This is a genomic window from Yoonia sp. 67-2, assembly GCF_035117555.1.
Taxonomy (GTDB): domain Bacteria; phylum Pseudomonadota; class Alphaproteobacteria; order Rhodobacterales; family Rhodobacteraceae; genus Yoonia.
The window spans coordinates 1-47457 of sequence record NZ_JAYKPK010000014.1 but is presented as its reverse complement, the minus strand read 5'-3'; the positions used below and the strand labels follow the sequence as shown (position 1 = coordinate 47457).

The following is a 47457-nucleotide window of genomic DNA, read 5'->3' as shown; positions in this document are numbered from 1 at the left end:
TTCCAACATTCCGTCCCGTCCAGCGCCCCGCCAGTGCATCTCTGCGCCGCCGGTGAGGGGGGTTCTACGGTTAGTACCGTGCACCCGCAACCCCCTTTTTGAAGTTTTTGTAACTTCGCCTGCATTTTTTTCGGAACCAATCCGCCAGATGTGCAGTTTGCCGAAAAACCCTGCAATAAGAACACCATATATAGTGGCTGACCACGACCCCAGACACATGACGCCCCGCGAACACCGCTGGCAGAGCGCAGTATGACACACAGATTCGTCGGAATCAGTCCCGGCATGAGTCGAATCCGAACCGGCGGCGCGCTTCGTCGGCCTTGTGTCGTATTTCAGCGGTCGCCAGCCCCGTGTCGCGATAATCTGCCTGCTAGCACCGGCCCGCTATCCGGCTTTCTCCATCCGCACGCTGCACCGTGCAAAGCGAGGTACCATGTTGACCCCCACCGAGACGCTGGACCGTCTGAACGCCCGCCGTCCAAACTATGCGCTCGAACGCGACCTCTATTGTGACGCCGGTGTCTATCACACCGATCTTGACCAGATCTTTTATCGCGAATGGCTGTTTGCCCTGCCCGCCCCACAATTGCCGAAACCCGGGGCTTTCGCCACATTGCAGATCGGCGCCTATCCGGTGGTGATCGTGCGCAGCAATGACGGGATGATCCGCGCTTTTCACAATGTCTGTCGGCATCGCGGCCAGCGGCTTTGCGCGACGACCACCGGATCGACCCCCAATCTGGTCTGTCCTTATCACCAATGGACCTATGGTCTGGATGGCAAGCTGCTCTATGCCCGCGATATGGGTGACGGGTTTGATCCGGCGCAACATGGCCTGAAAAAGGTCCATTGCATCGATCTGGGCGGGATGGTCTTTGTCTGTCTTGCCCAAGTGCCGCCACCGATCGCCGATCTGGCCAAGCAATTGACCACCTTCCTTGCGCCGTCGCGGCTGAAAGATGCCAAAGTCGCCCATAGTTCCACCATCGTGGAAAACGGCAACTGGAAACTGGTGATCGAGAATAACCGCGAATGTTATCATTGCTCCGGCGCGCATCCCGCACTCTGCCGGACGTTTTCGGACAATCCCAAGATCGGCGCGATGTCTGGCCCCGATCAGGCCAGCCCTGAAATCCTGGCCCATTGGGCGCGCTGTGAAGCGGCGGGCCTGCCATCGCGGTTCACCCATGCGCCCGACATGCAATGGCGGCTGGCGCGGGTGCCGCTGCTCAACAATGCCGAAAGCTATACGATGTCCACCAGGGCGGCGGTCGCCAGACGCATGGGCGCGATGCCATTCAACGATGTCGGCACCTTGCTGTTCTTCCACTATCCCAACACCTGGAATCATTTTCTGGGCGATCATGCGATCACGTTCCGCGTGCTGCCGATCTCTCCGACCGAAACCGAGGTGACGACGACCTGGCTGGTCCACAAGGACGCGGTTGAAGGCGAAGATTACGATCTGAAAACCCTGACAGAGGTCTGGCTGAACACCAATGACGAAGACCGTCAGGTCGTCGAGGAAAACCAGAAAGGTATTCTGTCCCCCGCCTATGAACCCGGCCCCTATTCCACCATCCACGAAGAAGGGGTGATTCAATTTGTCGATTGGTATGCCGGCCTGCTGACCAACAGGCTGACCCCGCAGCCTGCAGTGGCGGCCGAATAGATGCCTGTCGCAACACGGATCAGCAGCACCGCCGCCTGGCGTGATGATGAGTTACTCGAATGCGTCATGGTCATCCCGGAAACGGCGGATGTCGCCTCTTTCACGTTCCGCGCGCCCTCGGGGGCCTGGTTCGATTATCAGCCGGGGCAATTCCTGACGCTCGACCTGCCGGTGCCGGGGCAATCGGTGCAGCGCACCTATACGATATCGTCCAGCCCGTCGCGGCCCCTGTCGATCTCGGTCACGGTCAAGGCGCAAAAGGACAGCATCGGCACCCGCTGGATGCTCGATCATCTGCGCCCCGGTATGAAGATCAAGGCCTACGGTCCCGCCGGCATCTTCAGCTTTCACCGCGCACCTGCCGATAAATACCTCTTTATCTCCGCAGGCTCTGGCATCACCCCAATGATGTCGATGACCACCTGGGCCTGGGACAGCGGCGACATGCCCGATATCGTCTTCGTCCATGCCGCCCGCCGCCCGTCCGAGATTATCTTTCGCGAAAGGCTCGATCAATTCGCCAACCGGGTGCCGGGGCTGCAATTGCGCTATACCGTCGAGGAACCCGATCCATTCCGCGTCTGGCACGGCTATCACGGGCGGCTCAATCAGATCATGCTGGGCCTGATGGCCCCCGATTATCTGGAACGAGAGGTGTTCTGCTGCGGCCCGGAACCTTTCATGCAGGCGGTGCGCGATATGCTGAACGCGCTTGGCTATGACATGGACCGCTATCATCAGGAAAGCTTTCAGGCCCCGGTCGCAAAAGCCGCCGATGCGCCCGAGATCAACGACATCACCCCCGATGCCGATACTGGCGCACAGATTACCTTTGCCGCATCAGGCGTGGTGGCGAAATGCACCGAAACCGACACCGTGCTGGCCGTCGCCCGCGCCAACGGGCTGAACATCCCCTCAGGCTGCACCTTCGGCCTCTGCGGCACCTGCAAGATCAGGAAAACCGCGGGCGAGGTGCATATGGTCCATAACGGCGGGATATCAGACGAAGATATCGCCGAGGGCTATATCCTCGCCTGTTGCTCCAACCCGCTGGGGCGCGTCACCGTCGATATATAATGCAGGGCCGCTTTCGCGTTTCCAGAATGACTTGCCAAAGGCAGGATCTCCCGACGCTGCCCCGCAACTTCCGGACCTTGTGTTGCGCCGCGCGCGGGCCGTTCACATTTCGTTAACCCGCATCGGCTATTAATGTACAAACCGGCCATGACAGGCATCAACAATCTTCCCCGCGGGGAAGGTATCCGCGCTCTGCTGAAAATGCGCCCGCGCGGGTTTTTCAGCCCGCATCGGCTCTTCATGTCCAAACTGGCCATGCCAGGCATCACCGATCTTCCCCGCGGGGAAGATATCGGCAAGCCCCCGCACGACGCCCCATCTTCTTATTTCCCAAAATACTCATCTTACCCGGGTGCAACTGCGGGCAAGCGCTCACAACAGCAAACGCCCCGGGCTTGCCCCGGGGCCTCGCCCTATTCCGCCGCCAAAGCCGGTTTGGGCTGCGGCACATAGTTCAACACCGGACCCAGCCAGCGTTCGACCTCGGCCACCGGCATATCCTTGCGCGCGGCATAATCCAGCACCTGATCCTGTTCGACCTTGGCGACACCAAAGTAATAGGCCTCCGGATGCCCGATATAGAGACCCGAGACCGAAGAGCCCGGCCACATCGCCATGCTTTCGGTCAAAGTGACGCCAGTCGCGGCCTCCGCATCCAGCAGATGGAACAATGTCACCTTCTCGGTATGGTCCGGCTGGGCGGGATATCCCGGTGCCGGGCGGATGCCGCGATAGGGCTCGCCGATCAGTTCAACCGGATCAAGCGTTTCATCGGGCGCATAACCCCAAAGCTCCCGCCGCACCAATTCATGCATCCGCTCGGCAAAGGCTTCGGCAAAGCGATCCGCCAGCGCCTTCACCAGAATCGCATTGAAGTCATCGCCCGCTTTTTCAAAGCGTTCGGCGATGGCAATTTCCTCGACCCCGGCGGTCACGACAAACCCACCGACATAATCCGGCGTGCCCTCAGGTGCCACGAAATCAGACAAAGCCACATTGGGGCGACCGTCACGCTTGCTGACCTGCTGGCGCAAGGTGTGCAAGGTGGCCAGATCACCCACGCGCGAGTCATCGGTGAACAGGCGGATATCATCCCCCGCCGCATTGGCTGGCCAGAACCCGACCACCGCACGCGGGCAGAACCATTTTTCAGCGATGATCTGCGCCAACATCTCCTGCGCATCGGCAAACAGCGCGCGCGCCGCCTCGCCCTGTTTTTCATCCTGCAGGATCTTGGGGTATATCCCCTTCAATTCCCAGGTCCGGAAAAACGGCGTCCAGTCGATATAACGGGCCAGTTCCGCCAGATCCCAATCTTCATAAACCTTTGTGCCCAGAAATGACGGCGCAGGCACCTGATAATCCTGCCAGTCGATTTTCAGCGCATTGGCGCGCGCCACAGGCAGTGGCATGCGTTTCTTCGCCAGTTCTGACCGCGCATGATTATCCGCGACCTTTTCATATTCCGCGCGGATGCCATCGACATAGCCTGTCTTCTGCTCTGGCGAGAGCAAAGCAGACACGACACCCACCGCCCGGCTGGCATCGGTCACGTAAACCGCCTGCCCGCGCCCGTAATTGGGGTGGATTTTTACCGCCGTATGCACGCGGGATGTCGTCGCGCCGCCGATCAGCAGCGGAATATCCAGCCCAGCGCGTTCCATTTCTGCGGCGACATGGACCATTTCATCCAAGGACGGCGTGATCAGCCCGGACAGACCGATGATATCGACATTCTCTGCCTTCGCGACCTCCAGAATCTTCGCCACTGGCACCATCACGCCCAGATCGATAATATCGTAATTGTTGCAGGCCAGCACGACGCCCACGATATTCTTACCGATATCATGCACATCGCCTTTGACCGTGGCCATCAGCACCTTGCCCGCAGATTCGCGGCCCGTGCCACCCTTCAGGCGTTTCTCTTCTTCCATATAGGGCAACAGCACCGCGACCGCCTGTTTCATCACGCGGGCGGATTTCACGACCTGCGGCAGGAACATCTTGCCGGCGCCGAACAGATCGCCCACCACATTCATCCCCGCCATCAGCGGCCCTTCGATCACATGCAGCGGGCGGTCGGCCTGCAAACGCGCCTCTTCTGTATCGGCATCGATGAATTCGGTGATCCCATTGACCAAAGCATGTTCCAGCCGTTTTTCCACCGACCAGTCGCGCCATTTCAGATCGCGTTCCTTGGCCTCGCGCGCGCCGGTGGATTTGAACCGCTCGGCGATCACCAGCATATTCTCGGTCGCATCCGGTGTGCGGTTCAGCACCACATCTTCACACGCGTCGCGCAGATCAGGATCAATACTGTCATAAACCGCGAGCTGCCCCGCATTGACGATCCCCATATCCATGCCGACCTGAATCGCATGGTACAGGAACACCGCATGCATCGCCTCGCGCACAGGTTCATTGCCACGGAAACTGAACGACAGGTTCGACACACCGCCAGAGATATGGACATGCGGCAGATCGGCCTTGATCCGGCGGGTGGCATTGATGAAATCGACGCCATAATTGTCGTGTTCTTCGATCCCCGTCGCAATGGCGAACACATTGGGGTCGAAAATGATATCTTCCGGCGGGAACCCGACCTCTTCGGTCAGCAGCTTGTAGGCGCGTGTGCAGATCTCGACCTTGCGATCCTCGGTATCGGCCTGTCCGTCCTCGTCAAAGGCCATGACGACCACCGCCGCACCGTAAGCACGGCACAGCCGCGCCTGATGCAGAAACGCCTCTTCGCCTTCTTTCATGCTGATCGAATTGACGATGGATTTGCCCTGCACGCATTGCAGACCCGCCTCGATCACTTCCCATTTGGAACTGTCGATCATCACCGGCACGCGGGCGATATCAGGTTCCGCCGCAATCAGGTTCAGATATTCGATCATCGCCTGTTTGCTGTCGATCAAGCCTTCATCCATGTTCACGTCGATGATCTGCGCACCGTTTTCCACCTGATCACGCGCCACATCGACCGCCGCCGCATAATCGCGGTTGGTGATCAGTTTGCGGAACTTGGCAGAGCCGGTGACATTCGTCCGCTCGCCCACGTTCACGAAAGCGATGTCGCTGGTCAGCGTAAACGGCTCCAACCCCGACAGCCGCATCAGCGGCACATGGTCCGGCACGACGCGCGGTTTATACCCCGCCACCGCATCCGCAATCGCGCGGATATGCTCCGGCGTTGACCCGCAGCAGCCGCCGACGATATTCACCAGCCCAGATTTCGCGAATTCCGCGATCTGTTCGGCCATGAAAGCAGGGCTTTCATCATATTCACCGAATTCATTCGGCAGGCCCGCATTGGGATAGGCGCAGATCAGCGTATCGGCGGTGGCCGACAATTCCGCCAGATGCGCGCGCATCTCGGCAGCACCCAGCGCGCAATTCAACCCGATGGTCAGCGGGTCCGCATGGCGCACCGCATGCCAGAACGCGGTCGGCGTCTGGCCAGACAAGGTCCGCCCCGACCTATCCGTGATCGTGCCGGAAATCATCACCGGCAGGCGCAGGCCATTGGCGGCAAAAATCTCCTCACAGGCGAAAATCGCGGCCTTGGCGTTGAGCGTGTCAAAAATCGTCTCGATCAGGATCAGATCAGCGCCGCCATCGATCAGCCCGCGCAATTGTTCGGCATAGGCGGCGCGCAATTGCTCGAACGTGACAGCGCGGTAGCCGGGGTTGTTCACATCGGGCGACATCGACGCCGTCCGGTTGGTCGGCCCCAGCGCGCCTGCGACGAAACGTTCGCGCCCATCCTCTGCCGTGGCACGGTCCAGCGCCTGCCGCACCAGCCGCGCGCCGTGAAAGTTCAGGTCATAGACCAGATGTTCCAGCCCATAATCCGCCTGGGCAATCGTGGTCGATGAAAACGTATTCGTCTCAACAATATCCGCGCCCGCCTTGGCATAGGCATAGTGGATATCCTCGATCGCCTGCGGCTGGGTCAAAATCAGCAGATCATTGTTGCCTTGCTGCGGCAAAGGATCGTCGCTGAAAATCCGGGGATGGCAGCCGCAGCCTGCACCATGCGCGGTGAAATCACCCTCGTTAAACCCGAGCACCTGAATCTGCGTCCCCATCGCGCCATCCATGATCAGGATGCGGTCGGCAGCAGCGGCGGCAATACGGTCAAAGGCGGGGGATTTTGGCAAGATACTGGTCATGGTCATCCGATCAAACGACAAAAGGCACCAAATTGTGCCTGTAACCTACCTAATACCTCTATCCTCACAAATCAAATTCATCACAGGCAAGATGATCATGAATGTAATTCATGTGCATTGACCGCCACCACCCGATTGACACTGCACCGCAGCAACAGTATGCAAAATCATATTATTTTTCATACACCAAGGATCTTCCCATGCTTCGCCTTCTCTCATCGAGCTTCCTCAGCGCGATACTCGCCACCAGCGCCGCAGCCGAAGGCACGCTCACCGTCTTCGCCAATGGAGAAGAGCTCGCGACCGAAGGGTTCAAAGCTCCAGCGCTGACACGCGACGGCTGGGACCTCCAATTCGACCATATTTACGTGACGCTGGCGGGCGTCACCGCCATGCAAACCAACACGCCCTATGATGCCGCAGCTGGCGGCACCCCTGACGCCAAAACCACCGTCACTTTTGACGATGCCGAACAACTGACTATCGACCTGACCGACACAGATGCCGATGGCCGCGTCCGGATCGGCAGCATTGATGCGCCCGAAGGGCATTATAACGCCGTCACATGGTCGATTGTCCCGGCAGAAACCGGCGATTGGGCCGGTCAATCCATGGTCCTGATCGGCACCGCCACCCGCGACGGCGAAACGGTCGATTTCACCCTGACCAGCGCGGATGGCCATGATTACACCTGCGGCGAATATGTCGGTGATGATCGCAAAGGCTTTGTGGCGACAGGGTCCGAGGCTGATCTTGAACTGACCTTCCATCTGGATCATGTGTTCGGCCGCGCAGACAGAGAGGCGACAGATTCAATGAACCGACTGGCACTGGGATTTGACGCTTTCGCCTCTGGCGGCACGCAAGAGATTGCCCTGTCCGGTCTGCATGTCGGTCATGTCGGTGAGGGTCATTGTGCTGTCAGCCTGCGCTAAACATCTGATCGCAGGGCTGGTCATGCTTGTGCTGGCCGGTCCTGCCACCGCCCACGGTGCCTTTCTGGACGTGGCAGAGGTGGATGCCATCCGCATTCAGGCCCGCTATGACACGGGCGAGGTGATGGGCAATGCACAGGTCGCGGTCTTCCCGCCAGACGATCCGGCCCAGCCTTGGCTGGTCGGACAGACCGATGCCACCGGGCATTTCGTCTTTACTCCCGATGACCGCACTGGCCGCTGGGCGGTTCAAGTGCGCGAGGCCGGGCATGGCGCGATAGGCTATGTCGAGGTCGGGGCCAATGGCACCACCACGATCACCCAAGGCAGCGCGGGCCTGACATGGGCGCAACGCCTGCTGATGATCGCCTGCGTCGTCTGGGGCGCGATCGGCACGGCGCTTTATTTCCGCCGCCCGCGTCCGACCAAGGCCGCCTGATGCATATTCCCGACGGTATCCTGCCCCTTGGGCTGACCTTGGGCGGCTGGGTAGCCGCAGGCGGGCTGACCGCGATCAGCCTCAACCGGATCGCAGCACAACCCGACCCGCGCGCCGCCTTGCCACGGGCGTCGATGATGACAGCGGCGTTTTTTGCCGCCTCTCTCATCCATATCCCGATCCCGCCGACATCAGTGCATCTGATGCTGTCAGGGCTGATGGGTGCGATGCTGGGCTGGTATGCCGTGCCCGCGATCCTGATCGGGCTGGCGTTTCAGGCGGTGATGTTCGGCCATGGCGGGCTGACGACTTTGGGCGTGAACGGCGTGATCCTCGGGCTGCCCGCGCTCGCGGCCTTTGCGCTGACGCGGGGCTTTGGTCATGTCGGCCACCCCATCGCACGGATGCTGGCGTCCTTCGCCACGGGCGCGGGTGCCGTCCTGCTGGCCGTTGGCCTTTTCGCCGCCTTCCTGCTCGCCGGTCTGCCCGCGCATCTGGACGCGGGTGCCGAACGCACGGCGATCATGGCTCTGGTCATCGCGCATCTGCCGCTCGCCTTGGCCGAAGGCATGATCGTCGCCGCCGTGCTGACCTTTCTGCGCCGCACCAGCCCGGATATGATCATTGCGCGCTGACCCGATCACAGATTCACGCCTGCGGATCGTGGCGGTGATGGTGTTGGCCTTCACCTTTTCCGCCTTGCACGGTGCCATAGCACTCGCCTTGATGGTCGCGCTCACACTGACGCTGATCTGGCTTTCCGCCATACCGCCCGCCCGATTGCTGCGCGCCCTGCGCCTGCCGGGTCTGGTGGTGGCGGGGCTGGTCATCATGCTGCCTTTCACCAGCGGCGACACCATTCTGGCCACCCTCGGCCCGCTGACCCTGCGCGCCGAAGGTCTGGCCGCGGCCAGTGGCATCGCCCTGCGGTTTCTGAGCATCTTTGCGCTGATCATCACCTTTCTCAGCCCTTTGCCCCTGCCGCATCTGATCAACGCCTTGCGCGGGTTGCGCCTGCCCGCGCTGCTGATCGATATGGCCCTGCTGACCCTGCGCCATATGACTGATATCCGGCACGATCTTTCCCGCATGCAAACGGCGATGCGGCTGCGTGGCGGGCAGGCGCGCTGGTTCGGGCAACTGCGCCAGACCGGCTGGATCCTCGCCAGCCTGTTGCTGCGCAGCCATGCAAGATCCGAACGTGTCTATCACGCAATGATCCTGCGCGGCCATGGCGCACCTGGTGCTGCCTTGCCAGAGGCCCCCGCCATCCCACGCGCGGACAAGATTGCCCTGACCGCGATCTTCGCCCTTGCAGCGGGGCTGCTGGCGGTGGAACATCTGCTATGACCCCGCTTTTACAAACCCACGCCCTGTCCCTGACCCGCCCCGGCGGCGATCAGGTCTTGCAGGATATCACCCTGCAAATGGCAGCGGGCGAACGTGTCGGACTGATCGGCCCCAATGGCGCGGGCAAGACGACGCTCATGCTCTGCATGACCGGCGTGATCCGGCCCAGCGCTGGCTACGTGCAGATGGAGGGTGCAACACTCGCCCCCGGTGGTTTTCACCCCGGCATGGGCTTTGTATTTCAACAGGCCGAAGACCAACTGTTCAGCCCGACTGTCGCCGAAGACGTGGCTTTTGGCGCGCGCAACATCGGGCTGACGGGCGCGGCGCTGGACCGTGCTGTCGCCGCCGCGCTTGACCGGGTCGGGATTGCGGCCTTGGCCGAAAGACCCGTGCATCACCTCTCTGGCGGGGAAAAGCGGCTGGCATGTCTGGCCGGTGTGCTGGTGATGGAGCCTCGGCTGTTACTCCTCGACGAACCCTCCGCCGCACTTGATTTGCGCAACCGCAGACGTTTGATCGAACTTTTGCACCAGATGGACCAGGCCCTGCTGATCGCCAGCCACGATCTGGAACTGATCCTTGAACTTTGCCCCCGCGTGATCCTGATCGACGCAGGCCGGATCGTGGCGGACGGCCCGGCGCGCGCGATCCTCGGCGATGCCGGGCTGATGGGGCAGCACGGGCAAGAAGTGCCGCATTCCCTGACCCATCAGGGCCATATCAGCCATATCCATCAGCGCGCGATATGATCCCGCGCCACCGACATGGTCTTCAATATCGCATGGACCGGATCACCGGGCGCTAACGCCATCTGATCCGCCGCGCGGCGGGTGATGCGGGCGACAATCTCATCACCGCCAATCGCGATATGGACCATCACGGCAGGCCCCTGCCCCGCAACAATCCGTACCACAACGCCGGGCAGGATATTCTGCGCCGACAGCCCCTCTGGCCGCGCGCGGGACAAGATCACCTCATGCGCCATGATCCGCACCCGCACTGCACTGCCGGGGTCCGCCGCGACCAAAGGCAAAAACAGCGGCCCGCCCGCTGTCATCAGCCGGGTCAACCCGTCATCCTCATGCGCGACAATGGTCGCGGGCAGCAGCGTCGCCAATTCGCGGATGCCCATCGCGCGTAGGGCAACAGGGTCTGACATCACCTCTGCCGTGCTGCCCTGGCGCAGGACACGGCCCTTGTCGATCAGCACGATCTGATCGGCGAGCATCTGCGCCTCGTTCATGTCATGCGTCACCAGCACCACCGGCATCGCCAGATGCGCACGCAAAGCGATGATTTCGCCATAGAGTTTCTCGCGCGTCGCGCGATCCACCGCCGAAAACGGCTCATCCAGCAGCAACACCTGCGGACGCCGCGCCAGCGCACGCGCCACCGCGACACGCTGCTGTTGCCCGCCCGAAAGCTGCGCAGGTTTGCGATCCGCCAGACCCTGCAGATTGACCAGATCAAGAATGCGCCGTGCCTCACCCGGATCAGCTCGGTCCATCGCGGCCATGACGTTCTGCGCGGCAGACATATGCGGGAAAAGCGCGTAATTCTGAAATACCATCCCAACACGGCGACGATACGTGGGATATTTCACCGCTTTCGCGCTATCCAGCCAGATTTCATCCCCCACCGCCACGCGCGCCACGCTGGGATGCCACAGCCCGGCGATCACGCGCAGTATCGTCGTCTTGCCCGACCCCGACGGCCCGACCAGCGCCAGCACCTGACCCGGTGCCACGCGAAACGCCACATCCAGCGGGATCGGACCATCCGCCCGTGCCATCACCTCCAGCATCACGACAACCGTCTGCCGACACGCGCCGACAGCCAGAATGTGACCGCGATGGCAAACAGCGAAAACGCCACCAGCACCGCCGACATGATCGCCGCCCCCCTGTCATCAAACCCCTGCACGCTGTCATAGATCGAAATGGCAATCGTCCGCGTCTCGCCAGGGATCGAGCCGCCGACCATCAGCACGATGCCGAATTCTCCCAAAGTGTGCGCAAAACTCAGCACCATCGCCGTCAGTACGCCGGGCCAGGCCAGCGGCAATTCTACCTGCCACAGGCTGCGCAGGGGGGACATGCCGCAGCAGGATGCGGCCTCGCGCAGCTCCACCGCAACCGCCTCGAACCCGCGCTGCGCCGGCTGGATCGCGAAAGGCAGGTTGAAGATGACAGAGGCGACGACAAGCCCTTGAAAGCTGAACACCAATTGCTGGCCGAACAGGCCCTGCCACAAATCGCCCAAAGGCGAATTGCGCCCGAAAGCCACCAGCAGATAAAACCCGAACACGGTCGGCGGCAGGACCAAGGGCAGCATCACAAAAGCCTCGACCAATCCCTTGCCGCGAAACCGGCGATAGGCGAGGAACCGACCCATCACAATCGCAACCGGCAGCAGGATCACCACGGTCCATCCCGCCAGCCGCAGCGACAGCCAAAGCGCGGTCCAATCCATCATTCCCCCTCGGGCAGATCAAAACCATAACGGGTCATGATCGCGCGTGCGGCGGGGGTTTGCAGATACTCATAAAACGCCTCTGCCACCGGCCCGGCGTTGTGCAGCAAGACCATCCGCTGCCGCAACGGATCATGCCATTCCGCCGGGATCAGCGCGAATCTGCCGCGCGCTGCGACCTCTGGCGCCAGTGCCAGCGCATAGGCGATCATCCCGCCTTCGGCATTGCCCGACAGCGCGAATTGCGCGGCCTGACTGACATTTTCACCCAGAACCATGAAAGGTTGCAGATCATCCCAGATGCCTCTGGTGATCAGCGCCTCGCGCGCGCGCATCCCGTAAGGCGCGTGATCGGGATTGGCGATGGCAAAGCGGGTGATCCCGCCCGCAGCCAGCAGCGCGGCCAGATTGTCCAGCCCTTCATCCGGGATCAGGGCAGAGCCGTGCGGGACCATCACCACAATCCGGCCCATGCCGTAAAGATCGCCTGAATCCTTTGTCAGCCCCTCGGCATGCAGATCGGCGATGAAGTGTTCATCGGCGGCCATGAAAATCTCAAACGGCGCGCCTGCGCGGATCTGGCGGGCGAAATTGCCGGTGGACCCGAATGACAGGCGCAGATCCATCCCCGTCTCGGCCGTGAAAGCGGCCGCAATCTCAGTCACTGCGAATTGCAGGTCCGACGCGGCAGCAATGACCGGCACATCATCCTGCGCCACGACAGGCGCGCCGAGCATGCCGCAGGCCAAGGCCGCGGCCAGAACAAAGCGACGAAAACGTGAAACCGGCATATCTTGCATAGCGGCATTCTTGTGCGCGCCACCGGCAAGAGCAAGCGGCAATCAAGCCGGTGTGATCCGGCAGGCCAGACCGCCGTGATGCTGGGCATTGGGACGGACAGGAGGTTCATGCGACGCGAACTTGCGGGTTTTCTGAAACCTGTCAACAGGCCGTGCCCGGCGATCCCGACCCAAGTGACCAGAATTTCCTGCCAAAGCCGGACCTTTGACGCGATCTGAGTCAAGGTCTGGTGAGCGGACAAAGCTGACGGTCGGCAACGGAACTATCTGTCGACTGTGCCGAAGTGACTACTTGCTCGCTCGCAACAATACGGTTCCAGAGAGAGTCACAAAGATGGACAGGAGTTTGCGCAGGTCCAACTTTTCTTTCAGGAAGACGACACCGAACAAGACCGCGAAGACCATGCTGACCTCTCGGACAGCCGCGACTAGTGCCAGCGGCGCTTGCGTGCTGGCCCAGAGAACAATCCAGTAGGCCAGCAAGGAGACAATCGCGGAAAGCGCACCGGCCTTCCAAACCAGCTTGAGTTGCGGGACCAACACGCGACGTCGGCGTGTAACTGCAATAAGAATTATGGGTATGCCGTTAAAGACATTCAGCCAAAGAAGGTAGCTGTGCGCATCCACGGACAGCCTCGCTCCAGCACCATCAGCGACTGTGTAACCTGCAATGAGACAACCAGTGGCCAGCGCAGCCGCCACCGCTTTGGGCTGACCAATAGCCCCTTTGCCGCTGAACATCATACTCATGATTCCAAGTGAAATCAGAAGCAGAGCGACAAGTGCTTGCGGCCCCAAAGTTTCGCCAAGAACGAAGACCGCGAGACCCGCAACGATGAGGGGGGCCACGCCGCGTGACAGGGGATAAACTTGGCTCAGGTCTCCGAACCGATAGGCAATGGTGAGGAACAGGAAATAGGCGGTGTGAATGGCCACCGAGGCCGCAATGTATGGCCAAGCTCCGATAGGCGGCACTGTGATGAAAGGGATGGAAGCGACCGCAACTGCCGTTGTGGCGATTTTCAGCACTGCCAGCAGCACCAATCGGTCTGCACTGATCTTCACCAGTGCGTTCCACGTAGCATGAAGCAAAGCTGCGAACAAAACAGCCAAAAATATCCCAATAGACATCGATACTGAACCTGCGATTTCCCGCTATGATCCGGCTAGCTAACACCGCCTCATCACTCTTTTATGACACGCCATACTAGGCTTGAGTAAGCAGAACGGCCAGTCGGACGGCATTAGCAATCTGTCCACTTTGGGCTCTTTCCCGCCCTTCGCCGCGCCAGCCACCAACAACCGCTCTGACCCTCGCGCAGGGTCCGTTATCTGACACAGGCGTCGGTTTCGCTTGGCTTCTGCCGCAAAATTCGGTTTGGTCTGTCCGCTGATACAGGACAGGCGGGCGCATGATCTTTCTGACAATCTGGCCGCTTTTCGCGCTGATCTGCCTTGGCTTTATCATGGCGCGCGCGGGCTTTCCCGACCCCGGTTTTTGGCCCGCCGCGGAAAAGGTCAATTACTACATCCTGTTTCCCGCCTTGCTGATCGGCAGCCTTGCCAAGGCGCCGCTGGGCGATCCTGACATCCTGCGGCTGGGCGGGGCGGCCTGTGTCACACTTGGTGTTGCGACGGCGGCGCTTTACCTCTGGCGGCGGATCAGACCCTCCCCCGCCGCGCGATTCGGCCCGACATTGCAAGGTGTGGTGCGGTTCAACACCTATCTGGGCCTTGCCGTCACGGCGAGCCTTGCCGGGGCCGCAGGTATGGAACGCGCCGCGATCATGCTGGCCGTCATGGTGCCTTTGGTCAATGTGCTGTCGATCATGGCGCTCAGCGACAAAAGCAGCCGTCGCGGCCCGCTGGATCTGGCGGTCATGATGCTGCGCAACCCGCTTATTCTGGCCTGTCTCGCCGGGATCGCGCTGGCGTTGACCGGCGCGGGCCTGCCTTATGGCACCGGGCAGTTCCTGACCTTGCTGGCACAGGCGAGCCTGCCTTTGGGCCTGCTCTGCGTCGGCGCGGCCCTGCGGCCTGCGACGTTGAAAACCGACAGCCTTGCGATTGCCGCCAACAGCCTCACACGGCTAGCCGTGATGCCCGCGCTGGCCGCCTTGATCGCCTTGACCTTCGGCCTTGCCGGGACAGAGGCTTTGGTGCTGGTCATCTTCTTCGCCATCCCGACCGCCCCCACCGCCTATGTGCTGACACGGCAATGCGGCGGCGACGGCACCTATATGGCCGGGCTGATCACCGCGCAGACACTGGCCGCTGTGGTGACGATTCCGCTGGTGCTGATGATCTTCGGCACCTGACACGTTTGCAGAAATTTTCGCGCAGCGGTGGAACCAAAGCGCCGCCGCCATCGTTGCATAGGCATACGTCAACGAGAACGCGAAGGAGACGATCATGAACTGGGATATCATCCAAGGTAAGTGGAAACAGATGACCGGCAGCGCCAAAGAAAAATGGGGCGAGCTGACTGATGACGACCTGTCACAGGTCGACGGCAAGCGCGACCAGCTGGCCGGCAAGATTCAGGAAAAATACGGCGTCACCAAAGACGAGGCCGAAAAGCAGATCGACGATTGGGCCAGCAAGTCCTGATCAACGACCAAGCTGATGAAAAGCGGTTGCCTTCGGGCAGCCGCTTTTTTGTTGTGTGGATGTGGTGCCCGCGGCCGGACTCGAACCGGCACGGCCTTACGGCCAAGAGATTTTAAGTCTCCGATGTCTACCATTCCACCACGCGGGCACGCCGATGCTTCCTAAGCGGGCCAGCGCCCGGCGGCAAGCAGGTTCATGCCAAAGGTGATGTAATCCCGCCCGGTGTGACCGGCACGAATCCTTCTTCCTTGACTGCCTGCATCGCCACATAGGTCGAGGTGTTGGACACATGCGGCAGCGTCGATATCTTTTCCGCCAGAACCGCGCGATAGCCGGTCATCCCCGCCGTGCGCACTTTGAGCAGGTAATCAAACGCCCCCGCGATCAGATGGCATTGCTCCACCTCCGGCACTTTCAGCACGGCGGCATTGAAGGCGGCCAGCGCCTTTTCCCGCGTATCCGACAAGCGCACCTCGACAAAGGCGACATGGTCACGGTCCAGCCGGATCGGATCATAAAGCGCGCGGTAACCGCGGATCACCCCGGTTTCCTCCAGCCTGCGCAGGCGGGCTTGGGTCGGCGATTTCGACAGCCCGATCCGGCGCGCGAGATCAGTGATGCTGATCCGCCCCTCGACGGAAAGCACGTCAAGGATCTTTCGGTCGAATTTATCCAGATCACCATGCTTTTCGATCATAAACGTGCCACCTTTTGATCTGAACGACCTGTGAAACCACCAATACCAGTCGAATGGACTGCACGCAATCAGCTATGATCGGGCAACTTGAAAAGGATTCTGCCATGCCCCGTGATGCTGCCCTGACTTTGCGCGACGCCATCGATGCCGCGATCTACAGCGATGAAACAGCGGCCGTTGCCGCGCTGGTCCAGACCGCCGCCCTGTCCGATGCCGATCGTGCGCGCATTTCCGACCGCGCGGCAAGTCTTGTCACCCAGATCCGCGACAGCGCCGATCCGGGGCTGATGGAGGTGTTTCTGGCCGAATACGGCCTGTCCACCGACGAAGGTATCGCGCTGATGTGTCTGGCCGAGGCTTTGTTGCGCGTGCCGGATGCCGATACGATGGATGACCTGATCGAAGACAAGATCGCGCCATCCGATTGGGGCAAACATCTGGGGCATTCGGCCTCATCCTTGGTGAACGCCTCGACTTGGGCCTTGATGCTGACAGGCCGCGTGCTGGATGACGAAAAGCCAGGGCTCACCCGCCACCTGCGCTCTGCCGTGAAACGTCTGGGTGAGCCGGTGATCCGCAATGCCGTGGGCCGCGCGATGCGCGAAATGGGGCGGCAATTCGTGCTGGGCGAGACGATCCAAAAGGCGATGAAACGCGCCGACGGCATGCAGGCCAAAGGGTTCACCTATAGCTATGATATGCTGGGCGAGGCGGCGCGCACCGAAGCCGATGCCAAACATTACCATCTTGCCTATTCCCGCGCGATTTCTGCCATTGCCGATCATTGCGTGCATGGTTCCGTGGCCGAAAACCCCGGGATTTCGGTCAAACTCTCGGCCCTGCACCCGCGTTACGAGGTCGCACAGCAGGACCGCGTGATGGCCGAACTGGTCCCCCGCGTCCGCGCGCTGGCCTTGCTGGCGAAATCCGCAGGCATGGGCTTCAACATCGACGCGGAAGAGGCGGATCGCCTCACCCTCTCTCTCGACGTGATCCACGCCGTGCTGGCCGATCCGGCACTGGCGAAATGGGATGGTTTCGGCGTGGTCGTGCAGGCCTACGGCCAGCGCGCGCCTTTGGTCATCGACCAGCTTTACCAGATGGCCCGCGATCTGGACCGCCGGATCATGGTCCGTCTGGTCAAAGGTGCCTATTGGGATGCCGAGATCAAACGCGCCCAGGTCCAGGGCATCGACGGTTTTCCGGTCTTCACCGCCAAACAGCGTACTGACATCAGCTATATCAGCAATGCGCGTAAATTGCTGGGCATGACCGACCGGATCTATCCGCAATTTGCCACCCATAACGCCCATACCGTCGCCGCCGTGCTGGATCTGGCCGATCAGATGGGGCGTGGCAAAGAGACTTTCGAATTCCAGCGCCTGCATGGTATGGGCGAAACCCTGCATAAAATCGTGCTGAAGGCCGAGAACACCCGCTGCCGGATCTACGCCCCGGTCGGCGCACATGAAGATTTGCTCGCCTATCTCGTCCGCCGCCTGCTGGAAAACGGTGCCAATTCCAGCTTCGTCAACCAGATCGTCGATAAATCCGTCCCCCCCGCCGTGGTCGCCGCCTGCCCGTTTGATGCTGTGGGCCAAGGCCCGAACCTGCCCAAAGGCCCCGATCTGTTCCGCCCCGACCGGATCAATTCAAAAGGCTGGGACCTGACCCATGAACCCACGCTCAACACCATCGACAAAGACCGCCAGCCCTTGCGCGACACCACCTTCATCGCCGGCCCTTTGACATCTTCCGAGCCTAAATATCCCCGCCGGAGGCCAGAATCTTCTTCCCCCCTGCACAACCCCGCGCTGCCCTCTGACATCGTGGGCCAAGTGACCCCCGCGACCAAAGACGACATCGCCGATGCGCTCAACACCGCGACCATCTGGAACGCGGACCACACAACCCGCGCCGCAGTGCTGAACCGCGCCGCCGATGCGCTGGAGGCGGATGCCAACACCATCTTCGCCATCCTCGCGCGTGAAGCGGGCAAGACCCTGCCCGATGCTGTCGCCGAATTGCGCGAAGCGGTGGATTTCCTGCGCTTTTACGCCACCCAAGCGACAGCGGACATGCAGGCGCGCGGCATCTGGACCTGCATCAGCCCGTGGAATTTCCCGCTGGCGATTTTCCTCGGCCAGATCTCTGCCGCGCTGGCCGCTGGCAATTCTGTGCTGGCCAAACCGGCTGAACAAACCCCTCTCATTGCCTTCCGCGCCATCCAGCACCTGCACGATGCCGGTGTCCCCGTCAGCGCATTGCAATTCCTGCCCGGCGGCGGCGACATCGGGGCCGCCCTGACCGCCGATCCGCGCGTGAATGGCGTGGCCTTCACCGGCTCCACCGCCACAGCGCTCAAAATCCGCGCCAGCATGGCGCAACATTGCGCCCCCGGCACGCCTTTGATCGCCGAAACCGGCGGGCTGAACGCGATGATCGTCGACAGCACCGCCCTGCCCGAACATGCGGTGCGCGATATCGTCAATGGGGCTTTCCGCTCTGCCGGGCAGCGCTGTTCGGCCCTGCGCTGCCTTTATGTGCAAAAGGATATCGCTGACAAACTCTTGACGATGCTGAAAGGCGCGATGGACGAACTGACCGTGGGCGATCCCTGGGCTTTGTCCACCGACCTCGGCCCGGTGATCGACGCCGCCGCACATAAAGGCATCGCCGATCACATCGCGCAGGCGCAAGGCGACGGGCGCGTCCTGCATCAGATCAAAACCCCAGGCGAAGGTCATTTCATCGCCCCCACCGTGATCAAGGTGAATGGCATCGCCGAGATGACCCGCGAAATCTTTGGCCCCGTCCTGCATGTCGCGACATTCGAGGCCCGCGATCTGCACCGCGTCATTGATGATATCAATGCCACAGGTTACGGCCTGACCTTCGGCTTGCATACCCGCATCGACGACCGCGTCCAGACCGTGGTGGAAAAGGTCAAAGCCGGCAATATCTACGTCAACCGCGACCAGATCGGCGCGATTGTCGGCAGCCAGCCGTTTGGTGGTGAAGGCCTGTCCGGCACCGGGCCAAAGGCGGGCGGGCCGCATTACCTGCCGCGCTTTGCTGCGCCAAAGGCCGCTGCTGCAGATGGCACATGGGGCAAAACCGCCGATCTGACCGAACTGCAAAACCAGCTCACCGCGGCAAAAATGCCCCCGGTACAGACACCCACCGACCTGCCCGGCCCTACCGGCGAATCGAACCGCCACGGGTTACATGCGCGCGGCCCGGTGCTCTGCATGGGTCCCGGCGCACAAGCCGCCGCCGATCAGATCGCCGCGATTACTGCGCTGGGCGGTGTCGGCATCAGCGCCGAGGGCGATCTGCCGCCCGAGGCCCTGACAACTCTCACGCCTGTTGCAGGCGTGATCTGGTGGGGTGACGCCGACACCGGGCGCGCGATTGAGGCAGCTTTGTCCAACCGCAAAGGCCCGATCACCGCGCTGATCACAGCAGGGCCGGAACAGGCCCATGCCTGTCACGAACGCCATGTCTGCATCGACACAACAGCCGCAGGCGGCAATGCCGCGCTGCTGGCAGAGGTGGGCGGCACCACGCCCACTTGACCGGACCGACAAAGGCAGAAATGGTCGCGGCATGATGCTTCCCATCCGCGACCATAACCCATCTCAGGCGACACCCTTCGTCACCTTGGCCCTGATCGGGGTCAATATCGCGGTCTATCTTTGGGGGTTGGTGGCGCTGCAAACCGACCAGCAGCTGGGGCAATTCTATTTCGACTACGCTTTCTTTCCTGTCCTTTTATCGGAAGGGCAGAATGCATCGGCACTTGTGACGTCGATCTTCCTGCATGGTGGGTTCTTCCATCTGGCAGGCAACATGCTCTTTTTATGGATTTTTGGCGATAATATGGAAGAGGAAATGGGCCATTTGCCCTTCCTCGCCTTCTACCTCGCCTGCGGTATCGGCGCGAGCCTCGCGCAATATACCGGCGATCCGCTTTCCCAAATCCCGATGGTCGGCGCATCCGGGGCGATCGCAGGAGTGATGGGCGGCTATCTGCTGCTGTTTCCCAAAGCCCGCGTCGATATCTTCGTGTTCTTCATCATCTTCTTCCGCATCCTGCCGATCCCGGCCTGGATTCTGCTGGGCCTCTGGTTCGGCATTCAGGTGCTGGGTGGGCTGGCGGCGGATACATCCGCAGGCGGTGTCGCCTATTGGGCGCATGCGGGTGGCTTCGTGCTGGGGCTGGCGCTGACGATCCCGCTCTGGCTGCGGCGCGGGGCCGGTGCCTATTGGCGGCGCACCGATGGCCATCCGCCGCATCCCGAGACTGTCTATCGGCGCAGTGCGGTGCCACTGGTGCGGCGCTGATTGCGGCTCCGCCGCAGCCTCCGGCGGGGATATTTATACTCGGACGATGATGAAAGCGTTACGCCTTGCGGATGACCTTGGCGAAGGTCGCAAAGATCGCCTCGTTTGCGCAGATCACTTCGCCTGATCCGATGATATCGGCCTCGGCGCGCAAAGGCTCCACAATGCCGCCCGCTTCGCGCACGATCACCAGACCGGCGGCCATGTCCCATGATTTCAGGCCCCGTTCCCAGAACCCGTCATAGCGGCCAGCGGCAACATAGGCCAGATCAAGCGCTGCCGCCCCGAACCGGCGCACACCCGCACAGGCGGGCAGCAGGCGGGCGAGGTCTTGCAGGGTTTCCGGCAGATCGGCGCGTCCGGCAAAGGGCAGGCCGGTGGCGAAAATGCTTTCGATCATCTTGTGCCGGCCAGAGACGCGCAGACGGCTTTCGTTCAGCCAGGCACCGCCACCTTTTTCAGCATAGAACATCTCATCCTTGACCGGATCATAGATCACACCGGCGACGATCTGGCCTTTATGTTCCAGCGCGATAGACACGGCCCAATGCGGCAGACCGTGCAGGAAATTCGTGGTGCCATCCAGCGGATCAACAATCCAGCGGCGGGTCGGGTCTTCGCCTGCGATCTCACGGCCTTCTTCGCCCAGAAAACCGTAGGACGGGCGCGCATGCAGCAAATCGTCGCGGATCATCGCCTCGGCAGCTTTGTCGGCGCGGCTGACGAAATCCCCGGGGCCCTTGGTGGAGACCTGAAGCTGTTCGACCTCGCCAAAGTCTTTCAGCAGGGCGCGCCCCGCCTTGCGGGCGGTTTTCATCATCACGTTCAGGTTTGCGCTGCCAGCCATCTGTCTTGCCTTTGGTTCGGGATCAAGGGCTGCCTATAGGCGGCAATGGCAATAAGGGCAAGGCATCAGCCGCGTTGCAATTTCACCGCTTCCTGTTTCGCGAGCCGGATCAGATGCGCCATATAGGGCTTGGCCGTGTCGTCGCTCCGCGTCGCGGCATAAAGCCTGCGGGTGATCCCTGCCCGCGTCAGACGGCGGGTGATATAATCGGAACTATAGCGCACCTGCCGGACCACCCAATCGGGCAGCACCGCGACACCGCGGTTGGAGGCGACCAGCAGCAGGATCATCGCCGTCAACTCGACCTGCCGGACCGCGGCAGGTTCGACTTTCGCGGGCGTCAGCACCTGCGAAAAGATATCCAGCCGCGCGCGGTCCACCGGATAGGTGATCAGGGTTTCGCCGCGAAAATCCTCGGCCTCGATCCAGTCCTTGCCCACCAGCGGGTGCTGGGCGGCGGCGACGAACACAGGTTCGTAGTCGAATAATGGGGTGAAATCGGTCTCGGGCAGCGCTTCAGGGTCGGAGGAGACGACCAGATCGACATCTTCCTTCCGCAGGGCGGGCAAAGCGTCGAAGGCGAGGCCGGGGCGGATATCGACATCAACCTCGGGCCAGGCTTTGCGGAATTGTTCCAGCACCGGGAACAGCCATTCAAAACAGGCGTGGCATTCGATGGCGATATGCAACCGACCTGCCTTGCCCGAGACGATGCCGCTGAACTCCGCCTCTAACGCTGTGACCTGCGGCAGGATGGTTTCGGCGGCGGCGAGCATCTTCATCCCCGCTGCCGACAGCCGCAGGGGTTTGGACCGGCGCACGAATAACTCCACCCCGGCCTGATCCTCGATCCCTTTGATCTGGTGCGACAGCGCCGATTGCGTCATGTTCAGCAGGTCCGCCGCGCGCGCCAGCCCGCCGGTGTCATGGATCGCCTTGATCGTGCGCAGATGGCGGAATTCGATATGCATGTGAATGCCCTTCATGATCTTAGTGAAGGTTATGAATTTGCCTCAACTCTGTAAACATGCCATTTAAGACGGGTAATCCAGAGGTAGCATCATGTCCACGCCATCCGTTTCGTTTGAATTCTTCCCACCCAAAACGCTGCAAGCGTCGTTCCGGCTGTGGGATTGCGTCAATACGCTGGCGCCTCTGGCACCGACATTCGTGTCGGTCACTTACGGCGCGGGCGGTACGACCCGCAAGCTGACGCATGAGGCGGTCAGCACGATCCACAAGACCAGCGGGCTGAATGTGGCCGCCCACCTGACTTGCGTGGATGCGACACGGGCCGAAACGCTGGAAATCGCGCAAAGCTATGCCGAAGCCGGCGTGCGCGAGATTGTCGCCCTGCGCGGTGATGCGCCCAAGGGGCAGGCGACATTCACGGCCCATCCTGACGGCTTCGCGAGTTCGGTGGAATTGATCGAGGCTTTGGCCGACACTGGCCAATTCACCATTCGCGTCGGGGCCTATCCTGAAAAGCACCCCGAGGCGGTGGATCAGGCGGCGGATATTGCTTTCCTGAAGCGCAAGATTGATGCGGGCGCGACTTCGGCGATCACGCAGTTTTTCTTTGAGGCCGATACATTCTTCCGCTTTCGCGATGCTTGCGTAAAGGCCGGGATCACAGCGCCGATCCTGCCGGGTATCCTGCCGATTGAAAACTGGACTGGCACGCAGAAATTCGCGGCCCAATGCGGCACGCATATCCCGCAGGTGATCCATGATGCCTTTGCCACGGCGACCCGCGATGGCACGACCGATCTGCTGGCAACCGCACTCGCCACCGAGCTTTGCGATGATTTGTTGCGCGGCGGGGTGGATCATCTGCATTTCTACACGCTGAACCGGCCGGAACTGACGCGCGATGTCTGCCATGCGCTGGGGATCGCGCCCAAAGGGCAGTTGCAAAACGTGGCATAAACCGGCAGCTTCGGGCGAAATTGTCCGAAGGTTCCCGATGTTCGTTGCGCAAACCCCTGCCGATATGCCCGATCTGGCGACGATGTTGTCGATGTCGGGGCTGGATTTCATGCTGGCCATGCAGCGGGGCGAGGTCAGCCGCCCGCCGATTGCGGGCATCATGAATTACCACCTGCATGCGGTCGAAAAGGGCCGTGTCACCTTTCGCGGCACGCCGGATTTTATCCATACCAATCCGATGGGTGGGGTGCATGGCGGCTGGTATGGCACTCTGCTCGATAGTTGCATGGCCTGTGCTGTGATGACGCTGATCCCGAAAGGGTCTGTCTATACGACCTTGGAATATAAGGTGAACCTGACCCGCGCCATTCCTGTGGGGATGGAGATTTTGGCGACAGGTTTCAGCGATCATGCAGGCCGCAGCACCGGGGTATCGCATGGCGAAATTCGGGGTGCTGTGGACGGCAAGCTTTATGCCACTGGATCAACCACCTGTCTGATTATGCAGCCAGTGCAGCCGTGATTTGCGCGCGGGCTGCTGCGCGATGCTGTCGTGCAGCCGTTCGGACGGATCGCGCCCGATCACCCGCCTGCGCCGCGCGATAAACAGCCGCGCCCAGCCGTGCCAATTGCCGATCGAGGGGGCGTTCACATCCTGCGGGAATCGCGCATGCCAGCCTGCGGGCAAGGGCAGGCCGCAGGATTCGAGCCGCTCCAGCATCCAGACCAGCGGGATATTGGCCAAGGGCCGCGCGGCAGGAAAGGCGCGGACTTGACCGCCGACATCGGCGTGATTGCCGCGAAACCAGACCTGTTCGACATGGCCTTGCCAGCCCTTTGGGCAGGACCAGAGCACTGGTGCATAGGCACGGCGGCTTTCGTCGCGGGCCAAAGCGTGAAAACCGTGCCGCACATGCGGGGCCAGTTCCGTGCTGTGATAGGCATGCTGTTCCTCGCCCCAGCGCCAGATGAAAGGCAGGCGGAGGCCCAAGGCCTTGACCGTGTCCCAGACGGCGACCGCCTCAATCTCCACCTCGTCATGGCAATGCAGGCGGCGGAAATCAGCGGCATATTTGCTGCGTCCGCCAAGGCGGTAATGGCGATAGGCCTGGCGGATATTGCGTTCGGTCGCAGCATCGGACCGCACCAGCCCGATCATGCCGATCACGCCAGACAGCGACCGGACCGCAAAAGCGCCGCGGGAATAGCCGATCAGCACGATCCGGTCGCCGGGGCGATAGCGGGAGGCGATCACGCCATAGGCGCGCTGGATCGTGCGGTTGATGCCGCGTCCGGTGATCACGTCAATCGTGCTGGACCAGTCGCGCCATTGGATACCAGCCTCATAATAAAGCGTGACATTATGAGGCTGGCTCACTTCGCGCAGCAATTTGAAGGTGAGGCCCGCATTGGTTTCCGCGCCCTTTTCCAGGGACGACATGGTGCCATCCATGATAATCACATGGGTGGCGGGGCCGCGTTGGCGGGTTGCGCCCTCTTCCGCACGCGCCTTGCGCCCGAAAAGACCAAAGAACCAGTCACGTAGTTGCATTGTCACCTTGCGCGCCTTGGATCGCCTGCCAGACGCGATGCGGGGTGAAGGGCATGTCGATCTCTTTCACGCCTGCATCCTCTAACGCATCCAGCACCGCATTGCTGATCGCGGCAAGCGCGCCGACGGTGCCCGCCTCACCACAGCCCTTCATGCCCATCGGGTTATAGAGCGATGGGGTGGGTTCAGAGGCAAAGCCGATCATCGGCAGATCATCGGCGCGGGGCATGGCGTAATCCATGAAGCTGGCGGACAGCAATTGGCCGTCTTCGTCGAATACCGCGCGTTCGGTCAGGGCCTGACCGATGCCTTGGGCAACGCCGCCGTGGACCTGCCCCTCGGCCAGCATCGGGTTGATGAGGTTGCCGAAATCATCGACCACGGTATAGCGGTCGACCCTGACAACGCCAGTGGCGGGATCAATCTCCACCTCGGCCACATGCGCGCCATTGGGAAAGCTGCGGTTGTCGAGGGTGATGGTGGCTTTGTGGCGCAAGAGGTCTTCGCGCCCGGCGGCGCGGGCCATATCGGCGACCTCCAGCATCGTGGGGGTCAGGTTCGACCCGTTGATGCGGAAACGTTCATCGTCGAAACTGATCTGGGCGGCATCGACGCCTTCGTGATCTGCGAGAAAGGCGGTGAAGGCAGAGCGGATCACATCGACCACCGCCAATATCGCGGTGTTCTGCACAGTGACAGAACGTGATCCGCCGGTGCCGCCGCCCACAGGGATCAGGTCGCTGTCGCCCTGGACCACGAAAACCTTCCCCGCGGGGAAGCCCATGTGATCGGCCAGAAACTGTGCATAGACGGTTTCATGCCCCTGCCCGTTCGACTGCGTGCCGACATAGATCCGCACGCCATCATCGGTGAATTCGACGGCGGTCGTTTCTTCGGGGTCACCAAGGATGCTCTCGATATAATAACACAGCCCCTGCCCGCGCAATTTGCCCTGCAACAAGGACGCGGATTTGCGGGCGGCAAAGCCGTCACGATCCGCATTCTGTCCGGCCCTGTCCAGCACGCGCGCGAAATCCCCCACGTCATAGGTGACACCTGAGACGGTTGTATAGGGAAAGTGTTGAGATTTGATGAAGTTACGGTGCCGCAATTCCCATGGATCAACGCCCAGTGCGCGGGCGGCGGCATCCATACTGCGTTCGAGGACAAAAATCGCCTCTGGCCGCCCCGCCCCGCGATAGGCATCGACGGGGGTGGTGTTGGTGTAAATCCCGCGGGTGCGCATATGGGCGGTCTGGACGTCATAGGTGCCCATCAGGACCTTGGAGAAAAGCTCGGTCTGGATGCCTTGCGCGAATTGCGAATTGTAGGCACCCATATTGGCAACCGTATCAAGGCGATAGGCGGTGATACGATAGTTAGCGTCAAAGGCAAGTGTTGCTGTCGTCGTCAGGTCGCGGCCTGCGTTATCGGTCAGCATGGCTTCGGTCCGTTCGGAAATCCAGCGCACCGGGCGGCCCAAGACGCGGGCGGCATGGGCGACGCAGAAAGGTTCGGGGTAGCGCATCGCCTTCATCCCGAAACCGCCGCCGACATCGGGGGTGGTGACGCGCAGGTCATCTGCGGACAGGCTGAAATGATGCATCAGGTCGCGTTTGGTATTCCAGACGCCTTGGCCGTTGACGGCGACATGCAGGCGGCCACCCTCGATTTCGGCAAAACAGCCGCGCGGTTCCATCGCGTTGACGATGACGCGGTTGTCAAAGACTTGGGTGGTGACAACGTGGGCGGCACTGGCGATGGCGGCTTCCGTGGCACCCGCATCGCCCAACGCCCAGTCGAAGGCGAGGTTGTCGGGGGCCTCAACGTGGATCGCCTCGCCGCCGATGGCGAGGCTGGTGTGGACAGGAAGGTCGTCGATGTCGAGGACGATCGCCTCTGCCGCGTCTTGGGCGGCGATCAGGCTCTCGGCGACGATCATGGCAATCGGTTCGCCCACGTGACGGACGCGGCCCTGCGCAAGGATCGGGCGGATGGGGGCGGCGGCATTGAGCAGGACCTTGCCCGCCAGCCCTATCTTGACACCAGCGGCGATCAGATCATCGGCGGTGACGATCAGGGCGATGCCGGGCATCTTGCGGGCATCCTCCAAATCCAGCGTGGTGATTTCGCCATGGGCGACACCGGCGCGCAGGAAATACGCATAAAGCGCGCCATCAGGGACGACATCATCGACATAGCGGCCCGTGCCGGTGAGAAAGCGCAGGTCTTCTACCCGTGTGACCGACTGGCTTTTGCCGAACTTTTCCATGCTGATCCTCTGCGCTACTTTGGTCAGAGCGTAGCGGGCCAGCCCCCCAAGTCCAGCCCCGAACAAGGCCTTTCCCTTGCGGGCTGTGCTTGGTATCTCGGGGCAAGCCCAAAAAGGACATGAAAAGATGCCGATGGAAAAGACCTTCAACGCTGCCGAGGCCGAAGCCCGCCTGTATAAAATGTGGGAAGAGGCCGGTGCCTTCAAAGCCGGGGCCAATGCCAGCCGGGACGAGACGTTCTGCATCATGCTGCCGCCGCCCAATGTAACGGGGCATCTGCATGTCGGCCATGCCTTTAACCATACGCTGATGGATATCCTGACGCGGTGGAAGCGGATGCAGGGGTATGACACGCTCTGGCAGCCGGGGCTGGACCATGCCGGGATCGCGACGCAGTTGATGGTGGAAAAAGACCTTGCTGCGACGGGCCAGCCGAAACGGGTCGACATGGGGCGCGAGGCGTTTCTGAAAAAGGTCTGGGAGTGGAAAGGCGACAAAGGCGGCGTCATCGAACAACAGGCGCGGCGGTTGGGCGATTCAATGGATTGGTCACGCTCGGCCTTTACCATGTCCGGTGCCGAAAGCGCGCCTGACACCGAAGCCCCCGGCAATTTCCATGATGCCGTGATCCGGGTCTTCGTGGATATGTATAACAAAGGGTTGATCTATCGCGGCAAGCGTCTGGTCAATTGGGACCCGCATTTCGAAACCGCGATTTCTGACCTTGAGGTCGAGAATATCGAAGTTGACGGCCATATGTGGCATTTCAAATATCCGCTGGCCGGTGGCCAGACCTATGAATATGTCGAGAAGGATGAAGACGGCAATGTGACCCTGCGCGAGACGCGGGATTACATCTCTATCGCGACCACAAGGCCTGAAACCATGCTAGGCGATGGCGCGGTGGCGGTCCACAAGGATGACCCGCGCTATGCGCCGATTGTCGGCAAGCTGTGCGAAATCCCGGTGGGGCCGAAAGAACACCGCCGGTTGATCCCGATCATCACCGATACTTATCCTGATCCGAACTTTGGCTCGGGTGCTGTCAAGATCACCGGCGCGCATGATTTCAACGATTACGAGGTCGCCAAGCGCAACGGGATCCCGATGTATGCGCTGATGGATACGAAAGGGTATATGCGCGACGATGGGCGGCCCTATGCCGAAGAAGCGGTGATCGCGCAGCGTATCGCAACCGGTGAGGAAGAGTTCGACGAAGGCAAGATCGCCGCGATGAACCTTGTGCCGGATGAATATCGCGGGCTGGACAGGTTTGAGGCGCGGGCGCGTGTGGTGGCGGATGTCACAGCCGAGGGGCTGGCGGTGATGGTGCCTAATCCGGCCGTGGTTGTCGGAGGTCCCGGCGCGGAGGCCGGGACTGCGGCGGGGGCGGATGGTGCGGGAGGTCCCGGCACGGGGGCCGGGACTGCGGATGACGCGGGCGCAGCGCCCCGTAGTCCCGGACTTGATCCGGGACCTCATGCCAGGCCCGAACCAGAACCCGCCCTCATCACGCTGGTCGAAAACAAAAAGATCATGCAGCCCTTCGGCGACCGCTCCCGCGTTGTCATCGAACCGATGCTGACCGACCAATGGTTCGTCGATACTGCCAAAATCGTCGGCCCGGCGCTGGACGCGGTCAAACAGGGGCGGACAAAGATCATCCCCGAAAGCGGGGAAAAGGTCTATTATCACTGGCTGGAGAATATCGAGCCTTGGTGCATCTCGCGCCAATTGTGGTGGGGGCATCAGATCCCGGTGTGGTATGGCCTCGACCTCGGCGTCGCGGATGAACACAACCCTTCCGGCACCTTGGACGAAACCGAACTGCTGGGCCTGCTGCTGGATGGCATGGTCCATCGTGGCACGGTCATGCATTGCGGTACCGACCTGGAGTCTGTGAAAGCCGCCTTCACCTTTGACAATGCCGATCTGCCCAGCCCGCTGAGCCATTCGCAGATCATCGAAGTCGCGGACAAGGCCGAGGCGATCGACCGTTTCGCGGCAGGCCTTGCCGATTACAATGTCACGCAAGACCCGATGAAACTGGTGTTCCCGGTCTGGCGCGATCCTGATGTGCTGGACACATGGTTCTCTTCCGGTCTGTGGCCGTTCGGCACTTTGGGCTGGCCCAATGACGATCCGGCGATGAAATATTTCCCCGGCGATGTGATGATCACCGGTCAGGATATCCTGTTCTTCTGGGTCGCCCGGATGATGATGATGTCTCAGGCCGTGCTGGAACAGGACCCGTTCCATACCGTCTACCTGCACCAGCTTGTCCGCGATGCGAAGGGCGAGAAGATGTCCAAGACCAAGGGCAATGTCATGGACCCCTTGGACATGATCGACCAATATGGCGCGGATGCTTTGCGGTTCAGCAATGCGCAGATGGCGGCGATTGGCGGCGTGCTGAAAATCTCCGAAGACCGGATCAAGGGATATCGCAATTTCGGGACCAAGCTGTGGAACGCCTTCAGCTTTGCAGACCACTACAATATTGCATACCCGGGCGATCCTGCACGCCCCGATGCCACGCTGACGCTGAACAAATGGATCATCGGCGAGACAGGCAAATTGCGCGAAACCGTCGATGCGGCGCTGCACGCCTACCGGTTCAACGATGCCGCCGATGCGCTTTACGCCTTCACCTGGGGCAAGGTCTGCGACTGGTATCTGGAATTTTCCAAACCGATCCTGCAAGGCGAGGATGCAGCGGCGAAACTGGAAACCGAACAGACCCTGCGCTGGGTGCTGGATCAATGCCTGATCCTGCTGCATCCGGTTATGCCCTTCATCACCGAAGAACTCTGGGGGTTGGCCGACAATCGCGCTAAAATGCTCTGCCATGCCGATTGGCCGACATATGGCAGCGCATTGGTCGATGCCGAGGCTGACCGTGAGATGAACTGGGTGATCGCGCTGATCGACAACACCCGCTCTGCCCGCGCGCAGGTCCATGTGCCTGCTGGCGCGCAGGTGCCACTCCTGGTCGCCGGGCTGGATGCCAAGGGTCAATCGGCATGGGACAATAACGCCGCCCTGATCCAGCGTCTGGCGCGGATCGATAGCCTGACCCATGTGGACGCCTTCCCCAAAGGCTGCGTCACGATCCCCATGGCAGGCGGCACTTTCGGTCTGCCCTTGGAAGGGCTGATCGATGTCGCGGCAGAAATCGCGCGGCTGGAAAAGACGCTGCAAAAACTGGGCAAGGAACTCGGCGGTCTGCGCGGGCGGTTGAACAACCCCGCCTTCATCGCCTCTGCCCCGGATGATGTGGTGGAGGAAGCGCGCGCCAACCTCGCCCTGCGCGAAAACGAAGATACCCAGATCAAGGCCGCCATCGCGCGGTTGCAGGAACTGGGCTGACTCCATGGCAGCGGGCCGCCCTCTTGGCCCCTGCTTCTTATTTCCCAAAATACTCCCCGCGCGGAGCGCATAAGAGTCAAATCCATGCCTCACCCCAAAGTGACCAAGCTTGCTGCCTCTCTCCCCGAAACGGTGCCCTTTGTCGGGCCGGAAACGCAGGAACGCCTGCGCGGCGCGCCGTTTCTGGCACGGCTGGGGGCGAATGAAAGCGCCTTTGGCCCCTCGCCCCGCGCGATTGCTGCAATGCGGGATGCGGCGGCAGAGGTGTGGAAATACGGCGATGCCGAAAGCTATGATCTGCGTAAGGCACTTGCCGTGCATCATGGCGTGGGAATCGAGAATATCCTTGTCGGCGAAGGGATCGACGGGCTGCTCGGCCTGCTGGTCCGGCTTTACATCGCGCCGGGTGATGTGGCGGTCACCTCGGACGGGGCCTATCCGACCTTCAATTATCATGTCGCGGGCTTTGGCGGGCGGTTGGAAAAAGTGCCTTACAAGGGCGATTATGAAGACCCCGACGCCCTCGTCGCCAAGGCGCATGAAACAGGTGCGAAACTGGTTTATATCGCGAACCCTGACAACCCGATGGGCAGTTGGCATCAGGCGGACGTGATTACCCGAATGATCGCCGATCTGCCCGATGATTGCCTGCTGCTACTGGACGAGGCCTATATCGACCTTGCCCCCGATGGCACCGCGGCTGATATCCCGGTTGAAACGCCGAATGTGATCCGCCTGCGCACCTTTTCCAAGGCGCATGGCATGGCCGGTGCGCGGATCGGCTATTCCATCGGTGCGGCGGAGATTATCGCGGGGTTTCACAAGATGCGCAACCATTTCGGCCTCAGCCGGATCTCGCAGGCCGGTGCGCTGGCGGCGTTCGAGGATAGCGCCTGGCTGACCCATGTGCGCGATCAGGTCGCGGCCTGCCGGGCCGAGATTGGCCAGATCGCGGCTCAGAATGGCCTGAAAGCCCTGCCTTCTGCCACCAATTTCGTCACCATCGACTGCGGGCAGGAGGGCGATTTCGCGCGCAAGGTTCTGGCAGAACTGGTCGCGCGCGGCATTTTCGTGCGGATGCCTTTCGTCGCACCGCAAGACCGCTGCATCCGCGTCAGCTGCGGCCCGGCAGATCAGATCGCGGCCTTTGCGCAGATGCTGCCGCAGGCGTTGCAGGCCGCGCGCGGCTAGGCGGCGGCGATCACGCGGGTGGCGGCCTCCAGCGCGCCGGACCCATGCGGGATGTCCAGCGCCTTGAGCCCAGCATCAATGGTGGCCAGCGCGCCAAGGATCATCGGCGGGTTCACATGGCCCATATGGCCGATGCGGAAATAGGCATCGGTCGGGGTCCGCCCAAGGCCGATTCCCAAAGTCAGCCCGCATTTATGCTCGCACCAGCGGCGCAGATCATCGCCGAAAGGCGTGCCGATCACCGCAGCGGTCACCGCATGCGAGCGTTGCGCCGCTGTGGCGATATTGAGATGTAATGGCCCGGCAGCGGACCAGCAGTCAAAGGCAGCCCAGATCGTCTGCGCCAAGGTCGCATGGCGGGCAAAGACATTGTCCAGACCTTCCGCCTTGATCAGGTCCAGTGCTGCGCGCAGACCGTAGAGGTGATGCGTGGGGGCGGTGCCATAGAAATACTGATAATATTGCTCCGGGTCGGCGCGCGGGCGCCAATCCCAATAGCTGCTGACACAGTCACCACGCGCTTCATCGGCCTTGGCGTTGAACCAGACAAAACTCATCCCTGCGGGCGTCATCAGCCCCTTCTGGCAGCCCGCGACCATCAGATCGACACCCCAGCCATCCATCTCAAACCGGTCACAGCCCAAAGATGCCATGCAATCCACGCAAAGCAGCGCCGGATGCCCGGCGTCATCCAGCACGCGGCGCAAGCCTGCGATATCATTTTTCACGCTGGTCGAGGTATCAACATGGACCGCCAGCACCGCCTTGATCCGGTGGTGGGTATCGGCGGCCAGATGGGCGGCAACAAGATCCAGATCGATGGGCGCGGCATCGCCGAAATTCAGCGTTTCGACCTGTGCGCCAAGGCCGGTCGCGACCTCACCCCAGCCGATGCAGAACCGGCCGGTTGCGAGGACCAGCACGCGATCGCCGCGCGACAGGATATTGGCCAGCGAGGCTTCCCAAGCGGCATGGCCATTGCCGATGTAGATCGCGACTTTCGCGGCGGTCATGGCCACGGCTTGCAGATCAGGGATCAGGCTGGCGGTCAGATCATGCAATTCGCCTTCATAGATATTTGGCGAGGCGCGGTGCATCGCGCGCAGAACCGCATCGGGCATGACAGAGGGACCGGGGATCGCCAGATAGGCCCGACCATTGGCAAGAGACATCATATGACTTTCTGAAAGGTTACCGGTGGACATTACCGCTGCGCGCCGCCGCGTCAACCTTGCCCCTTTCTGTCCGCATCCCCATCTGTCAGACATGGCCGGACCAAAAAGGAAATCTGCTATGTCTGAACGCATTGTGCTGTCTGTCTCTGGCGCGGACCGGGTGGATTTCCTGCAAGGGCTGATCACCAATGACGTCACCCGCGCGGCGGATGGCATTGTCTATGCCGCCTTGCTGACGCCGCAGGGCAAGTTCATCGCGGATTTCTTCGTGATCGGGCAGGATGATCGCTTGCTCATTGATGTCGCGCAAAGCCATGCCGCGACATTGGCGCAGCGGTTCACCATGTACCGCCTCCGCGCCGATGTGCAGATCGCGCAGACCGATCTGGTCGTCTCACGCGGCACTGGTGCTGCGCCAGCCGGGGCTTTGCCCGACCCGCGCCATCCAGCCCTTGGCTGGCGGCATTATGGTGATAAAGATATCAGTGACAGCACCGATTGGGACGCGTTGCGCGTGGCGCATCTGATCCCCGAAACCGGGATCGAACTGACACCGGAGACTTATATTCTGGAAGCCGGGTTCGAAGCACTGCATGGCGTCGATTTCCGCAAAGGATGTTATGTCGGGCAGGAACTGGTCGCGCGGATGAAGCACAAGACCGAATTGCGCAAAGGGCTCGCGCAGGTCAGCCTGACCGGCAATGCCGCGACCGGCGATGCGATCACATCAGATGGCAAGGATGTCGGTGTGCTGCATACGATCAGCGGCGCGCGCGCCATCGCTTATCTGCGCTTTGACCGCGCCACCGGCCCGATGCAGGCCGGTGACGCGACGGTGACGATTGTAAACTAACGCCCCCGCATCTTCCGAGTAAAGATATCCCCGCGCGGTGCGCCCAAGGCGCGCAGCGCCGCAGGATCATGTCAGGCGCGTTCGACGTATTCGAACAATTCGGTGTTCACCACGATATCTTCATCCGTGCCGACAAACGGCGGGATCATGATCCGCACGCCGTTATCCAAAATTGCAGGTTTGAAGCTGTTGGCAGCCGTCTGACCTTTGACCACGGGTTCGGTCTCGGCCACTTTGCAGATCACCTTTTGCGGCAAGGTGACGTTCAGCGCCTCTTCGCCGTGATATTCGATATGCACGACCATGCCGTCCTGCAGGAACGGGCGGCGGTCGCCAAGGATATCGACCGGCAGCGCGATCTGTTCGTAGGTTTCGCTGTCCATGAAGGTCAGCATGCCATCCGTTTCAAACAGGAACTGCTGATCCTTCTGGTCCAGCCGCACGCGTTCGACCTTATCGGCAGAGCGGAAGCGTTCGTTCAGCTTGCGGCCATCGCGGAGGTTTTTCAGCTCGACCTGCGCAAAAGCGCCGCCTTTGCCGGGCTTGACGTGGTCGACTTTCACGGCCCCCCAGAGAGAGCCTTCATGTTCCAGCACATTGCCGGGGCGGATTTCGTTACCGTTGATTTTGGGCATAGGTCACTTCATGACAAGAGGGGCCACGACTTGTATGGCAATCATCCCCGCCTATATAGGGGTGAAGATAGACTGGCAAGGCCACTGAAACACCGCGGATCGGGGCGTTAGCTATGCATTAATAGCATGGCTGCCATTCCGAAAGAGGGTCCCCGAATCGCTTTTGAAAGTGCATAAGGGCGGTCATCCCGAACCGCAAGAACAAAAAAAGGACATAAAATGAGAGATTTCGTCGACGGAACAGCCTTCAACAACGAACAGGGCAACCGTGCCCGCAAGTTATTTGCCGCCGTTGTGCTTGCTGCGCTGGATGACGCGATCGCTGATGACAAGAAATACGGCAATGGTCCCGAACAGATCGCCCGCTGGGCGCGGTCGCGGGATGGCCGTGAAGTCTTGTCCTGTGCAGGCATCGACCCGAACGAACGTGTGGTCAATGGCCTGATGGAATTTGTGGGCAAAGGCATCCGCACCTCGGTTGCTTTGTCGCGCGAAGAAAGCGAACGTCGCAACGCAGCCGAACTGGAATCGCGCGCCGCCTGAAAGCCGCACCGATCTTGACGGTCTGAAAATGCGCGGTCCCATGGGGCCGCGTATTTCGTTGATGGGGACGCGATGACCAAAGCGATCATGATCCAAGGCGCCGGGTCCAATGTCGGCAAATCCATGCTGGTGGCGGGGATTGCCCGCGCCTGCGTCCGCCGTGGCCTGTCGGTCGCGCCATTCAAGCCGCAGAATATGTCCAACAATGCTGCGGTGACGGCGGATGGTGGCGAGATTGGCCGCGCGCAGGCCTTGCAGGCCTTAGCCTGTGGCTTGGACCCGGTCATCGACATGAACCCGGTGTTGCTGAAACCCGAAACGGATATCGGCGCGCAGGTGATCGTGCAGGGTAAACGCACCGGCACGTTGAAGGCGCGCGATTATGGCAAGCATAAAGCGACGCTCTTGCCTGCGGTGCTGGACAGTTTTTACCGGCTGGCACAGGGGCGTGATCTGATCATTATCGAAGGTGCCGGCAGCCCGGCAGAGGTGAACCTGCGCGCCGGTGACATTGCCAATATGGGCTTTGCCGCTGCGGCACAGGTTCCTGTCGTGCTGATTGGCGATATCGACCGGGGCGGGGTGATCGCGCAGATGGTCGGCACCCATGCGGTGCTACCGGATGATGATCGCGCGCTGATCAAAGCCTATGCGATCAATAAATTTCGCGGTGATCCGACGCTTTTTGCCGAAGGGATGGCGATGATCGGCGCGCGGACTGGATGGACCCCTTTGGGCATTGTCCCGTGGTTTGCCGATGCGTGGAAATTGCCGGCAGAGGATGTGATGGATATCCAAAGTCGTGATGGTGGTGACATAAAGATCGCGGTGCCACGGCTGAACCGGATCGCGAATTTCGATGATCTTGATCCGTTGTCGGGCACGCCGGGCGTCAGTGTGCAGATTATCGAAGCAGGCCGCCCCCTGCCCGCAGATGCCGATCTGGTGATCCTGCCGGGATCGAAATCCACCATCGCGGATCTGGCGCATTTGCGCGCGCAGGGCTGGGATATTGATCTGGCGGCGCATATCCGGCGCGGCGGGCATGTGCTGGGGATCTGCGGCGGTTATCAGATGCTGGGCCAAAGCATCGCTGACCCTGACGGGATCGAAGGCGCGCCGAGTCATGTGGCGGGGCTTGGCCATCTGGATGTGACCACGGTGATGCAGCCGCAGAAACGGCTCGCCTTGTCGGAGGCGATCTATCTGGCCAGCGGTGATCCGGTCAGCGGCTATGAAATTCATATGGGCGACACCACAGGCCCCGATTGCGCGCGCGCCTGGCTGTCACTCGATGGGCGCGGCGAAGGGGCGGCGTCACCCGATGGGCGGGTGATGGGCTGTTATCTGCATGGTCTGTTCCGCGCCGATGCGTTCCGCAGCGCGTTTTTTGCGCAGCTTGGCAGACCCGTCAGCCATTACGACTACGGCGCGCAGGTCGAGGCGACGCTGGACGCGCTGGCCGATCATCTGGAACAATATCTGGATATTGACGCGCTCTTGGCGCTGGCCGGACCTGTGGTCAGTCAAACTCGCGCGAGGCAAGCACCCGGTTGATTTCGCGCCGGACCAGTTTGCGCACATTGCGGGTAATCCGTTCACCCATCTCGCCCGCCAGTTCTTCGTGCAGGACCTGCAGGACGGCATCGCGCAGGGCCGCATCACCGAACTGGCCCGGAATATCCTGCGTCACAACATCGGCAATGATCTGTGTTTCAAGATCGGTCGCCGTTGCATCTGGTGCCGGATCATCGGCAGGTGACCTTGAGGTTTCCGCGCCGTCCAAAGCGGCGAGATCGGCGATATCCGCATCTGTGGCGAGGTCAGTGTCGGCGCTGTTGTCATCAACGTCAGACGGATGCGCCGCAGCGACAGTGCGAGTCGTTTCCGGATCGGCGGTATCATCCTGTTTTGGTCCGTCAACTCGTAAGGCAGGTGTCAGCAACAGCCGGTCGAGCGATGGCATCTTGCGTGACGTGCCATTGGGTTCATTGGCAACAAGGTGACGCACAGAGGCGACCAGATCGTCGACTTTGTTGGACGGCGTCATGTCGGACATGCCTCTACCTCGTTCCTGCAATCGGTGGAAAAATCGTCATTCAGCTGAACTTTGATGATAACCGATTGATTATTCGCGACCCAAAGCCTCCAGCACACGGTCCAGCGCCTGCCCTTGGGCAGAGCTTGCCGTCGGCGCGCTTTGGACCAGATTGTAATAGGCGTTCACGTCATATTGCTGCACCGGCAGACGCAGATGATCGGCGGTCAGCAGGCCCATCGCGGACAGCACGGCGTAGGAGGCGATGACCTCGTCCACCTCTGCGGCGATCCGGTTGGCTTGCGCATCCAGCAATTCCTGTTCGGCATTCAGCACATCAAGCGTGGTGCGCGCGCCCAGTGTCGCTTCTTCACGGACACCTTCGAAGGCAATCTGCGCGGCGCTGATCTGCTGCTGCGATGCGCTGGAAGAGGCGCTGGCAACCTGCAATGCGGCATAGGCATTGCCGACCGCCTGTTCTACGCCGATGCGGGTCAGATGCAGACCGGAGCGCGCGGCGTCACGGTTCGCCTGCAATTGCCGAATCTGGCTGGAAATTGCGCCACCGCTATAGATCGGGCCGCCAAGTGTCAGGCCGATCTGCGCGCTTTCGTCGAAATCGCCGTTAACGCCGACCGAGGTTTCCAGCGACAGGTTCGGCCGCAGCGCAGCTTCACCACGCTGGATGTTCAGTTCGGCGGCGGCGACGGAATGCTGTGATTCCAGCACGTCCGGGTGGTTGCGCACGGCAAAGGCCTTGGCTTCTTCCAGCGATTGCGACACCGGCGCGGGGCTTGCCGTGCCCGGCCCGCTGGGGGCGGCGCCGACAGCGGCGCGATATTCTTCGATCGCCTGGGTCAGGCTGCCCTGTGCCGCGGCCAGCAGACTTTGCGATGCGGCAAGCCGTGCCTCGGCCAAGGATACGTCGGTGCGGGTCACCTCGCCGACTTCGAAACGGTCACGGGCGGCCTGCAATTCCTGCGTGATCAGACGCAGGTTGTTCTGGCGCAACTGGACGAATTCACGTTCGCGGCGCACGTTCATATAGGCCTGCACCGCGCGCAACAGCACTTCCTGTTCGACGCTGCGCAAAGATTGGCGGGTGCTGAGCACCAGTTCTTTCTGACCTTCGATCGCCAGCCGATTCGCGCCGCCATCATAGATGGCAAGCGATCCTGCCACGCGCGCAGTGGTCGAATTGGTCGTACGCGACATCGGCGGGGTGGCGGCACTGTTAAAGCTGCGGCTGGTAGAAATCGACCAGTTGATCACCGGCAAAGTCGCTGCGACCGATTGCGCAACACCTTCATCCGCAGCCCGCAACAAGGCGCGGTTCTGATCCAGCAGACCCGAATTGCTATAGGCTGCGACCAGCGCATCGGCCAGCGTTTCGGCCTTGGCAACCGGGGCCGCCGCCACTGCCATCATCATTGCCAATCCGGCCATTGCGCTGCGTTTGAACATTCTCGTGACCTCGGTGAATTAATTGTCAGCCCCGCCCATCGCAGGCGGCGCAAATGAGTTAAAGCGCAAAGGCCGCAGGCCGACGGAACCCGTCCAGCACCGGCGCGCCTGCGTTGAAACCGTAGCGCCAGTTGACCACACCGTCGATCTTGTGACCGACCCGCACGACGCCCAGCGCCGCTTCGGCAAAGACACAGACGATCCGGCCACCTTCGCGCAATTGCGCCAGCAGATCATCGGGCAATTGTTCAACGGCACCCTGAATCATGATCAGATCAAAAGGTCCTGATTTGGCGGACCCGGCCATCAATGGCCCGGCCATCACGGCGGCATTGTCGATCCCATGCCCTGACAGCAGGCTTTGTGCCTCGTCCGCGCGGGTTTCGTCATCCTCGACCGCCACGACGAAATCGCACAGGCTGGCCAGAACTGCGGTCGAATAGCCAAGGCCACAGCCGATATCGAGCGCGACAAAACCGGGCTGAACATCTGCCAGTTCCAGCATTTTGGCCAAAGTGCGCGGCTCCAGCAGGATGCGGCCTTTGCCGATATCTAGGTTTTCGCCGACATAGGCCGCCTCGCGCAAAGCATCGGGCACGAAATCCTCACGCGGGATCGTCAGCATCGCGTCAATGATCGGAAAACGGGTGACATCGGATGGGCGGACCTGGGTGTCGACCATCATCGTGCGGCGTGTGGTAAAGTCGGTCAAAATCTAAACTCTTTCGTTTAGTAGCGTTACCGCTTGATGGCATATTCGGCACAAGGCGGCAACGGTTGATCGCGCGATCAGGTGCCAGTCGCGGAGTTTTGCGTATCGGGGGAGTGCTGGAGGCGAGTACCGGAATCGAACCGGTCTACACGGATTTGCAATCCAATTTCGCCCATTCGCCCGTGGTTGACAAGCTGCTGGCGGGCGGGAAAAATACCTTGTTCTTCAATAATTTAAACTAACCCCTGCCGACAAGCATCACGAAAACCCAAGGAAAGTCGTAGCTGTTTCTGTCGATTTATTGCACCGCTATTGCACCAAATTCAGAAAATATCGGTGCCAAGGACAGGTCTGGTGATGTGCTGGCGGCGGTCGCGTAGGGTTTATGTCCCCGCGTGATCTGGTTCTGCCGCCGCGTGCAACATATGGCGAAACAGCCGACCTGATGGTCAAGCTGCCCACCGTTCGAGCACAGCGATAGCGTTCTTTGGGTCCGCCTTGATCCGAAGCACGGCTTGACGCGACAAATGGGTGGTGGCAGCGATGGCTGAAATGTTCTGCGAGGTGGCCAGCATGTGCTGCACCGTTGTCACCTGCTCGCGGGTGTAGCTGGGCTTCCGGCCACGATACTTCTGCCCAGCGGCTTTAGCGTGTTCAATTCCGGCCCGTTGTGCGTCCTTTGTGGCTTCAGCTTGTGCCTGTGCAGATGCGGCCATGAATCCGATCAATGCATCTCGCACTGCCATCTGCATGGGATCGCTGGTGGCCCCATCAAATGTCATGTTGTTGATCACCGTGCGAATGATCACCCCACGTTTCATAAAGTCGCGGATGGTTTCGGTTACATCGGCATAGTTGCGGCCAAGTCGATCCACCCAGCGAACTACCAGCACGTCACCAGCCCGCAGCTTGTCGTAGAGCCGCTTGCCTTCAGTACGATCCTTCAGCCGGGTGCTGATGCCTGACACGCCGTGATCGGCAATGACTTCATCGATCTTGAAACCCGCCCGTTCTGCTTGGGTCTGTTGATGATCCAGCGTTTGGTCGGCGGTCGATACCCTGGCGTAAAGAATCGTGTGTGCCATGTGGCCTCCTGTGTCCGTTAAGGTGGAGTCCACAAATAAGTTGTCCGTAGATGCAAAACAAGTCTAACGGACAACAAAGTCACAAGGTTTTTGCCAGGTATTCAGTGACTTGTTGAGGTATACCCTTGCGGTCGCCGCAGTGCAGAAATCATTCTTCACAATCATCATGCCAGTCGCGGGTTTCAATCTTCCAACATTGGCCCGCAGCTTCCTTGGCTCGCCAGATCGGGGTCAGCGGATTCGCATTGAACGTTTCCCGGCACGATAGGTGGGCGACAATACGGTCATCGCGTTCTACCAAGATCGCGACTTCATAGGGGCATTCACCATCTTCGTGCCGATCATAGCCGCTGGTGATTACGTAGCCGTAGGAATGATTGCGAAAGACGACTTGATTTGTCGGATACCGCCCAAACCCACTCCAAGCCACATAGTCCACTTCGCGGATCGGGCGGGTCATCACCATTTCTGGATTCCCTGCTGGTCCAAAGGTGTATGTGGCCGTTCCATCACCAAGGCACAGCGACAGAGTTTTGCTGCCGGTGGTGCAGGTCAGAAAGGGTTCATCAGTGCAGGAAGCGGCTGCTACATTGGCAAGCCCAGCGGCGACGATGAACACACCTGCACGGACTAGCATCATCGGCAGGGCTTCCACAGATCGACCGATGCATCACGGATCACAAACACCCCACCATGGGCTTGTTCCATCAGCATGATGCGTTCCACATATTCCTCGCCTTCGGCTGCACACTGACCATCATACAGGATTGCGTTCATGCCGCGAACATCGGTTGGGTTGGTCAGCTCACAGGCGTTTTCGACATCGATCAGCCAATTTCCCTCGATGGCGACTGCACCACCTTCAAAGCCGATGTTCTGGCAGTCCCATGTGGCAGGGTCAGCCTTCAGGGGCAGATAAACCTCTTCAAAAGGCGTGTCTGCAAGTGCAACAGAACAGATCATGATAGCCGCAGCAGTGGCCAGTGTGCGTCGGATCATGTTCGTCCCCTTTGTGAATTAATGGAAAGAACCACGCCGTATGACGGCGTGGCCTAGTTGGCGTGCGAGGCAGGCTTCAATACAGACATGTATTACGTTGCATGTGCCGCAAGCAACTAAATCTAGATCGCGATTCGGCATTTTAGTGACGCTACTATCCAAATAGAATGCTTCACATGACTTTAAGATATAGAGCTTCGGCAGACCTTTCACGATTTTTATCGTTTCAAGGCCCATGGTGAAGATATTGCATCACAGGTCAATCAGCTAGTGTAGATATCCTATGGTTCCGCTCGCATAGCGATGCACATGGTTAGCGATGCCAAAGCCATCGTTTTGTTTACGGATTGCCGCTCTTCGACCCATTTAGTGGAAAAAAATTTTATTCAGCATACTGCATGACAACGGTGTCAACACAGTGACATCGTTTGCAAGTTATTCTTTAACGCTCAAGCCACATATTTGCTAAGTCCTTCGGCGACAGGTCATATCTGTAGCAACGCATTTTGATCACGCACTATAGCATTCCGGAAGCCGCGGACGGATCACTTAACTAGTAATCGTCGCAGTCGGATCGTATGTTGGTACCATTGCTAACCAGATACCCCACATTGAACCCATCGAAATTGTCAAAACATATCCTACTCGGATTTGAAAATAACCCAATTTGGTTTATGTTCCGCACACCCTTGACAAAACAGTAAATGTTACCCAACATTGAACGGCAATCACTGCTATTCACCTTGACAGCATAGCCGTTCATCTCCAAGTTCTTGTTTAGAGCATTTGCAAAATCAGACATATCGTCCGCAAGGCTTAAACTCGGCGTCAACGATACAGCTATTATCATCGGCAATCGAAAAACTTGATTACACGACCTTACAAAATACAACCGAAGAAAATTGATATTTTGCATTAGTTCCGCACATGACTTAATATTATTATTCTTTTCAGCAATAATTTTATTCATTTCCCCAAGATCTCCGAAGTTCTTAATTCTATGTTCACCCCAAGCATAGCTTCGACTTTGCTCCCTGATCTCCTTTCCATCGGATCTAATTTTTATGCAGACTGTTTGCACGGTCGATCGACAAAAATATTGCCGTATTCAGGTTAAATTTGTTGGCAACTCTTTTCTACATATCTTTTGGTGTAATTTCATAAAACAAAGGTATATGTTTCGGCATTAGATATAGAGCTTCGGCAGACCTTTCACGATTTTTACCGTTTCCAAGCTGAGCAGCGGCCCCCAAACGGGTTGCTATGTCAGATACACCAACTCGGTGATATCGAACCGGTCCTTCGGCACAATCCGATGCAAGCCCTCGGCATACTGGGCACGTGCCCATGTTCCGTCCGTTCGATAGGTCCAGAAAACATTGCGATAATCCCGGTGCTGGACCCTAATCTTCTCGATATTGTTGTCCGACTGCAGCCGACCCGTTACGCCATCATCCTTTATTTCGACCAGTGCAATGCTGTCGGGGGTGGCTCTGCCAGAAACACCGACGACGAAGTCCGGGAAGAACCGGTGACCAGACGGAAGCACCAAACGGGTTGCCCATGTTTCGTTTTCCGGGTTCCGCAGCCACCATTTTACCGTGCCGGTCGTGTCCGCGTCCAAGAACTCGGCAAAACTGCGTTCCTCCTGATTGAGGCGATCTGGGAACACGCCGTAGGCGGACTTGGTGGCGGGTTGAAGACTGTCCGGCCCAAAGTATGATTGTGGTATATCAGTATCCGCTACCACGCTAACACTGCGTCCTTGGACGGCCTTGATCGCTTCTTTCAGCTTTTCTGGCTCGGCCATACCTGCGACGTCCAAAGCCCTTCGCATGTCCCGATCATCCGCGTCGATCCCATCGTTATCGACCCTTATCCTCAACTCTCTGATGATGGCTTGTTTCAATAGTCGTGGATCAATCGAGTCATTGAACGTGAATGCCAATTGGGCACGTTCTGCAATTCGGGCGTTCGACAACCGCAGCCGCAGATCAATGGTTTCGGTCATCGCTGCATCGAACAGGTCTTTCAGGTCTAGGTGAGCTTTGGTCAGTCTGCGTTGCAGAAGGCTTACGATGGAAGATTTCGCAACAAATTCCCTTGCGATATCATCAACCAGATCATTCATCTTCATGGGATCAGGGGGCAGTTCCCGCAGTAAAGCTTTGGGCACCCCAAGATGTTGCCGCAAAGGATATGGCCTGAGCTTCGGCTTGCTGCTCGCGGTTTCGGTTGATCCGGGTTTCCGTTCTTCAGGTAGGTTTCCAAACAGCGGCGTTTGCAACATCTGCTGGTATGCCTCGCCGGATTCGATAGCTCGATCCTGATCCGCAGCTGGCAGGTCTTTCACCGTGTCCTTGACCAGCCCAGTATCAATTAGGTTGCCAAGACGTTCCTGACGTTCGGCATCGGTGGCCGGGGGCTTGTAAACAAACTCGGGCGATTGCACGATAGTTGAAGCCAACGGCATGGTTGGCGGGCTGAACTGAATTACATCAAGGCTGTCTGTGATGAGTTCGATGCTTCGCTGAACGGCCTTCAATTCGTCCACTGCCGCACTTAAACCAGCCTGCATATCTGGGTCCGTAAGGAACACATACCCCCTGTCGAGAAGCGTATCCTGCCCATGCGTGGGTCGCACCGCCGGATGAACACGCATAATCCGCCCGACGATCTGCAAACCGAAATCCTTGCCCCGGTTTGGTCGCACCGACACCAACGTCCATGCACGGGGGGCATCGAACCCTGTTGCCACCGCCACCTTGAAGATCAGCACAGCCTTGTCAGGGTCATATGCTAATGTGTGGAAATCCGGGTCTGGCTCGCCTGATGTATGCGTGGCGATTGCCGTCGCGGGCACCCCGATCTCTTTCAGTTTATCACGAACACGGGCCACTGGGTCAGTTCCGCCCGATGCCTGATCTTCGACCTGAACAAGCATTAACGGCGAAACTGAAATGCCGCGTTCAACAAGCCGTTCCCGTATCCGCAGGTGCTGTGTCCATCCAGCAGTCAGGGTGGCCTGCTCGTGATCGATCAACTCCTGATCGCCTTCCTTGAACCGGATCACCCCCAACATAAGCCCAGCCTTGTTCAACCCGGCCAGAACCACCTCGCCCCTTGGAACCACGATCCGGTTGCTGACCACGATCCCTGCCTTGGCCTCGAACGCTTCCAGCTTTTCATCACTTGGCGTGGCCGTAGCCAGAATGGTGAAATCAGGTTGAATCGTGTTCAGGTAAAATTCGGCTGCCACCGAGGCCGAAGCCCCGAAATTCAGATGTGCTTCATCGATAACAACGCCAACGAAGAACCCCTGCGACCGCAATGCCCCAATCAAAGCATCGAACGACAGGGCAGACTCGGAATCCCGTCGCACCTTCCGGGCTTCCTTGTTGCTGGCTGCAACCGTGGCCCATGTCTGGATGAACACATCACCATCGCGAGTGCCCACCGGCTCTCGATCCGTTGCAACATCCCGCACCCGCAACGACCCGCATTGCTCGACCAGAGCATCACGGGTCTGGGCCACCAAACCGGCATAGGGTGCGAACCAGAACCACACCACAGGCCGCGTCAGGCGGCCCCTTAGCCCCTCCAGCACCCGCCCTAGGATCAGGGTCTTCCCGGACCCGGTAGGGCTTTGCAACAGGGCTGCACCGGCCCTTAATCCGATCTGCTGCCGTTGCCCCGGCTGTTCATCATGATATCTGGCAACGCGTTCGATCACGCCGATCAAGTCGGTTACGGCAAGGCTCTGATACTTCGCGAGGGAAAGGCGAACATCAGTCATTGCTGATACTTTCGCACCAAGGTTTCCCGAACGGGAAGAACTTCGATATGCAACCCTTCCAGGGCGGCAACGATCTGCCCCGGTGCCCATGCATAGACAAACAAGTTCTGCCGGTCACGGGGCCGGAGCCATTCGATCAGGGCCGGATCGAACCGATCCGCCAACACCAGCGTCACGGCATCGGTTTCGTGAACGTTCCAAGATCGCGATGGGTTATGCAAAGTCAGTGGCAGACCGTGCAGGGCTTCCAGAGCGGTCCAGGCATCGGCGGGAAGCAAGTCGTAGTCCAAGTCTTCAAACTTGATTTCCTTGGTTCTCAAATAGGCAAAACCGGCCACCAACCCATCGTATTTTGGGTCGGTTGATGCGTTCAGCCGTCGGATGCGTTCAGCCGTGACATCCCTACATAAATTCTTGGATGGGCCATCCTTGGTGGCCTCGGTTGATGACACCAAGATAAACCTACGGTCCGTTCCTTCTCCGGCGTTCAGCTCCATCACGGCTTGGGCAGTCGTGGCCGACCCCGCGAAGAAGTCCAATACCAGATCGCCTTCACCGCTTGCTTGCCGAACCAGTTCACGAATGAGCGATACAGGTTTAGTATAGGTGAAAGCCTTGTAGCCGAAGATGTCTTGAACCTCCGTTGTACCTTCTTGGTTCATGCCGATCAAAAGATTAGAGGGAGACTCACCCGCTTCTGAAACGGGTAATGTTGCGGCTTCAGACTGCGGCGTAATCCACGATGATACTGGCTGCGTGGAGTTCTTCAATTCACGCTTGTAACGAACCCATTGCGGAATTCCAAAACCGACTTTCTTCCCTATCCAAAAGTCCAGAAATGGCATGTCGTGCCAAATTTTCTTAGTTTTCTTCGCCATTGGCACGTCCGACATTTCAATCGCGGCGATCAATTCATCCCGAGTATTCCAAACGGTAATCCGCTGCTCTAGTGGGAACACAATTCGCCCCTGCTTGATCCACTGACCGATCTGATCTTTCGGCGGAAGAATGCCCTTGGTTCCAGCATCTGGTGGAAAAACGGGCATGATGTCGGGGTAATCTTCTGCCCGATATTTTGTCCCCTTTGGGAATGGAGAAGGCCAGACCCTTTGAGGATTTGCTGGATAGTATACATCGGCATTAGGGTCATACATCGCGTAAAACCCATTCAAACGTTCGGTCATATCTTTCGGCTGGCTTATGTCGCTCAGGCGAAAATGGTCTTTTTTGGATTCATCCCAGAAAACGTATTTTTCGAACGTCTTTTCATACCCGCCAAACTTGAAGTTTTTCTTTGCATAAACCAGAACATGTTCATGATTTTCAGACAGGAACGAACCCTTGGTGTCGTTGCCACCAGTTCGTGTCCGCCATGCAAACGATCCCACCCGCATCCCTGGCAATGCTTCGTCCATCATCAATTCAAGTTTGGCCCGCTGGTCATCATTGATCGAAACCAAAAGCACCCCGTCCTCGGCCAGTAGGTCACGGGCCAGTGTCAGGCGGCGATACAAGAACTCTAGCCAAGTCGAGTGCCGGTAGCGATCTTCCTTATCCACATAGGCATCGTTATACACCCAGTCCTTGTTGCCGGTGTTGTAGGGCGGATCGATGTAGATGCACTTCACCGCCCCTGCATGGGTCATTCGCAGCCAACGAAGGGCATCGAAATTGTCCCCCTCAATCACAATATTGCCCCACGGTGCGGCCTTGTCCGACAGGTTTGGCACGATCTCGCAGGCCACAAAATTTTCATCGACCGCAGCATCCGCCGCGATCTCATCCCGCTCCCATACTAGCCCTAGCTTCTTGGTACGATCACGCTTTTCAAGCAGTTCGACCAGTTGGGCATGGGTCAGGCTTTCATACTTGCTGGTCATCTGGTCGGAACATCCTCTTGTGGTCTATGTAGGGTGTAACCGCATTGGGCGGTTTGGGAAATGCCATCTTGCATCAGTGCAGCTGGTTCTGCACCGGGCCGCTCTGCCAGCCTTCCCCCTTAGGGCTTACCACCGCGATGAGATCAACTACATCTACATCACCCTTCCCATCGTCACACGGCAAAAGAAGGAAGCAGATAACATAGACCTTAGCCAAATGCTGGCTTCTGCCTGCTGAAATACTCTCGCGGCAGAGCATCCCGATGTTGAGCCAGACCTGTGAGGTAGCTGTGAAATTGTAAGAAACATTGCAGCATCATATGGCGACAGGTAGCAAAGTCGCCCAGAAAGCTGCGGGATTGACATCAGCCTGCTTGGCAACGTGGTAGTTTGAAGCTGCCAATCAGGGTAAAATGGGCGAACTGCAGAAATTCGCCCAACATGAATTTACGAATGTTTCGTTTGAATCATCTGCCATCATAATCAGAAAATTTGCGGCGAACTTCATCTTGAACAGAAGCCCATCGTGACGT

Annotated in this window: 38 protein-coding genes and 2 tRNA genes; 18 read left to right on the top strand and 22 right to left on the bottom strand. The window is 59.7% G+C overall.

Annotated elements, in window-relative coordinates; translation table 11 throughout:
- Positions 1–436: 436 nt before the first annotated feature.
- Together VOY09_RS17555 and VOY09_RS17550 are read left to right on the top strand one after the other, a co-directional pair.
- Positions 437–1675, top strand: coding sequence for an aromatic ring-hydroxylating dioxygenase subunit alpha (locus VOY09_RS17555; protein ID WP_322895834.1), 1239 nt, complete (start codon positions 437–439; stop codon positions 1673–1675).
- On the top strand, positions 1676–2752 hold the full coding sequence (locus tag VOY09_RS17550; protein ID WP_322895832.1) for a hybrid-cluster NAD(P)-dependent oxidoreductase: 1077 nt from the start codon (positions 1676–1678) through the stop codon (positions 2750–2752).
- Positions 2753–3165: 413 nt separating this feature from the next.
- Here VOY09_RS17550 and metH read toward each other — a convergent pair whose 3' ends face one another.
- The gene (gene metH, locus VOY09_RS17545; RefSeq protein WP_322895830.1) at positions 3166–6930 is read right to left on the bottom strand and encodes a methionine synthase; all 3765 of its coding nucleotides are present in this window, start codon (positions 6928–6930) and stop codon (positions 3166–3168) included.
- A gap of 200 nt (positions 6931–7130) precedes the next feature.
- Between metH and VOY09_RS17540 the strand changes: the two genes are divergently transcribed.
- Genes VOY09_RS17540 through VOY09_RS17520 form a run of 5 tightly spaced genes read left to right on the top strand, consistent with a single transcriptional unit; the run spans position 7131 to position 10406 of the window.
- Entirely contained in the window at positions 7131–7865 is a 735-nt protein-coding gene (locus tag VOY09_RS17540; RefSeq protein WP_322895828.1) for a hypothetical protein, read from the top strand.
- Positions 7866–7887: 22 nt separating this feature from the next.
- Positions 7888–8304 (top strand): carboxypeptidase regulatory-like domain-containing protein, encoded by a 417-nt coding sequence (locus VOY09_RS17535; protein ID WP_322895826.1) that lies wholly within the window; start codon positions 7888–7890, stop codon positions 8302–8304.
- The gene (cbiM, locus tag VOY09_RS17530) at positions 8304–8939 is read left to right on the top strand and encodes a cobalt transporter CbiM (protein ID WP_322895824.1); all 636 of its coding nucleotides are present in this window, start codon (positions 8304–8306) and stop codon (positions 8937–8939) included. Before VOY09_RS17535 ends, cbiM begins: the two co-directional genes overlap by 1 nt.
- Positions 8929–9654, top strand: coding sequence for a cobalt ECF transporter T component CbiQ (cbiQ, locus tag VOY09_RS17525; protein WP_322895822.1), 726 nt, complete (start codon positions 8929–8931; stop codon positions 9652–9654). Before cbiM ends, cbiQ begins: the two co-directional genes overlap by 11 nt.
- Positions 9651–10406 carry an ABC transporter ATP-binding protein gene (locus VOY09_RS17520; RefSeq protein WP_322895820.1) on the top strand — a complete coding sequence of 252 codons (756 nt, stop codon included), beginning with the start codon at positions 9651–9653 and terminating at the stop codon, positions 10404–10406. Before cbiQ ends, VOY09_RS17520 begins: the two co-directional genes overlap by 4 nt.
- Here VOY09_RS17520 and modC read toward each other — a convergent pair.
- The 4 genes from modC to VOY09_RS17500 all read right to left on the bottom strand — a co-directional run bounded on the left by modC (position 10391) and on the right by VOY09_RS17500 (position 14060).
- Positions 10391–11461, bottom strand: a complete 1071-nt coding sequence (gene modC / locus VOY09_RS17515; RefSeq protein WP_322895818.1) for a molybdenum ABC transporter ATP-binding protein — start codon at positions 11459–11461, stop codon at positions 10391–10393. The two genes, VOY09_RS17520 and modC, sit on opposite strands and share 16 nt — an antisense overlap.
- Positions 11461–12129: a molybdate ABC transporter permease subunit gene (modB, locus tag VOY09_RS17510; protein ID WP_322895816.1), complete on the bottom strand. Its 669-nt coding sequence runs from the start codon at positions 12127–12129 to the stop codon at positions 11461–11463. Before modB ends, modC begins: the two co-directional genes overlap by 1 nt.
- The gene (gene modA, locus VOY09_RS17505; protein WP_322895814.1) at positions 12129–12929 is read right to left on the bottom strand and encodes a molybdate ABC transporter substrate-binding protein; all 801 of its coding nucleotides are present in this window, start codon (positions 12927–12929) and stop codon (positions 12129–12131) included. Before modA ends, modB begins: the two co-directional genes overlap by 1 nt.
- Before the next feature lie 288 nt (positions 12930–13217).
- Positions 13218–14060, bottom strand: a complete 843-nt coding sequence (locus VOY09_RS17500) for a DMT family transporter (protein ID WP_322895812.1) — start codon at positions 14058–14060, stop codon at positions 13218–13220.
- 281 nt (positions 14061–14341) lie between these two features.
- Between VOY09_RS17500 and VOY09_RS17495 the strand changes: the two genes are divergently transcribed.
- Positions 14342–15247 (top strand): AEC family transporter, encoded by a 906-nt coding sequence (locus VOY09_RS17495; protein WP_322895810.1) that lies wholly within the window; start codon positions 14342–14344, stop codon positions 15245–15247.
- A gap of 94 nt (positions 15248–15341) precedes the next feature.
- Positions 15342–15539, top strand: a complete 198-nt coding sequence (locus VOY09_RS17490; protein ID WP_322895808.1) for a CsbD family protein — start codon at positions 15342–15344, stop codon at positions 15537–15539.
- Positions 15540–15601: 62 nt separating this feature from the next.
- Here the strand turns inward: VOY09_RS17490 and VOY09_RS17485 are convergent.
- Both VOY09_RS17485 and VOY09_RS17480 read right to left on the bottom strand, forming a co-directional pair.
- Positions 15602–15687: transfer RNA gene (locus VOY09_RS17485), tRNA-Leu, on the bottom strand.
- Positions 15688–15732: 45 nt separating this feature from the next.
- Positions 15733–16236 carry an Lrp/AsnC family transcriptional regulator gene (locus VOY09_RS17480; RefSeq protein WP_322895806.1) on the bottom strand — a complete coding sequence of 168 codons (504 nt, stop codon included), beginning with the start codon at positions 16234–16236 and terminating at the stop codon, positions 15733–15735.
- A 104-nt stretch (positions 16237–16340) separates the two neighbouring features.
- On the opposite strand from VOY09_RS17480, the gene putA reads away from it, so the two are divergent.
- Positions 16341–19814, top strand: a complete 3474-nt coding sequence (putA, locus tag VOY09_RS17475; RefSeq protein ID WP_322895804.1) for a bifunctional proline dehydrogenase/L-glutamate gamma-semialdehyde dehydrogenase PutA — start codon at positions 16341–16343, stop codon at positions 19812–19814.
- A 34-nt stretch (positions 19815–19848) separates the two neighbouring features.
- Complete coding sequence (locus VOY09_RS17470; RefSeq protein ID WP_322895840.1) at positions 19849–20583, top strand: rhomboid family intramembrane serine protease; 735 nt, start codon at positions 19849–19851, stop codon at positions 20581–20583.
- A 58-nt stretch (positions 20584–20641) separates the two neighbouring features.
- Here the strand turns inward: VOY09_RS17470 and VOY09_RS17465 are convergent, their stop codons facing one another.
- Together VOY09_RS17465 and VOY09_RS17460 are read right to left on the bottom strand one after the other, a co-directional pair.
- A complete protein-coding gene (locus VOY09_RS17465; RefSeq protein ID WP_322895802.1) occupies positions 20642–21430 on the bottom strand; it encodes an inositol monophosphatase family protein in 789 nt (262 codons plus the stop codon).
- 65 nt (positions 21431–21495) lie between these two features.
- Positions 21496–22401, bottom strand: coding sequence for a LysR family transcriptional regulator (locus VOY09_RS17460; RefSeq protein ID WP_322895800.1), 906 nt, complete (start codon positions 22399–22401; stop codon positions 21496–21498).
- Positions 22402–22492: 91 nt separating this feature from the next.
- Between VOY09_RS17460 and metF the strand changes: the two genes are divergently transcribed.
- Positions 22493–23359 carry a methylenetetrahydrofolate reductase [NAD(P)H] gene (gene metF / locus VOY09_RS17455; RefSeq protein WP_322895798.1) on the top strand — a complete coding sequence of 289 codons (867 nt, stop codon included), beginning with the start codon at positions 22493–22495 and terminating at the stop codon, positions 23357–23359.
- Positions 23360–23396: 37 nt separating this feature from the next.
- Positions 23397–23882 carry a PaaI family thioesterase gene (locus tag VOY09_RS17450; RefSeq protein WP_322895797.1) on the top strand — a complete coding sequence of 162 codons (486 nt, stop codon included), beginning with the start codon at positions 23397–23399 and terminating at the stop codon, positions 23880–23882.
- Here the strand turns inward: VOY09_RS17450 and VOY09_RS17445 are convergent.
- Together VOY09_RS17445 and VOY09_RS17440 are read right to left on the bottom strand one after the other, a co-directional pair.
- Positions 23844–24911, bottom strand: a complete 1068-nt coding sequence (locus VOY09_RS17445; protein WP_322895838.1) for a DUF2235 domain-containing protein — start codon at positions 24909–24911, stop codon at positions 23844–23846. The genes VOY09_RS17450 and VOY09_RS17445 overlap by 39 nt on opposite strands.
- Positions 24898–27183 (bottom strand): xanthine dehydrogenase family protein molybdopterin-binding subunit, encoded by a 2286-nt coding sequence (locus VOY09_RS17440; RefSeq protein WP_322895795.1) that lies wholly within the window; start codon positions 27181–27183, stop codon positions 24898–24900. The genes VOY09_RS17445 and VOY09_RS17440 overlap by 14 nt, the downstream gene beginning before the upstream one ends.
- A 127-nt stretch (positions 27184–27310) precedes the next feature.
- Here VOY09_RS17440 and VOY09_RS17435 point away from each other — a divergent pair, with 127 nt between their 5' ends.
- Complete coding sequence (locus VOY09_RS17435; RefSeq protein WP_322895793.1) at positions 27311–30553, top strand: valine--tRNA ligase; 3243 nt, start codon at positions 27311–27313, stop codon at positions 30551–30553.
- Positions 30554–30637: 84 nt separating this feature from the next.
- The gene (locus VOY09_RS17430; RefSeq protein WP_322895791.1) at positions 30638–31744 is read left to right on the top strand and encodes a pyridoxal phosphate-dependent aminotransferase; all 1107 of its coding nucleotides are present in this window, start codon (positions 30638–30640) and stop codon (positions 31742–31744) included.
- Here VOY09_RS17430 and VOY09_RS17425 read toward each other — a convergent pair.
- Positions 31741–32916: a pyridoxal-phosphate-dependent aminotransferase family protein gene (locus tag VOY09_RS17425; protein WP_322895789.1), complete on the bottom strand. Its 1176-nt coding sequence runs from the start codon at positions 32914–32916 to the stop codon at positions 31741–31743. The genes VOY09_RS17430 and VOY09_RS17425 overlap by 4 nt on opposite strands.
- 121 nt (positions 32917–33037) lie before the next feature.
- On the opposite strand from VOY09_RS17425, the gene VOY09_RS17420 reads away from it, so the two are divergent.
- Positions 33038–33772, top strand: coding sequence for a folate-binding protein (locus VOY09_RS17420; protein WP_322895788.1), 735 nt, complete (start codon positions 33038–33040; stop codon positions 33770–33772).
- A 71-nt stretch (positions 33773–33843) separates the two neighbouring features.
- Here VOY09_RS17420 and efp read toward each other — a convergent pair whose 3' ends face one another.
- Positions 33844–34407 carry an elongation factor P gene (efp, locus tag VOY09_RS17415; RefSeq protein WP_322895787.1) on the bottom strand — a complete coding sequence of 188 codons (564 nt, stop codon included), beginning with the start codon at positions 34405–34407 and terminating at the stop codon, positions 33844–33846.
- A gap of 219 nt (positions 34408–34626) precedes the next feature.
- On the opposite strand from efp, the gene VOY09_RS17410 reads away from it, so the two are divergent.
- Complete coding sequence (locus tag VOY09_RS17410) at positions 34627–34950, top strand: DUF6280 family protein (RefSeq protein WP_322895785.1); 324 nt, start codon at positions 34627–34629, stop codon at positions 34948–34950.
- Positions 34951–35022: 72 nt separating this feature from the next.
- Positions 35023–36507 carry a cobyric acid synthase gene (locus VOY09_RS17405; protein WP_322895783.1) on the top strand — a complete coding sequence of 495 codons (1485 nt, stop codon included), beginning with the start codon at positions 35023–35025 and terminating at the stop codon, positions 36505–36507.
- On the opposite strand, the gene VOY09_RS17400 is transcribed toward VOY09_RS17405, so the two are convergent.
- The 9 genes from VOY09_RS17400 to VOY09_RS17360 all read right to left on the bottom strand — a co-directional run bounded on the left by VOY09_RS17400 (position 36473) and on the right by VOY09_RS17360 (position 46924).
- On the bottom strand, positions 36473–37009 hold the full coding sequence (locus VOY09_RS17400; protein WP_322895781.1) for a hypothetical protein: 537 nt from the start codon (positions 37007–37009) through the stop codon (positions 36473–36475). The genes VOY09_RS17405 and VOY09_RS17400 overlap by 35 nt on opposite strands.
- A gap of 69 nt (positions 37010–37078) precedes the next feature.
- Positions 37079–38452, bottom strand: a complete 1374-nt coding sequence (locus tag VOY09_RS17395) for a TolC family outer membrane protein (protein ID WP_322895779.1) — start codon at positions 38450–38452, stop codon at positions 37079–37081.
- A gap of 58 nt (positions 38453–38510) precedes the next feature.
- Entirely contained in the window at positions 38511–39137 is a 627-nt protein-coding gene (locus VOY09_RS17390) for a protein-L-isoaspartate O-methyltransferase (RefSeq protein ID WP_322895836.1), read from the bottom strand.
- 144 nt (positions 39138–39281) lie between these two features.
- A tRNA-Ser gene (locus VOY09_RS17385) sits at positions 39282–39345 on the bottom strand.
- Between the two features lie 268 nt (positions 39346–39613).
- Positions 39614–40249 (bottom strand): recombinase family protein, encoded by a 636-nt coding sequence (locus tag VOY09_RS17380; protein WP_322895777.1) that lies wholly within the window; start codon positions 40247–40249, stop codon positions 39614–39616.
- Between the two features lie 148 nt (positions 40250–40397).
- Positions 40398–40904: a hypothetical protein gene (locus VOY09_RS17375; RefSeq protein WP_322895775.1), complete on the bottom strand. Its 507-nt coding sequence runs from the start codon at positions 40902–40904 to the stop codon at positions 40398–40400.
- Positions 40886–41248 carry a hypothetical protein gene (locus tag VOY09_RS17370; protein ID WP_322895773.1) on the bottom strand — a complete coding sequence of 121 codons (363 nt, stop codon included), beginning with the start codon at positions 41246–41248 and terminating at the stop codon, positions 40886–40888. The genes VOY09_RS17375 and VOY09_RS17370 overlap by 19 nt, the downstream gene beginning before the upstream one ends.
- Before the next feature lie 1261 nt (positions 41249–42509).
- Entirely contained in the window at positions 42510–45044 is a 2535-nt protein-coding gene (locus tag VOY09_RS17365) for a DEAD/DEAH box helicase (RefSeq protein WP_322895771.1), read from the bottom strand.
- Positions 45041–46924 carry a site-specific DNA-methyltransferase gene (locus tag VOY09_RS17360; protein ID WP_322895769.1) on the bottom strand — a complete coding sequence of 628 codons (1884 nt, stop codon included), beginning with the start codon at positions 46922–46924 and terminating at the stop codon, positions 45041–45043. The genes VOY09_RS17365 and VOY09_RS17360 overlap by 4 nt, the downstream gene beginning before the upstream one ends.
- Positions 46925–47457 lie beyond the last annotated feature (533 nt).

What these genes read in the sequence shown, in the direction of transcription:
- metH (WP_322895830.1), bottom strand. Translation starts at nt 6,930, where the DNA reads ATGACCAGTATCTTGCCAAAATCCCCCGCCTTTGACCGTATTGCCGCC.
- VOY09_RS17535 (WP_322895826.1), top strand. Translation starts at nt 7,888, where the DNA reads ATGCTTGTGCTGGCCGGTCCTGCCACCGCCCACGGTGCCTTTCTGGAC.
- putA (WP_322895804.1), top strand. Translation starts at nt 16,341, where the DNA reads ATGCCCCGTGATGCTGCCCTGACTTTGCGCGACGCCATCGATGCCGCG.
- VOY09_RS17360 (WP_322895769.1), bottom strand. Translation starts at nt 46,924, where the DNA reads ATGACCAGCAAGTATGAAAGCCTGACCCATGCCCAACTGGTCGAACTG.
- VOY09_RS17425 (WP_322895789.1), bottom strand. Translation starts at nt 32,916, where the DNA reads ATGTCTCTTGCCAATGGTCGGGCCTATCTGGCGATCCCCGGTCCCTCT.
- VOY09_RS17550 (WP_322895832.1), top strand. Translation starts at nt 1,676, where the DNA reads ATGCCTGTCGCAACACGGATCAGCAGCACCGCCGCCTGGCGTGATGAT.
- efp (WP_322895787.1), bottom strand. Translation starts at nt 34,407, where the DNA reads ATGCCCAAAATCAACGGTAACGAAATCCGCCCCGGCAATGTGCTGGAA.
- VOY09_RS17520 (WP_322895820.1), top strand. Translation starts at nt 9,651, where the DNA reads ATGACCCCGCTTTTACAAACCCACGCCCTGTCCCTGACCCGCCCCGGC.
- VOY09_RS17555 (WP_322895834.1), top strand. Translation starts at nt 437, where the DNA reads ATGTTGACCCCCACCGAGACGCTGGACCGTCTGAACGCCCGCCGTCCA.
- VOY09_RS17370 (WP_322895773.1), bottom strand. Translation starts at nt 41,248, where the DNA reads ATGATCCGACGCACACTGGCCACTGCTGCGGCTATCATGATCTGTTCT.
- modA (WP_322895814.1), bottom strand. Translation starts at nt 12,929, where the DNA reads ATGCAAGATATGCCGGTTTCACGTTTTCGTCGCTTTGTTCTGGCCGCG.
- VOY09_RS17400 (WP_322895781.1), bottom strand. Translation starts at nt 37,009, where the DNA reads ATGTCCGACATGACGCCGTCCAACAAAGTCGACGATCTGGTCGCCTCT.
- VOY09_RS17430 (WP_322895791.1), top strand. Translation starts at nt 30,638, where the DNA reads ATGCCTCACCCCAAAGTGACCAAGCTTGCTGCCTCTCTCCCCGAAACG.
- VOY09_RS17470 (WP_322895840.1), top strand. Translation starts at nt 19,849, where the DNA reads ATGCTTCCCATCCGCGACCATAACCCATCTCAGGCGACACCCTTCGTC.
- VOY09_RS17465 (WP_322895802.1), bottom strand. Translation starts at nt 21,430, where the DNA reads ATGGCTGGCAGCGCAAACCTGAACGTGATGATGAAAACCGCCCGCAAG.
- cbiM (WP_322895824.1), top strand. Translation starts at nt 8,304, where the DNA reads ATGCATATTCCCGACGGTATCCTGCCCCTTGGGCTGACCTTGGGCGGC.
- VOY09_RS17540 (WP_322895828.1), top strand. Translation starts at nt 7,131, where the DNA reads ATGCTTCGCCTTCTCTCATCGAGCTTCCTCAGCGCGATACTCGCCACC.
- VOY09_RS17440 (WP_322895795.1), bottom strand. Translation starts at nt 27,183, where the DNA reads ATGGAAAAGTTCGGCAAAAGCCAGTCGGTCACACGGGTAGAAGACCTG.
- VOY09_RS17445 (WP_322895838.1), bottom strand. Translation starts at nt 24,911, where the DNA reads ATGCAACTACGTGACTGGTTCTTTGGTCTTTTCGGGCGCAAGGCGCGT.
- VOY09_RS17460 (WP_322895800.1), bottom strand. Translation starts at nt 22,401, where the DNA reads ATGCATATCGAATTCCGCCATCTGCGCACGATCAAGGCGATCCATGAC.
- VOY09_RS17495 (WP_322895810.1), top strand. Translation starts at nt 14,342, where the DNA reads ATGATCTTTCTGACAATCTGGCCGCTTTTCGCGCTGATCTGCCTTGGC.
- VOY09_RS17435 (WP_322895793.1), top strand. Translation starts at nt 27,311, where the DNA reads ATGCCGATGGAAAAGACCTTCAACGCTGCCGAGGCCGAAGCCCGCCTG.
- VOY09_RS17395 (WP_322895779.1), bottom strand. Translation starts at nt 38,452, where the DNA reads ATGTTCAAACGCAGCGCAATGGCCGGATTGGCAATGATGATGGCAGTG.
- VOY09_RS17420 (WP_322895788.1), top strand. Translation starts at nt 33,038, where the DNA reads ATGTCTGAACGCATTGTGCTGTCTGTCTCTGGCGCGGACCGGGTGGAT.
- VOY09_RS17450 (WP_322895797.1), top strand. Translation starts at nt 23,397, where the DNA reads ATGTTCGTTGCGCAAACCCCTGCCGATATGCCCGATCTGGCGACGATG.
- VOY09_RS17405 (WP_322895783.1), top strand. Translation starts at nt 35,023, where the DNA reads ATGACCAAAGCGATCATGATCCAAGGCGCCGGGTCCAATGTCGGCAAA.
- VOY09_RS17490 (WP_322895808.1), top strand. Translation starts at nt 15,342, where the DNA reads ATGAACTGGGATATCATCCAAGGTAAGTGGAAACAGATGACCGGCAGC.
- metF (WP_322895798.1), top strand. Translation starts at nt 22,493, where the DNA reads ATGTCCACGCCATCCGTTTCGTTTGAATTCTTCCCACCCAAAACGCTG.
- VOY09_RS17480 (WP_322895806.1), bottom strand. Translation starts at nt 16,236, where the DNA reads ATGATCGAAAAGCATGGTGATCTGGATAAATTCGACCGAAAGATCCTT.
- VOY09_RS17390 (WP_322895836.1), bottom strand. Translation starts at nt 39,137, where the DNA reads ATGATGGTCGACACCCAGGTCCGCCCATCCGATGTCACCCGTTTTCCG.
- modB (WP_322895816.1), bottom strand. Translation starts at nt 12,129, where the DNA reads ATGGATTGGACCGCGCTTTGGCTGTCGCTGCGGCTGGCGGGATGGACC.
- modC (WP_322895818.1), bottom strand. Translation starts at nt 11,461, where the DNA reads ATGCTGGAGGTGATGGCACGGGCGGATGGTCCGATCCCGCTGGATGTG.
- VOY09_RS17380 (WP_322895777.1), bottom strand. Translation starts at nt 40,249, where the DNA reads ATGGCACACACGATTCTTTACGCCAGGGTATCGACCGCCGACCAAACG.
- VOY09_RS17410 (WP_322895785.1), top strand. Translation starts at nt 34,627, where the DNA reads ATGAGAGATTTCGTCGACGGAACAGCCTTCAACAACGAACAGGGCAAC.
- VOY09_RS17365 (WP_322895771.1), bottom strand. Translation starts at nt 45,044, where the DNA reads ATGACTGATGTTCGCCTTTCCCTCGCGAAGTATCAGAGCCTTGCCGTA.
- VOY09_RS17500 (WP_322895812.1), bottom strand. Translation starts at nt 14,060, where the DNA reads ATGTCTATTGGGATATTTTTGGCTGTTTTGTTCGCAGCTTTGCTTCAT.